Below are 57098 nucleotides of genomic sequence, written 5' to 3' on the forward strand. Positions count from 1 at the left end.
GCGTTCGGCCTGGAGCGACTACGACACCAGCATCATGTCGGAAGGCGGTGGTATCTTCCCGCGCAGCGCGAAAAGCATTGCCATCACCCCGCAGATGAAAGAACGCTTCGCCATCGAAGCCGACAAGCTGACCCCGACCGAGCTGCTCAATGCCTTGCTCAAGGCACCGGTAGACCTGTTGTGGAACGGCGGTATCGGCACCTACGTCAAGTCCAGTGAAGAAAGCCACGCCGATGTCGGCGACAAGGCCAACGACGCCCTGCGCGTGGATGGTAACGAGTTGCGCTGCAAGGTGGTGGGCGAGGGCGGTAACCTGGGCATGACCCAGCTGGGTCGTGTCGAGTTCGGCCTCAATGGTGGCGCCACCAACACCGATTTCATCGACAACGCCGGTGGCGTGGACTGCTCCGACCACGAGGTCAACATCAAGATCCTGCTCAACGAAGTGGTGCAGGCCGGCGATATGACCGAGAAGCAGCGTAACCAGCTGTTGGGCAGCATGACCGAGGAAGTTTCCGGTCTGGTGCTGGGCAACAACTACAAGCAGACGCAGGCGCTGTCGCTGGCGGCCCGTCGGGCCCGTGAGCGGATTGCCGAGTACAAGCGCCTGATGGCCGATCTGGAAAGCCGTGGCAAGCTGGACCGCGCCATCGAGTTCCTGCCGACTGAAGAGCAACTGGCTGAACGCTTGGCGGCCAACCAGGGGCTGACCCGTGCCGAGCTCTCGGTACTGATCTCCTACAGCAAGATCGATCTCAAGGAAGCCTTGCTCAAATCGCTGGTGCCGGATGACGACTACCTGACCCGCGACATGGAAACCGCGTTCCCGCCATCGCTGGTGAACAAGTTCGCCGAAGCCATGCGTCGCCATCGTCTGAAACGCGAGATCGTCAGCACCCAGATCGCCAACGATCTGGTCAACAACATGGGCATCACCTTCGTGCAGCGCCTGAAGGAGTCCACCGGCATGAGCCCGGCGAACGTCGCCGGTGCCTATGTGATCGTGCGTGACATCTTCCACCTGCCGCACTGGTTCCGTCAGATTGAGGCGCTGGACTATCAAGTGCCTGCGGAAATTCAGCTGACCCTGATGGACGAGCTGATGCGTCTGGGCCGCCGCGCGACCCGCTGGTTCCTGCGTAGCCGCCGTAACGAGCAGGATGCTGGTCGTGATGTGGCGCACTTCGGACCGAAGATCGCTGCGTTGGGTCTGAAGCTTGATGAACTGCTCGAGGGGCCGACCCGTGAGCGCTGGATGACCCGTTACCAGGGCTTCGTCGAAGCGGGCGTGCCGGAGTTGTTGGCGCGCATGGTTGCCGGTACCACGCACCTGTACACGCTGTTGCCGATTATCGAAGCGTCCGACGTCACCGGCCAGGATCCGGCTGAAGTGGCCAAGGCCTTCTTCGCGGTTGGCAGTGCGCTGGACCTGACCTGGTACCTGCAGGAAATCAGCAACCTGTCGGTGGAAAACAACTGGCAGGCCCTGGCCCGCGAGTCGTTCCGCGATGATATCGACCTGCAGCAGCGGGCGATCACCATCTCGGTTCTGCAGATGGCCGATGCTCCGCAAGACATGGACGCCCGTGTGGCACTGTGGCTTGAGCAGCACCGTGTGATGGTCGAGCGGTGGCGTGCCATGCTTGACGAGTTGCGTGCCGCAACCGGTACCGATTACGCCATGTATGCGGTGGCTAACCGCGAACTGGTGGATTTGGCCATGAGCGGTCAGGCGGCAGTGATGCCTTCCTGAGTCTGAGCTGAAACAAAAAGCCCCGGCAATGCCGGGGCTTTTTTTGGGTTCTGCACGGATTTCCGGGGGGGCGGATTGGCTTTGAGGGCTGCGAGCTTATCCTACGCAATACCTCCACTCAGCCTCCTGAAGTCGCAAACTGTGTCGCCTGATCCATCGCAGAGCTGCCTGTAGGGCTTGTCCCGGTAGGAGCGGGCTTGCCCCGCGATCTGGCGCGATATAGCAAATCGCGGGGCAAGCCCGCTCCCACCGGTGTTACTTGAACCGGCGCTCTACGCCTTTTTCCACAAGGATTTTCGCTGCAATCTCTTCCACCGAGAAATGCGTGGAGTTGATGTGTGGGATGCTCTCGCGGCGGAACAGGTTCTCTACCTCGCGCACTTCAAACTCGCACTGGGCAAAGCTGGCATAGCGGCTGTTGGGCTTGCGCTCATGACGAATGGCCGTCAAACGGTCCGGGTCGATGGTCAGGCCGAACAGCTTGTGCTGGTGGTTTTTCAGGGCCTGAGGCAGTTGCAGGCGTTCCATGTCGTCTTCGGTCAACGGATAGTTGGCCGCACGGATGCCGAATTGCATAGCCATGTACAGACAGGTTGGGGTTTTGCCGCAACGCGACACGCCCACCAGGATCAGGTCGGCCTTGTCGTAGTAATGGGTGCGGGCACCGTCGTCGTTGTCCAGGGCAAAGTTGACCGCTTCGATCCGCTCCATGTAGTTGGAGTTGCCACCGATGGAGTGGGATTTACCCACCGAATACGACGAATGTGCGGTCAGTTCCTGTTCCAGCGGCGCCAGGAAGGTCGAAAAAATGTCGATCATGAAACCATTGGAGGTGGCCAGCACCTCTCGGATATCCTGATTGACAATGGTGTCGAAGATGATCGGGCGAACACCGTCCTTTTCAGCGGCGCTATTGATTTGCTGTACCATAACCCGGGCTTTTTCCACGCTGTCGATGTACGGACGCGTGAATTTATTGAACGGAATGGTATCGAACTGCGCTAGAAGACTTTGTCCCAGCGTCTCGGCTGTGATGCCGGTGCCATCGGAGATAAAGAAAGCAGATCGTTTCATTTGCGCCTTGGGCCTTAAGCTGATGACGAATCTTGGATATGATAGGTTCGGTTTACCGAACACGGCGTTCGGCATTCTCACTTATTTTCCAGGTCCAGGCCACAAGCGCCCGGCCAAGCCAGAGTAGGCAGGCGGGCGACCTGAGCTTTTCCAACACAGTTAGTGGAGAGATCACCTTGGTAGAGTACGTAGTTTCCCTCGATAAGCTCGGCGTCCATGATGTGGAGCATGTGGGGGGCAAGAACGCATCCCTCGGCGAGATGATCAGTAACCTCGCGGGCGCCGGTGTATCGGTCCCCGGCGGCTTTGCCACTACGGCTCAGGCGTACCGTGATTTTCTCGAACAGAGCGGGCTCAATGCCCAGATCCATGCCGCGCTCGACGCGCTGGATGTCGATGATGTCAACGCCCTGGCCCGTACCGGTGCGCAGATCCGTCAGTGGATCATGGAAGCCGAATTCCCCGAGCGTCTGAACACTGAAATCCGCGCTGCCTTCGAGCAGATGTCCCAGGGCAACCCGAACATGGCCGTTGCCGTGCGTTCGTCGGCTACCGCTGAAGACTTGCCGGATGCGTCGTTCGCCGGTCAGCAGGAAACCTTCCTGAACATCCGTGGCGTCGACAACGTTATCCGCGCAGCCAAGGAAGTATTCGCTTCGCTGTTCAACGACCGCGCCATTTCCTACCGTGTGCACCAGGGCTTTGACCACAAGCTGGTGGCCCTGTCGGCCGGTGTCCAGCGCATGGTGCGTTCGGAAACCGGTACCGCCGGTGTCATGTTCACCCTCGATACCGAATCGGGCTTCCGTGATGTCGTGTTCATCACCGGCGCCTACGGCCTGGGCGAAACCGTGGTGCAAGGCGCGGTCAACCCGGACGAGTTCTATGTCCACAAGGGCACGCTGGAGGCGGGTCGTCCGGCCATCCTGCGTCGCAACCTGGGCAGCAAGGCCATCAAGATGGTCTACGGCGAAGAAGCCAAGGCCGGCCGCTCGGTCAAGACCGTTGATGTCGACAAGGCCGATCGCACCCGTTTCTGCCTGAGCGACGCTGAAGTCAGCGAGCTGGCCAAACAGGCAATGATCATCGAGAAGCACTACAAGTGCCCGATGGACATCGAATGGGCCAAAGATGGCGACGACGGCAAGCTGTATATCGTTCAGGCCCGTCCTGAAACGGTGAAGAGCCGTGCCCAGGCCAATGTCATGGAGCGCTACCTGCTCAAGGAAACCGGTACCGTGCTGGTCGAAGGCCGTGCCATCGGTCAACGTATCGGCGCCGGCAAGGTGCGGATCATCAAAGACGTCTCGGAAATGGACAAGGTCCAGGCCGGCGACGTACTGGTTTCGGACATGACCGACCCGGATTGGGAACCGGTCATGAAGCGCGCCAGTGCCATCGTCACCAACCGTGGCGGTCGTACCTGCCACGCGGCGATCATCGCCCGTGAACTGGGCATTCCGGCAGTCGTTGGTTGCGGTAACGCGACCCAGCTGCTCAAGGATGGCCAGGGCGTCACCGTTTCCTGTGCCGAAGGCGACACCGGTTTCATCTTCGAAGGCGAGCTGGGCTTTGACGTGCGTCAGAACTCGGTTGATGCCATGCCCGACCTGCCGTTCAAAATCATGATGAACGTCGGCAACCCTGACCGTGCATTCGATTTTGCCCAGTTGCCCAACGCCGGTGTCGGCCTGGCGCGTCTGGAGTTCATCATCAACCGCATGATCGGCGTGCACCCCAAGGCGCTGCTGAACTACGCTGGCCTGCCAGCCGAGCTCAAAGAGAGCGTCGACAAGCGCATCGCCGGTTACAAGGATCCGGTCGGCTTCTACGTCGAGAAGCTGGTTGAAGGGATCAGCACCCTGGCCGCAGCGTTCTGGCCGAAGAAGGTCATCGTGCGTCTGTCGGACTTCAAGTCCAACGAATACGCCAACCTGATCGGCGGCAAGCTGTACGAGCCGGAAGAAGAAAACCCGATGCTGGGCTTCCGTGGTGCGTCGCGTTACATCAGCGAAACCTTCCGCGACTGCTTCGAGCTCGAGTGCCGTGCGCTCAAGCGCGTGCGCAACGAAATGGGCCTGACCAACGTCGAGATCATGGTGCCGTTCGTGCGTACCCTGGGCGAAGCCAGCCAGGTGGTAGACCTGCTGGCCGAAAACGGCCTGGCGCGTGGCGACAATGGCCTGCGCGTGATCATGATGTGCGAGCTGCCGTCCAACGCGATTCTGGCTGAAGAGTTCCTCGAGTATTTTGATGGTTTCTCCATCGGCTCCAACGACCTGACCCAGCTGACCCTGGGCCTGGACCGTGACTCGGGGATCATTGCCCATCTGTTCGACGAGCGTAACCCTGCGGTCAAAAAGCTGCTGGCCAATGCAATCCAGGCCTGTAACAAGGCCGGTAAATACATTGGTATCTGCGGCCAAGGCCCATCCGACCACCCGGACCTGGCCAAGTGGCTGATGGAGCAGGGTATCGAAAGCGTCTCGCTGAACCCGGATTCGGTACTCGAAACCTGGTTCTTCCTGGCCGAAGGTCAGGCAGATAATTGATGTGTTGAACCGAAACCTTCACCAGCCCTCAGGGGTGGTGAAGGTTTCGACCGTATTCCAGGGCGTGCTCCAGTGATGGATCTCGCCCTTTTTCGTGCAAGAAACCTATGCAAAGCAGCAGTTCTCTATTTCCCGTGGCCCTGCTCAGCGCTGAGCGTCGCGGCGATCTGAGCGAGGATGTGTACCGGATCAAAGCCGGTAACAGCCCGGATCGCACCGTTGAGCTGGCCGTCACCCGTCTCGGTATGGCCGATCAGGCCCGCGTGCGAGGTGCCCCGGTAATTTTGCTGCATGGCAGCTTTTCCAATCGACGATTCTGGTATTCGCCCAAAGGCGTTGGCCTGGGCGCCTACCTGGCACGTGCCGGTTTTGATGTGTGGATTCCGGAAATGCGCGGTCACGGCCTGTCACCGCGCAACCATGCCTATCGGCACAACCGCGTCGCCGACTACGCCCGTTACGATTTGCCGGTCATTGCCGCCTTCGTCAGTGAGCAATGTGGCCGTGCGGCGCACTGGGTTGGTCACTCCCTGGGGGGGACCACACTGGCAGCGGCGCTCGGCGGGCAGTACCTCAGCGCCGAACAGGTAGCCAGCGCGGCCTTTTTCGGCACCCAGGTCAGTCGTACCTATTGGCCATTGAAATTGCCACCGGTGGAGTGGGGCGGGCGTTTGCTGCTCAAGCGCTTTGCGCAACTCTCCGGTTCGCGGCTCAAACGTGGCCCGGAGGACGAGCCGATTGGCCTGGCGCTGGAGAGCATGCGCTGGTACGGATTGTTCGGCCGCTTTGGCGACAAGGAGCGCGACTGGTGGGCCGGTCTTGCCGACGTCAATGTGCCGGTGTTGGCGGTGGCGGCGGCCAATGACCATCAAGATCCGGTATGGGCCTGCCGTAAGCTGTTCGAGCAGTTGGGCAGCGAACACAAGCAGTTTGTGCGCCTGGGCAGCGATTCCGGGTTCGATAATTTCGGGCATGTCGACATGCTGGTCAGCAAGCCTGCGCAGGTTCAGGTCTGGCCGCTGGTCGAGCGCTGGCTGCACAATCCCTTGCTGCCACTGCTGGAAGAAGCCGCGCCAGGCGTTTCGCCGGAGCCCGGTTATCGCTAAGATGCCTAAAGCTGCAGCGCTGCACCTCGTCTCTTCAATGACACTGCGACATTCACATCCGTTGTCTTGGCACTCGACAGGAGTTACCCATGCATTACCTCACGCCCGATTTGTGCGACGCCTATCCGGACCTGGTTCAGGTGGTGGAGCCGATGTTCAGCAACTTCGGTGGTCGCGATTCCTTCGGAGGACAAATCGTCACCATCAAGTGCTTCGAGGACAACTCCCTGGTCAAGGAGCAGGTTGATCTCGATGGCAAGGGCAAGGTGCTGGTCGTTGACGGTGGCGGTTCGCTGCGTCGTGCGCTGCTGGGTGACATGCTTGCCGAGAAAGCTGCCAAGAATGGCTGGGAAGGCCTGGTGATCTACGGGTGCATCCGCGATGTGGATGTCATTGCCCAGACCGACGTTGGTGTCCAGGCCCTGGCCAGCCACCCGATGAAAACCGACAAGCGCGGTATTGGTGATCTCAACGTGGTCGTGACCTTTGCCGGGGTCACCTTCCGCCCGGGTGAGTACATCTATGCCGACAACAATGGTGTGATTGTCTCGCCAAGCCCGCTGAAAATGCCGGAATAAGCACACAAACCGCGAAGTGGAGCTGGAATGTTCGAGGAACAGAACGCGCAGTGGGGGCTGGTGCATGCCTTGCTGCTCGATGGTAAAGGCGGCGCGCGTTCGATTGCTCGAACTGAACTGGATGACTTGCAGTTGCAGCCTGAGCAAAGTCTCTGGCTGCACTGGGATCGCAGTCATCCACAAACCCGCACCTGGCTGCGCGACGACAGTGGCCTGAGCGAGTTTGCCTGCGACCTGCTCCTTGAGGAAAACACCCGCCCACGCTTGCTGGCCTTGCCGGAAGAGCAAATGCTGCTGTTTCTGCGCGGGGTCAACCTCAATCCGGGGGCTGAACCTGAAGACATGGTCTCGGTGCGTATCTTCGCCCAGGCGCAACGGGTGATTTCCCTGCGTCTGCGGCCGTTGCGTGCCAGCGACGAGTTGCTCCAGCAGTTGGCCGAAGGCCGCGGCCCGAAAACCGCTTCGGAGCTGTTGCTGAGCATGGCGCAGTTGCTGACCGAGAAGGTCCAGGCGCTGGTCAGCGACCTCTCGGAAGTGGTCGATCTGGAAGAAGAAAAGCTCGAAGCCGACCCGCGATACGCCCCGGAGCAGGGCTCATTGCAGCAGATCCGTCGGCGCGCTGCTGGCCTGCGCCGCTTCCTCGCCCCGCAGCGCGAGCTCTATGCGCAGATGGCGCGCGGTAAATGGAGCTGGTTCGCGATCGACGATGGCGATTACTGGAACGAGCTGAACAACAGCCTGATCCGCTACCTCGAAGAACTGGAGCTGACCCGCGAACGGGCTGCCCTGGTACTGGAGAGTGAAGACCGGCGCCGGGCCGAGCGAATGAACCGGACGATGTATCGCTTCGGCATCATCACCTGTATTTTCCTGCCCATGAGCTTTGTCACCGGCCTGCTAGGCATCAACGTCGGTGGTATTCCCGGTGCTGAAAGCCCCTACGGCTTCCTCTTTGCCAGCCTCATTGTATTGGGCCTGGCGCTGGGGCAGTGGTGGTTGTTCCGCCGTCTGCGCTGGGTATAAAGCAGTGCATTGGGTGAACGTACGGTCATTAACTGTCTACTGGGTTCATGTGACCTGCGCCGTGACCACCTCGTCTTTGACAGATATTGCGCGAGGTGCCCATGCACGATCCGTTTGAAGAATCTCTGCGAGACCTGCTCAAGGCTTCGCCGTCCGGTCACGACCGTGACGACGACGCCTGCCTTGGGCGTGTCCTGAAAACCGCCAACCGTCAGGTGGGTGCGGGCGATCTGTTCAGCCTGCTTGGCCGCTGGAGCCAGGCGTTGATGATCGCCGTCAACAACGGCTCGGCGCATGTTGCGCCGGTCCGCCGTAACGCTACCGCTCGTAAAGCTGATAAGGCCGATTGACTATGGAACTGAATCTCTGGACCCAGAGCTTGCTCGCCGCGATGACCGCGTTGTGGACCAAAGTGGCGAACTTCATCCCCAATCTGTTTGGCGCGCTGGTTGTGGTGCTGCTGGGTTTTGTCGTGGCCAAGCTGCTCGACACCTTGCTCTCGAAATTGTTGGCCAAGCTGGGCCTGGATCGCCTGATGGGCGGCACCGGCTTGACCAAAATGCTCGACCGCGTCGGCATCCAGGTACCGATTTCGACCCTGATCGGCAAAATCGTCTACTGGTTCGTGTTGTTGATTTTCCTCGTCTCGGCCGCTGAATCGCTTGGTCTAGAGCGGGTTTCGGCGACCCTCGACATGCTGGCCCTGTACTTGCCGAAAGTGTTCGGTGCAGCGCTGGTGCTGCTGGCCGGTGTACTGCTGGCACAACTGGTCAATGGCCTGGTGCGCGGCGCCGCCGAAGGCATCGGCCTCGAGTACGCCGCCGGCGTTGGGCGTATCGCCCAGGGCCTGGTGATTATCATCAGTATTTCAGTGGCAATCAGCCAGCTCGAGGTCAAAACCGACCTGCTCAACCATGTAATCGTCATTGGTTTGATTACCGTTGGTCTGGCCGTCGCCTTGGCGATGGGCCTGGGTAGCCGCGAAATTGCCGGGCAGATTCTTGCCGGAATTTATGTGCGCGAACTCTACCAGGTGGGCCAATACGTGCAGGTTGGAGAGGTCGAAGGGCAAATCGAGGAGATCGGCACGGTCAAGACGACCCTGCTGACCGATGATGGCGAATTGGTTTCGTTGTCCAATCGAATTCTCCTCGAGCAGCGAGTCAATAGCCGCTAACCGGGTAATCCTGCTAATGTATGCCGCCGCGAAATTACCCCAGGCAGGGGTAAGCGGCGACATTGACCTGACTGTCGGCCAGATTCGTTTTGAATAAAGTTCACTCGCTGCCCATGCGTTACGACCCCCGCGAGCTCACTGATGAGGAGTTGGTGGCGCGTTCGCATGAGGAGCTGTTTCATGTTACTCGCGCGTATGAGGAGCTCATGCGGCGCTACCAGCGGACTCTTTTTAACGTGTGTTCGCGTTATCTGGGGAACGATCGGGACGCTGATGATGTCTGTCAGGAGGTGATGCTCAAGGTGCTCTATGGCCTGAAGAACTTTGAGGGCAAATCAAAGTTCAAAACCTGGCTCTACAGCATCACCTATAACGAATGCATCACCCAGTACCGCAAGGAGCGGCGCAAGCGTCGACTGATGGATGCCTTGAGTCTTGATCCACTTGAGGAAGCCTCGGATGACAAGGCACCGAAACCTGAAGAGAAAGGTGGGCTGGATAAGTGGCTAGTGCATGTTAATCCGATTGACCGGGAAATTCTGGTGCTACGATTTGTCGCAGAACTGGAATTCCAGGAAATCGCCGATATCATGCATATGGGTCTGAGCGCAACGAAAATGCGGTACAAACGTGCGCTAGACAAGCTACGTGAGAAATTTGCGGGCCTTGCTGAAACTTAGTAGTGCGCAAATATCTCTAACGTACCGGCAAGTTCTGCTAAACTTGCCGTCGAGTTGTCCCCCGGATGTTGGTGGGACTGCTTAACTATCACCAGATGGGGATTTAACGGATGAAATTGAAAAACACCTTGGGCTTGGCCATTGGTTCTCTGGTAGCCGTCACTTCGCTCGGCGCTCTGGCACAAGGCCAAGGCGCGGTTGAGATCGAAGGTAACGTTACCAAGCAGTACTACGATAGCGAGCGCAATTTCAAGAACGACGGCACCAACCCTGGTGTTCGCCTCGGTTACTTCCTGACCGACGACCTGTCGCTGGACCTGGGTTACAACGAAACCCATAACGTCCGTGGCGATTTCTTCAACAAAGACATCAAAGGTTCCAAGGCCAAGCTCGACGCTACCTACCACCTGGGTACCGTTGGCGACGCAGTGCGTCCTTACGTTTCCGCTGGTTTCGCTCACGAGAGCCTGGGCCAAGCGACCAACAACGGTCGTGACCACTCCACCTTCGCCAACCTGGGCGCTGGTGCCAAGTGGTACATCACTGACATGTTCTTCGCCCGTGCTGGCGTTGAAGCCATGTACAACATCGACAACGGCAACACCGAGTGGGGTCCGACCGTTGGTCTGGGTCTGAACTTCGGTGGTAGCGGTGGCAAAGTTGCTCCTGCTCCAGCTCCAGTTGCTGAAGTCTGCTCCGACAGCGACAACGACGGCGTTTGCGACAACGTCGACAAGTGCCCAGACACCCCAGCCAACGTTACCGTTGACGCTGACGGCTGCCCGGCTGTTGCCGAAGTCGTACGTGTTGAGCTGGACGTCAAGTTCGACTTCGACAAGTCGGTCGTCAAGCCAAACAGCTACGGCGACATCAAGAACCTGGCTGACTTCATGAAGCAGTACCCACAGACCACCACCACTGTTGAAGGTCACACTGACTCCGTCGGTCCTGACGCTTACAACCAGAAGCTGTCTGAGCGTCGTGCAAACGCCGTTAAGCAGGTTCTGACCAACCAGTACGGCGTAGAATCGAGCCGTGTTGAGTCGGTTGGCTACGGTGAAACCCGTCCGGTTGCTGACAACGCCACCGACGCTGGTCGCGCTGTTAACCGTCGCGTAGAAGCACAAGTAGAAGCTCAAGCCAAGTAATTGGTAAGCGCTCTACAGAAAAGCCCGGCTTAGGCCGGGCTTTTTTTTGCTTTATGGATTGGCTTTGGCTTTGAGGGCTGTGGGCTTATCCATTCGATGGGGTGGCTGGGCTGGCCCCTTTTGTCTTGGCAAAAGGAACCCTGCATCCGACCCTACCAGTGGGAGCGGGCTTGCCCCGCGAGGCGATGTGGCTGAAAGATCGCTATCGCGGGGCAAGCCCGCTCCTACCGGGAAAAGCCTGCAGCAGTGAGCTGAGTAAGTGCCTGCTCGGCAGCCACTTCACCGATCACCAGGATCGCCGGGCTGCGCAGCTCAAAGCGCGCGGCATCTTCACACAGGTGCAGTAGCGTGCTGCGCTGTTCGCGTTGCTGGGGCAGGGAGGCGTTCTCGATCATCGCCACTGGCGTGTCCGCCGCGAGGCCACCAGCAAGCAGACCCTGCTGGACTTCACCGAGTTTGCTGACGCCCATGTACACCACCAAGGTGGTCTTGCCCTGAGCCAGCGCCTGCCAGTTCAACGGGCTGTCATCCTGGGTGTGTGCGGTAACCAGGGTTACGCCGCGGCTAACTCCACGCAAGGTCAGGGAAATGCCGCATTGAGTGGCACCGGCCAGCCCTGCGGTAATGCCGTTGACCAGTTCGGTTTCAATGCCGTGAGCCTGCAGCCAGGCCGCCTCTTCACCGCCACGCCCGAAAATGCACGGGTCACCGCCTTTGAGTCGCGCCACGCAACGGCCCTGGCGGGCATAGCGCAGCATCAGGCGTTGGATGAAGGCCTGAGGTGTGGAGCGGCAGCCACCGCGTTTACCGACCGCTATGACCCGCGCCTGAGGGCAGTGGGCGAGTATTTGTGGGTTGACCAGATCATCGATCAGCACCACGTCGGCTTCGTGCAAAGCGCGGACGGCTTTGAGGGTCAACAGCTCCGGGTCGCCAGGACCAGCACCTATCAGCCAGACTTTTGCATTCATCGGGTTTTCCTCATCGGCAAAGGGCGCTGTCAGCCTTTTAGCAGGCAGATCAGCAGGATCAGGTTGAGTAACAGCGACATGAGCGCCAGGCCACGCCAGACCTTCAACGGTTCGCGCTCAAGTAGCGGGCGAGGGCGGACTGACAGGTGCTGGCGTTCGCCTTGTTCCAGCAGCAAAAGCCATTGTTCGGCGGTTTCAAAACGTTGTTGCGGGTCGGCAAGCAGTGCTTGCTCAAGGTTGTGTTCCAGCCATTCGGGCAGGTCGGGACGGTGCCGCGCTGCGCTGGCCGGTTGGCTGAAACGTGGGCGTTGAAACGCTTCGATCTCGCCGTAGGGGTAATGGCCGGTCAGCAGGTAGAACAGCGTGACGCCTACGCTGTACAGATCCTGTTGGGCGCTGGGCGGCTCGCCGTCGAAGGCTTCCGGGGCAATGAATGACGGAGTGCCCGGCAGTTCATGGGCGCGGTCTTCAGAGAGCCCGGGGCAGAAGGCTAAGCCAAAATCCAGCAGGCGCAGTTGGCCGTCATCACCCAGGTGCAGGTTCTCCGGCTTGATGTCGCGATGCAGGATGTTGCGCCGGTGCAGCAGGCCCACGGCCTGTAACAGCTGTTGGGCCAACGATTGCCACTGCGCCAGGGGGAGCGGGCCATTACGCTGGAACAACTGCGCCAATGTTTGTCCTGGGTATTCGCGCATCAGGTAGTACAGGTGCTGGCGTTGACTGGCTGGGTGTACTTCCGGGAAGTAGCGCCCGGCAACCCGGCGCAAGAACCATTCTTCGAGCAGCAGGCTTTGCACTGCGCCCGGTTCGTTCTCGCGTGGGGTGGGCAGGGTCTTCAACAGCCAGGCGATTTGCTGGTGGTCATGGACGCGGTAGAGCAGTGATTGCCGGCTTTGATTGAGCAGTTGCGCCACGCTCCAGCCGTCGATGGATTGGCCGTTGCGCAAGGTATCCGGCAGCGGCCATTGCTGCAACTGCGCCAGCGAGTCGCCGAGGTTGCTTTCGCCCAGGTGGTCGATGCGCACCAGCAGGGCGCTGGCGTTGTCCTGGCTGCCGCTGTGATGGGCGGAGCTGACCAGCGTCTGGGCTGCGTCCTGCAGGTCGATCTGTTCACGCAGCACCGCCCTGATTTGCGACTCGCTGAGGCTGGCCCAGACGCCATCGCTGAGCAGCACGAAACATTCTCCGGCGTGCAGGTCGCCTTCCAGATAGTCGACCTGCAGGTGCTGATCAAGGCCCAGGGCGCGTTTGAGCACATGCTGCATGCCCGGTTGGTCCCAGACATGATCTTCACTGATGCGCTGCAACTGGCCTGCACACCAGCGATAGATCCGGCAGTCGCCGACATGCGCGAGGGTGAAGCGCCGCCCGCGCAGCACCAGGGCACTGAGGGTGGTGAGCAGGGGTTGACCGCCGCCATTGGCGCGCAACCAGCGGTTCTGCGCCAGCAGCAGGCGGTCTAGGGCCTGGGCCACGCCCCAGGTCGGTGGCGTGGCGTAATAGTCCAAGGCCAGCGACTGCAGGCTGGCACGCGCTGCCAGGCCGCCGTCGGCGCATTGGCTGACGCCGTCGGCGAGGGCAAACAGATAGCCTTTGCTGGCGGCCAGCTCCGGGTTTGGCGTTACCAGGCGCAAGGCGTCCTGGTTCTCTTCCCGCGGCCCTGTGGCGCTGGCTTGGGCGAAGCTCAGTTGCAGGCTCATGGTGCGGCCTCAGACCCGTGCTGCGGTGACTGCAGCCGAGCCCCAGGTGGTGCGCCAGCGTTGTTTGACGCCAATCAGGCCGAACCAGGCCAGCACGCCCAGGCTTGCGAACAACCACAAGCCCAGTTGGTAGTCGCCGCTGTGCTGCTTGATGGCGCCCAGGCCTGCAGCAAGCAGGAAGCCGCCGATCCCGCCGGCCATGCCGATCAGGCCAGTCATGACCCCGATTTCCTGACGAAAGCGTTGCGGCACCAGCTGGAATACCGCGCCGTTACCCGCACCAAGACCGAGCATGGCGCTGACGAACAAGGCCAAGGCCGCGACCGAGCTGGGCAGGTTGAAGCCGACTGCGGCGATGCACAGCGCGGCGACGGTATACATTGCCAGCAGCGTGCGGATGCCCCCGAAGCGATCGGCCAGGGCGCCACCCAGTGGGCGCATCAGGCTGCCAGCGAATACGCAGGCGGCGGTGTAATAGCCTGCGGTGACCGGGCTCAGGCCGTACTGGTCATTGAAGTAGCCGGGCAGGGCGCTGGCCAGGCCGATGAAACCACCAAAGGTGACGCTGTAGAAAAACATGAACCACCAGCTGTCGCGATCTCCCAGGGCTTTGAGGTAGTCGGCCATGGCCTTGGGTTTTGGGCGTTGTGGCGCATTGCGTGCCAGCAGGGCGAACAGCACCAGGGTCAATACCAGTGGGATCACGGCAAAGCCGAACACGTTGTTCCAGCCAAAGCTGGCAGCCAGCACCGGTGCCAGGAGGGCAGCGAACACGGTGCCGGAGTTACCGGCGCCAGCGATACCCATGGCCTTGCCCTGGTGTTGCGCGGGGTACCACTGCGAAGCCAGTGGCAGAGACACGGCGAAGGAGGCACCGGCAACGCCGAGGAACACCCCGAGCAACAAGGCGTGCTCATAGCTGTGAATCCCCAGGTTCCAGGCGCAGAACAGGGCAATGATGACGATCACCTGGCCAATCAGGCCGGCGGTTTTCGGTGACAGGCGATCCACCAGAATGCCCATGCCAAAGCGCAGGATGGCACCGGCCAGAATCGGCGTGGCGACCATCAGGCCGCGTTGTTGGGTGGTCAGTTGCAGGTCGGTGGCAATCTGCACCGCCATGGGGCCGAGCAGGTACCAGACCATGAAGCTGAGGTCGAAATACAGAAAGGCGGCGAACAGCGTGGGGATATGCCCGGACTTCCAGAAACTCGTATTCATCGAACACCTCGTTAAGCGTTACACCCAAGGGGAAGAAACGAAAAAGACGTCGCCATCCGGCTCGCTGCTGCGAGGGGAGTGCGACGTCTTTGTCGTGTAAGGGGGCAACCGCCGTTGGCTACCTGTACTCAATGCTCAGCAAAACCCGGGCCAGAACGTCTGGGAGTCCACGGTGGGAGCGGGCTTGCCCCGCGATTGCGGTGTGCCTGAACGCTGGCTATCGCGGGGCAAGCCCGCTCCTACAGGCGTTAGCCGAGTAAATCGCTCATGGCGATGATCTGTTCGGCGACCTGGATCAGTTTCTGCTGTTTGCTCATGGCCTGGCGGCGCATCAAGGTGTAAGCCTGCTCTTCGTTGCAGTCTTTCATTTTCATCAGCAGGCCTTTGGCCAACTCGATGCGCTTGCGTTCGGCCAGTTGCTGGTCGCGTGCTTGCAGTTGGGCCTTGAGTGCCTGGTCGCTTTCAAAGCGCGCCATGGCCACGTCGAGTATCGGCTGCAGGCGCGCGGCATGGATGCCTTCCACGATGTAGGCGCTGACCCCGGCCTTGATCGCCTGGCGCATTACGCCTGGATCATGCTCGTCAGTGAACATGACAATCGGGCGCGGTTGGTCGCGGCTGACCAGGATCACTTGTTCCATGACATCCCGGCCCGGTGACTCGGTATCGATCAGCACTACGTCTGGGTGCACCAATTCGACGCGGGCTGGCAGGTCGATGGTCAGCCCTGACGCCTCGATCACTTCAAAGCCGGCTTCAACCAGTGCGGCCTTCAGGCGCCCGACTTTTTTCTCGGTGTCATCGATCAACAGGATTCGCAGCATCGGGGCGTCTCCTTATCAGCGACGGGCAAGGGCAGCGGGCGTTTCGGCCAGCGCATGCAGGGCGAAGCTGCGGGCGTAAGCGGCAGGGTCGCTACCGTCCCAGTAGCGGCCATCGATCAGTTGGCTACGGCGCATGTTTTGTTCTGTGCAGGGCACGCCAATGGCAGTGGCGGCGTCACGGTACAGGGCCAATTGTTGCACCTGGCTGGCCACGGCCAGGTAGTCAGGGTCTTCGCGCAACAGGCCCCAGCGGCGGAACTGGGTCATGAACCACATGCCGTCAGACAGGTAAGGCAGGTTGGCCCGGCCATGGTCGTGCAGGCGCAAGGCATGCGGGTCGTGCCAGTGATTGCCCAGACCGTCGTGGTAATGGCCGAGCAGGCGCGGTTCGATACTGTTCAGTGGGCTGTTCAGGTAGGCCTTGCCGCTGAGCAATTGCGCGGTGCTGCGGCGATTCTCCGGGCTCTGCTCAATGAACCGGCTGGCGGCGAGGATGGCCTTGATCAGCGCCCTGGCGGTGTTGGGGTACTGCTCGACAAAGCTGCGCGTGCAGGCAAGGACTTTTTCCGGGTGATCAGGCCAGATTGACTGGCTGGTGGCCAGGGTAAAACCTTGGCCCTGTTCGATCGCATCGGCTGACCAGGGCTCGCCAACGCAGAAACCGTCGATGCGCCCAGCCTGCAAATGGGTGAGCATTTGCGCGGGGGGCACAACCACGCTGTTGACGTCATGGAGCGGGTGGATGCCCTGGCTGGCGAGCCAGTAATACAGCCACATGGCATGTGTGCCGGTCGGAAAGGTTTGGGCGAAGGTGAGTTTTGTGCCGCTTTGGTGCACGAAACGCTCCAGCGCTTCAGGGCGGGTCACGCCTTTGCGCTGCAGGGCAGAGGACAGATTGATGCCTTGGGCGTTTTGGTTCAGGCCCATCAGCACGGACATATCCGTTGCGCCGGTACCACCAATCCCCAGGTGCACGGCGTAAACCAGGCCGTACAGGCAGTGGGCAGCATCCAGCTCGCCGCTGACCAGTTTGTCGCGCAGGCCGGCCCAGGAACTCTGGCGCTTGAGGTTCAGGCTCAGGCCGTAGGGCTGGGCGAAGCCCTGGGTCGCAGCGACGACCACGGAGGCGCAGTCGCTCAACGCCATGAAGCCGATGTTCAGGCTGTGCTTTTCCGGCGCATCGCTGCCGTTGACCCAGGCCAGTGGGGTGGTGGGGGTGTCGTTGTTCACAGTGTCGCGCCTGTGTCGGAGGGCGGGCCGGGTCGCGTGCGGAGCCGGTGTTACAGGTCAACAAAGCAACCCATATGCCAAGGCGGCGCTGTCCCCCGGACCGCGCCGTCTATATAATCGCCCCCTCACTCACGTCGAGCTAAGCCCGCCCATGTATACCCTGGCCCGCCAGCTGTTGTTCAAGCTCTCCCCGGAGACCTCCCACGACCTGTCCCTTGACCTGATCGGCGCCGGTGGCCGTCTGGGTTTGAACGGGCTGCTGACCAAGGCCCCGGCCTCGTTGCCGGTCACGGTAATGGGCCTGGAGTTCGCCAACCCGGTTGGCCTGGCGGCAGGCCTGGACAAAAATGGCGCGGCCATCGACGGTTTTGCCCAGTTGGGTTTCGGCTTTGTCGAAATCGGCACGGTCACCCCGCGCCCTCAGCCTGGCAACCCCAAGCCGCGCCTGTTCCGTCTGCCCGAGGCAGAGGCGATCATCAACCGCATGGGCTTCAACAACCTGGGTGTGGACAACCTGCTCAACCGGGTGCAGGCGGCCAAGTACCGTGGTGTGTTGGGCATCAATATCGGCAAGAACTTCGACACCCCGGTCGAGCGTGCAGTAGACGACTACTTGATCTGCCTGGACAAGGTCTATAACCAGGCCAGCTACATCACCGTCAACGTCAGCTCGCCCAATACCCCGGGCCTGCGCAGCCTGCAGTTCGGCGATTCGCTCAAGCAGTTGCTCGATGCCCTGGCTGAGCGCCGCGGGCAACTGGCTGGGCAATATGGCAAGCACGTGCCCCTGGCGATCAAGATTGCCCCCGACATGAGCGACGAAGAAACCGCTCTGGTAGCCGCGGCGCTGATCGAATCGGGCATGGATGCAGTCATTGCCACCAACACCACCCTCGGTCGCGAAGGGGTCGAAGGCTTGCCACATGGTGATGAAGCTGGTGGTTTGTCCGGTGCGCCGGTGCTGGAAAAGAGCACCCATATCGTCAAGGTGCTGTCGGCTGAGTTGGGTGGGAAACTGCCGATCATTGCCGCCGGTGGCATCACCGAGGGCAAGCATGCCGCTGAGAAGATCGCCGCTGGCGCCAGCCTGGTGCAGATCTACTCGGGCTTCATCTACAAGGGCCCGGCGCTGATCCGTGAGTCGGTAGATGCCATCGCTGCCATGGGGCGCTGAATCGCAGGGATAAAAAAGGGCCCCTTGAAGGGGCCCCTGGGCCTTAGCCCGCCGCCCGGATGGGGCGCGCATGGTGAATGAATTCAGATCCTCGTTCAGCCAACGGCGTGAAGTTCGTTGAGTCTGTGTATACCCGCAGTGCCGGTCATACCGTCCCAGTTGTCGCCACGTCCTTCGCGCCAGCCGTTAATCCAGGCTTGGCGTACCGACGGTAGAGTAAAAGGGCAAAGCTCGCGGGATTTGCCGGCAACCCCATAGTGGTAGCCTCGTGTAAATGCTTTTTCCAACGGATCACGCTTAAGTCTTCTCATAGGGTGTTGCCCTCACTTGTTGACTGTAATGTCCCGTCGGCCTCGTCTGAGGCCGGGCAGAATCGTTCTGCCGGTGTGCGCTCGCTGCCGGCGTGGCGAGCAGAAGTGTTGCCCCGTTGCGGTGACAACCTGAGATGAGTTCTAACCAATGCACGACACAGTGTGAATGATCGTTTTGTCATAAGGGCGTAACCTTTCCTAGGGTCAAAGGATAAGTAAATAAATGCTTCGGCCCAGGACGGGACGAAAAGCCCGCTATGATCAGGGTTTGATCGGCGTTGAAGTCACTTGGCCATTGCCTGGTGATAATTTGTAACAAGGCTGTCAATACGACGAAGGGTCATTTTTCACCCGGCTCGTCATGAAATTTTCATTCTGCCCGGTAATCAAAGACGTTTCTGCCCCTGGCAAAAGGTCTGGATGCCCGGGTGGCCCGGCACGCTTGCAGTGCCATTCGAGCGCTCGCTGGAACGGCGCTCGATTAAACACAGGAAGGCAATGCGCTTGCCCTCCACTTATTGCTCAAGGCACTGGATACCACATGTCGGACCGTTTCGAACTCTACCTAACCTGCCCCAAAGGCCTTGAAAGCCTGCTTGCCGAAGAGGCGCGTGGCCTTGGCCTTGAAGAGGTGCGTGAACACACCTCGGCCATCCGCGGCTCGGCCGACATGGAAACTGCCTACCGCTTGTGCCTATGGTCACGCCTGGGCAACCGTGTGTTGCTGGTGCTCAAGCGCTTCAACATGAAGAACGCCGACGACCTGTACGACGGCGTGCACGAGGTGGAGTGGCAAGACCATCTGGAAGCCAGTGGCTCGCTGGCTGTCGAATTCAGCGGCCACGGCTCCGGCATCGACAACACCCATTTCGGTGCCCTCAAGGTCAAGGATGCCATTGTCGACAAGCTGCGCACCCGTGAAGGCGAGCGCCCGTCGGTCGACAAGCTCAATCCGGATCTGCGCGTGCACCTGCGCCTGGATCGAGGCGAAGCCATCCTGTCGCTGGACCTCTCCGGGCACAGCTTGCACCAGCGCGGTTACCGCCTGCAGCAAGGCGCCGCGCCGCTCAAGGAAAACCTTGCCGCCGCCGTGCTGATTCGTGCGGGCTGGCCGCGTATTGCCGCTGAAGGCGGTGCGCTGGCTGACCCGATGTGCGGTGTGGGCACCTTTTTGGTGGAGGCAGCGATGATTGCTGCCGACATCGCCCCTAACCTCAAGCGTGAGCGCTGGGGCTTCAGTGCCTGGTTGGGCCATGTGCCGGCGCTGTGGCGCAAGCTGCACGATGAGGCCCAGGCGCGGGCGCAGGCGGGGCTTGCCCGGCCACCGTTGTGGATCCGTGGCTACGAGGCCGACCCACGGTTGATCCAGCCGGGTCGCAACAACGTCGAACGTGCCGGGCTCAGTGACTGGGTCAAGATCTATCAAGGGGAAGTGGGCAGTTTTGAGCCGCGTCCTGACCAGAACCAGAAAGGCCTGGTGATCTGCAACCCACCCTACGGCGAGCGCCTGGGTGATGAAGCCAGCCTGCTCTACCTCTACCAGAACCTCGGCGAGCGCTTGCGTCAATCGTGCCTGAACTGGGAGGCGGCGGTGTTTACCGGTGCTCCGGACCTGGGCAAACGCATGGGCATTCGCAGTCACAAGCAGTACGCGTTCTGGAACGGCGCGCTGCCGTGCAAGTTGTTGCTGATCAAAGTGCAGCCGGACCAGTTTGTCACTGGCGAACGCCGTCAGCCTGAGCGTGACGCCCAGGGCAATGACACCCCGCGCAGTGCTGCAGCAGTGGCCAGTGAACCGGCACGCTTGAGTGAAGGCGGGCAGATGTTCGCCAACCGTTTGCAAAAGAACCTCAAGCAGCTGGGCAAATGGGCCAAGCGCGAGCAGGTCAGCTGCTATCGCCTGTATGACGCCGATATGCCGGAGTACGCCCTGGCAATCGATCTGTATCAGGACTGGGTGCACGTGCAGGAATATGCCGCTCCGCGTTCAGTCGACCCGGAGAAGGCCCAGGCTCGCTTGTTCGATGCCTTGGCTGCAATTCCCCAGGCATTGGGTATCGACCAGAGCCGGGTGGTGGTCAAGCGCCGTGAACGCCAGAGCGGCACCCGTCAGTACGAACGCCAGAGCACTCAGGGGCAATTCCTCGAAGTCAGCGAGGGCGGTGTCAAACTGCTGGTCAACCTCACCGATTACCTGGACACCGGCTTGTTCCTCGACCACCGGCCGATGCGCATGCGCATCCAGCGTGAGGCGGCGGGCAAGCGTTTCCTCAACCTGTTCTGCTACACCGCAACGGCCTCTGTACACGCCGCCAAAGGCGGCGCGCGCAGCACCACCAGCGTTGACCTGTCGCGTACTTACCTGGATTGGGCACGACGCAACCTGTCGCTCAACGGCTTCTCCGACAAGAACCGCCTGGAGCAGGGTGATGTGATGGCCTGGCTGCAAGCCTGCCGTGACGAGTTTGACCTGATCTTTATCGACCCGCCGACCTTCTCCAACTCCAAGCGCATGGAAGGTGTTTTCGACGTTCAGCGTGACCACGTCGAATTGCTCGATCTGGCCATCGCGCGCTTGGCGCCGGGCGGCGTGCTGTATTTCTCCAACAACTTCCGCAAGTTCCAGCTCGACGAGCGTCTGGCCGAGCGGTACGCGGTAGAAGAAATCAGTGCCCAGACCCTGGACCCGGATTTTGCCCGTAACAGCAAGATTCACCGGGCGTGGCGCATTCAAGCACGTTAAGTGCGCGCTTGTGCTGGGTTGCAGATTGCTTGATTAGTGGCGAATAGCTATAACTGAGGGAGGTTTTGGCAAACGCACAATGCTGGCGTTATGAGTGCAATCAACTATGTCGATGCATGGCGTTCGTCCAAAAATGCTCGGCTTTCTCAGCGAAGAAGTGTCCGCCTGGCTGGTTGCCCTTGTGGCATTGGCCGTCGGCGGACTGTTGACCGCGTTTCTGGCGTTGGCAACCTACGAGTTGTACCGACAACAGCTGCGTCAACGCTTCGAGTTGCTGGCCAGCGAGCGTTACAGTCGTATCGAAGAACGCTTCGAGGATCAGGTGCAACGCCTGGATGGGTTGCGCCGGTTCTTTGTGTATGCCAACGAAATTACCCTCGACGAATTCAATGGCTATGCCCGTCCGTTGTTGCACCGCACCCAAGCCTATTCCTGGGCGCCGCGGGTGCCGGGTGCAGCGCGTGCAGAGTTCGAGCAGCGCGCGAGCCAGGTCCTGGGGATTTCCTACGCGATTCGACAGCTGTCCGATCGCGGCGATTTGTCGGTATCGCCCGCGCGGGCGCAGTATTACCCGGTGCTGTTTACCCAGGCCTTAGGCCCGCAGCGTCAGCCATTCGGCTTGGATCTGCTCTCGCAACCCCTGCGTGAGGACACCCTGCAGCGCGCCTCCAAGCCGGGCAGCATGGCGGTCTCGGCACCGCTGAACCTTGCCGATGTCGATCCCGCCTATGCCCGTGGTGTGCTGATGGTGGCGCCAGTGTTTTCCCCGCTCAATCCATCGCCTGAACCTCAGGGCTACGTCATGGCGGTGATCAGCGTGCGTCAGTTGATGGCCGAGGGCTTGCCCAATACCGCCCAGGACAATCTGGTAGTGCGTATTCGCGACTTGTCCGGGCCGGATGCTCAACACGAAGTGTTATTCCAATCGGACAACAAGGGCGCCGCTTCGCCGCTGGCGGCTACTCACTTGTTGCACCTGGCCGATCACGATTATCAGCTCGACATCCGCCCAAGCCAGGCCTTCATGCAGGCCAACCGCTCTTCGGCCGTCACGGCTGTGGTGTTTCTTGGCGGCTTGCTCAGTGTGATGCTCAGTGCCTTGCTGTTCAGCTTGTTCAGCCAGCGGCAACGCGCATTGACCCTGGTGGAGCAGCGTACCGGCGAGCTGCGCGTCAGTGAGAGCTCCTTGCGCACAACCCACAACCAGCTGCGCAGTGTGCTGGATGCCGCGACCCAGGTCGCGATCATTGCCACCAACCTGCGCGGCGTGGTCAGCATGTTCAATGCTGGCGCCGAGCGCATGCTTGGCTACAGCAGCGCCGAAGCAGTGGGCAGTCTGACCCTGGAGGCGTTGATCTCGCCTCAAGAGCTGCAGCGTCGGGCGCGGGAGCTGACGCAGCGCTACGGCCGCGACATCACCCCGGCCCAGGCCATCTTCGCGCAGACCGTTCAGGAAGGTGGCAACGAGGCGGGCGAATGGACACTGCAGCGCAAAGACGGCAGCCACCTGTTGGCCAATATGCTGGTGACGGCGGTGCTCGATGAGCACGGCCTGTGGGTTGGCCACCTGGCGATCTGCATCGATGTCACCGAGCGCAAGCGCGTGCATGATGCGCTGGCCGCCCGTGACCGCCTGCTGGACAAGCTCAGTGCCGAGGTGCCAGGCGGGATCTATCAATTTCGCCTGCGAACCGACGGCAGCTCTTGCTTCACCTACGCCAGTGAAGGGCTGCGAGACATCTACGAACTTGAGCCCGAGCAGTTGCGCCAGGACGCTACTGCGGTGTTTGAGCGCATCCACCCGGATGATCTGCTGCGTGTGCGGACCTCTATCCGCTTTTCGGCCGACCATATGACGCCGTGGCGTGAGGAATACCGGGTGTTGCTGCCTGAGGCTGGGCAGCGTTGGGTGCGGGGGGAGGCGACACCGGAGCCGGAAGAGGATGGCAGCACGCTCTGGCACGGTTACCTGACCGATATCTCGGACCTGAAACGTGTTGAGGAAGAGTTGCGCGCGCTGTCGGTGACGGATGCGTTGACGGGCATTCATAACCGCCGCTACTTCCAGGAACGCTTGAAGACCGAGCTTGAGCGCGCTCAACGCGATCAGCTGGATCTGGCGGTGATCATGCTGGATATCGATCACTTCAAGCGCATCAATGACCAGTTCGGACATGCCGTGGGTGACCACGTGTTACGCAGCCTGTGCCAGCGCATCGGTCAGCGCTTGCGGCGCACCGACGTGTTCTGTCGTTTGGGCGGTGAGGAGTTCATGGTGTTATGCCCGGGCAGCGACGCCGAACAAGCGCATTCCCTGGCGCTGGAGTTGTGGCAGGGGGTGCGCAGTGTCGAAGTGGAGGGCGTGGGCCAGGTGACGGCCAGTTTTGGTGTGGCCGGCTGGCGCCCGGGAGAGGGCGCCGATGCCTTGCTGCTTCGTGCCGACTCCGGTGTTTACGCGGCCAAACAGGCTGGCCGCGATCGGGTCGAAGCAGAGCTGCCGTGAGCGATCAGGGTTGAATCGCTGCGGTGCTGTTAACCAGTTTCGGCTGGCGGTACAGGTCGAGCAGTACCTGGTCGAGCACGGCTGAGGCGCCCCATGGTTTCGGGTCGTTGAGGATCGCGGCGACTGCCCAGGTGTTGCCGTTGCTGTCGCGGCTAAAACCGGCAATGGCCCGCACGGTGTTCAGGGTGCCGGTCTTGATATGGGCTTCACCGGTCATGGCGGTGCGCTTGAGGCGCTTGCGCATGGTGCCATCCATGCCGACCAGCGGCATCGAGCTGATGAACTCGGCGGCATATGGGCTTTTCCACGCCGCTTGCAGCAAGGCGGCCATTTCCCGGGTGCTGACCCGCTCGGCACGCGACAGTCCGGAACCGTTCTCCATGATCAGGTGCGGGGCGGTGATGCCTTTTTTCGCCAGCCACTGACGTACCACGCGTTGCGCGGCACGCGCATCGTCGCCATCGGCATCGGTGCGGAACTGCGCGCCCAGGCTCAGGAACAGCTGCTGGGCCATGGTGTTGTTACTGTACTTGTTGATGTCCCGAATGATCTCGACCAGATCCGGCGAGAAGGCACGCGCCAGCAGGCGGGCGCCTTTCGGGACGTTGTCGACCCGGTCGCGGCCCTGGATGGTGCCACCCAGCTCATTCCAGATGGCCCTGACGGCGCCTGCGGCATAGGTCGGGTGATCGAGCAGCGACAGGTAGGTCTGCGAGTTGCAGCCATCGCCCAGTTGCCCGCTGACCACGACGGTCACGCCATCGGCCTGAGTGATCGGGTTGTAGCGCACGTCACCAGTGCATTGTTTGCTGTTGACGGCCTTCACCTGGTTATCGATGCGGATGCTGGCAATCGGTGGTTCGACCGAGACCAGCACCTTACCGCCGTCATTGCGGGCGACGAAGCGCAGGGCCTTGAGGTTGACCAGCAGCGAGTCGGGCTTGACCAGGAACGGCTTGTTGTCGTCGCCGCCGTCATCGTTGAACTGCGGCAGTACCGGCTGGACGAAGTGGCTACGGTCGAGCACCAGGTCGCCGCTGATGGTTTGCACGCCGTTGGCACGCAGGTCGCGCATCAACAGCCAGAGCTTTTCCATGTTCAGTTTCGGGTCACCGCCGCCCTTGAGATACAGGTTGCCTTGCAGGGTGCCGTTACGCAGCGGGCCGTCGCTGTAGAACTCGGTTTTCCACTGGTGGGTCGGGCCGAGCAGTTCCAGGGCGGCATAGGTGGTGACCAGCTTCATGGTCGAGGCCGGGTTGACCGAGACATCGGCGTTGAACACGGTGGGGGTGCCTGGGCCGTTGAGCGGCAGCATCACCAGCGACAGGGCGGAGTCTTGCAGCTTGTTGGTTTTCAGCGCTTGCTGGACTTTAGCCGGCAGCGTGGTATTGACGGCAGCGGCCTGGGACGGGAGTGCAATGGGCAGCAGCAGGCCGGCAAGCAGAAGAGGGCGAAGAGATTTGATCATGTGCAATAAAACCCTGCGAGCGAGGGGTGAAAAAAACGGAGCGAGAAAAGGTGAAGGCCCCGGAACGAAAAATATAGCGCGCATTATGCCCCAAGGCGCACAGCGATGGGGGAACCGCAAGGGGCGGCTTATCGGCTTTTATTTCCCCCGGTAGGCGCGGGCTTGCCCCGCGATTGCGGTGTATCAGGTAAATCGCGATCGCGGGGCAAGCCCGCTCCCACCGGTGGGCAAGCCGTCGAGGAACCTTTTATTCCGGCAGCTTCGTGGTGAAACTGGTAAAGTGCGCGGCGTTATTACTCAAGAGGATTGTTTCATGGCCACTAACCGTTCCCGCCGTCTGCGCAAAAAGCTCTGCGTGGGTGAATTCCAGGAGCTGGGTTTCGAGCTGAACCTGGAGTTCAAGGAAGACCTGTCCGACGAAGCCATTGACGCCTTCCTCGATGCGTTCCTCGACGACGCCATGGACGCCAACGGTCTGGACTATGTTGGCGGCGACGACTTCGGCCTGGTCTGCTCGGCCAAGCGCGGCTCGGTTACCGAAGAGCAGCGTGCCACTGTTGAAGCCTGGCTCAAGGCGCGCAGCGAACTGACCAAAATTGAAGTCAGCCCACTGCTGGACGCCTGGTATCCGGAAAACCCGATCAATCCGGTTGCCTGATGCCTGTTGAAACGGCGGCCCTGGTGGCCGCCGTTTTGTTTCAGCCTGCCTGCGTTGCGGCGTCGTTTGCATCTGTGTGATGCAAGTGCTGGCGCAGGGCGCACTCCACGGCCGCAATGGCCGTTGTCACCTGTTGCTGGTGAAGCTCAAGCGTAGATGCGGGGGCGTTCGTCAGGCAATCCGATTCCAGTTGTTCGCAGGCATCAACCAGCGTGCTGGCTTGAATAATCCGCGCAGCGCCAAGTACACGATGCGCTTCGTTTTTCAATTGTTCGGACTCAAGCGTCGGGTCCAGCGCCTCGAGGATTAGCCGATCCTTGCTGAAACTGCGCTGAAGTTGTTCGAGCAGGGCGCGTAAGTCGCTGGCACTGCTACCTACCACGGGCTGCAGGCCCTGCAAGTCGAACGGGGCAAGCGCGTTGGCGGGTTCACTGCGGGGAAGTGGTTGTACGTTGGCCAGGCGTTGGCCCAAGGCTTTGAGGCTGATCGGCTTGAGCAGACAGTCATCCATGCCAGCTTGCTGGCACTGATTGCGCACTTCTGGCTGGGCGTTGGCGGTGTAACCCAGAATGGTGCAATGCGGCCACTGCCGTTGACATTCTTCGCTGCGCACCGCCCGGGCGAACTGATAGCCATTGATGCCGGGCATGTTGCAGTCAAGGATCAATACGTCGAAGGTCCCGCGCCGCCACAGTTCCAACCCTTCCTGGCCATTGTCGACGCTGCAATGTGCCAACCCCAGGTAGTTGAGCTGTTGGGTCAGTAGCAACAGGTTGGCGGGGTGGTCATCGACCACCAGCACGTTCAATGCCGCAACGCTGATGTACGGCTCCGGGTTGGAGGTAGCCAGTTTGGCGTGGCTGGGCATCAGTGTCACCGGCAGGCAGACATGCGCGCGGGTACCTTGGCCGAATTCACTGTGCAAGGTAAGACTGCCGCCCATCAGATTGCACAGGTCGCGACAGATGGAAAGGCCCAGGCCGGTACCGTTGCGCGCCAGCATGCTGTCGGGATTGGCCTGAACGAACGGCAGGAACAGGCGTTGCTGGTCCTGTACGCGGATACCGATACCGCTGTCCTGGACGCTCATGTCGAGCGTGGCTTGTCCGGGCTCTGGACCGGCCTTGAGGGTCAGTTCAATGACAACCTGGCCATGTTCAGTGAATTTGATAGCGTTGCTGACCAGGTTCGAGAGAATTTGCTTGAGCCGCAGCGGGTCGAGCAGTACGTAGGCGCGCGCGCTGGGGTCGATACCCACCGTCAACTGCAGGTTTTTCTGGCGGGCCAGGCCGTCGAAGACTCGACCGACAGACTCGACCAGTTGCGCCGGGCACACACGCTCTGGTGCCAAGGTCAGATGCCCGGATTCGATCCGGGCAATGTCGAGTATGTCGCCGATCAGGGCCAGCAAGTCTTTGGCCGAGTTATAGGCGACTTCGACAGCTGGACGATCCAGTTGGCCCTGGTTGGCTTTTTCCAGGGTCAGCTCAAGCATGCCGAGAATGGCGTTCATCGGGGTGCGGATTTCATGGCTGATGGTTGCCAGAAAGGTACTTTTTGCCCGATTGGCATCATCGGCCTGCTGCTTGGCCAGGCTCAGGTCCTGAATCAGCTGGCGTCGCTCGCTGATGTCGATCCAGCCACCGATAATGCCTTGAACCTCACCCAGCGAGTTCCGGTAGGGCAGGATCCAGTGATAGATCGTCACCGCGCGGTCGTTGAGCAACAGCGGCCGGTCGACGATCAGCGGCTTGCCTTCGCGCATTACCTGGCGGTAATCGGCCTGCATTTGGCTGGCATAGCAGGTGTCGCCCAGCACGCCGTCTTCCAGGCGCTTGCCGAGCACTTCATCGTGCTGTAACTGCAGCGCTTGCAGATAGCTGTCGTTGCAGCTTTGCAGGATGCCCTCGCGATCGCGCACGTAGATGGGATGGGGCGTGCCGTTGAGCAGTGTGCGCATGAATTCAAGCTGGTCGCCCAGCGCACGCTCGGCGGCTTCGCGTTGTTTGATCTGGCGCCGCATCCAGGCGTTCCACGCCAGTGACAACAGCAGCAAAACGCTGATGCCCAGGACGATTTGCAGGATCAGTTGATGGTAGGTGGTCCAGTACGCATCGTTTTCGCTGCTGTAGCCGCGCCAGCGGCTGTTGATCACGCCCAGCTCTTCAGGGGCAATACTGAGCAACGCTTTGTCCAGGATCGAGGTCAGCTCCTGCGCATGCCCGGCTGTGGCCATTGAAAAGGTTGCCGGTTCGGCGCCAACCGAAGCCCGGATGGCCAGGTCATGGCGGTTGGCAAGGCTGAAATTGGCATGCACCAACGCCGTGATCGCCGCATCCACATAGCCGCTGGCAAGGGCTTCGATGGACTGCTCGCTGCTCTCGGTCGCGATCAACTGAATGCCCGGCACACGCTTGCGCAGGCTTTCAACCAGAGGGCTGTCGCGCACCACGGCCACCCGCCGGCCGGGTAATTGCTCTAGCGTGGCAGGTTGTTGCGGCCCTTTGCGGGTGATCAGTACATAGGAGTTTTCCAGGTAGGGGCGGCTGATGGTCAGGGTGGCTTGCCGACGTTCGCTGGGAGAGATAGCCGCAATCACGTCGGCCCGGCCATGGTTGACCCGATCGATCATGTCACTGATCCCGCTGGCGCGTTGAATGTCGAAGCGCAGCCCGGTGCGCAGGCGAATCAGTTCGAGCAGATCGGCGGCAATGCCGCGAAAACTGCCGGCATTGTCGAAGAACGTCAGGGGCGCATCGGCTTCGTTGACCACGACGCGCACCACCGGATGCTGGCTCAGCCAGCGCTCCTCGCGCTGGGAAAGCTGCAGTTTTCGGTCGGTTAGCAGCACGTCGCTGCCGGCGCTCCAGCGTTTGAAGATGCTGTCTCGCGTGGCACGTGAGAGGTTATCGAGCGTGGTATTGATCAATTGCAGCAAAATGGGGTTGTTTTGCTGCACCGCAAAGCTGAAGCCGACCGGCTCGTGTTTGCCGAAGTTGGCCATCTTGACGTTCTTCAAGTGGCCCTGGTTGATCAGGTAGTGGGTAGAAATGGTGTCGCCGAGAAACACATCGGCTTGGTCGAAAGCCACGGCATTAAGGGCATTCTGATAGGAAGGATAGGCCTTGATCGTGGCGTTGGGGTAGTTGGCGCTGACCTCGGCAAGCGGCAGATAGTGATACACCATGCTCAGGCGCAAGCCCGCAAGACCCGTGTCAAGGGGGCGGCTTTCGTTCTCGCGGGTAACGAGCACCGGCTGATCTACCGCGTAGGGCCTGGACAGCATCAGCCCTGGCGTAGCGGCTTCGTAACCGTTGGCACTGCCGAGCATATCAATCTGCCCCAGCGTCAGGGCGTTTACCGCCTCCTGACGACTGGCGAAGCGCCGCACCTTGATCGGCACACCCAGGGCCGCTTCCACTATGCCTGCAACGTCAGCCGTCAGTCCCTCGTAGTCTCGGCCGCTGGCGGTCATGTCGAAGGGCGGGTAGTCCGGTGCTGAAGTACCCAGCAGCAACTGCTCTTTGCTTTGCAGCCAGCGTCGTTGTGCCGGGCTCAACGAGAGATTCATCGGCTCCGGTTGCGAGCGACTGAGTAGCTGGTAAGTGCTGGCCGGAGCATCGTCGGCATGCGCCGAGGCGAACAGACACAGGCAGGCCAGAACGCTGGCCAGGACATAGTGGAGGATGCGGCTAGGCATGGATTGGCTCAAACCAGGGCATTGCGTTTAGCCATTTCAATAAGTTCGACCAGTGAGTTGGCTTTGAGTTTTTGCATCAAGCGCTTCTTGTAAGTGCTCACGGTCTTGTTGCTGAGAAACATGCCTTGGGCAATTTCCTTATTGCTTCGGCCTTGGGCAAACAGTTGCAGTACCATCAACTCCCGATCATTGACCTGCTTGAACAGCTCAAGCTCACTGTGTTCATCGCTATTGGGGCGCAAGTTGTTGATGGCCTGGCTGGGGAAGTAGTTGTAACCCGACAGTACCGCTTTGATTGCACTGAGCAGCTCGCTCAAGTCTTCCTGTTTGCACACATAGCCGGCCGCGCCTGAATGCATGCAGCGAACAGCAAACAGTGCCGGTGATTGCGCGGTGAGTACCAGAATCTTCAGGGGCGTGGCCATGCTGTGAAAGCGCGATAGCACTTCCAGTCCGTCGAGTCGGGGAATGCTGATGTCGAGAATGATCAGGTCCGGTAGGCATTCGCGAACCATTTGCATGGCATCCACGCCATTATCGGACTCACCAACTACGTTATAGCCCTCGTTTTCCAAGAGCATGCGTACCGCCAGGCGGATGACCGGGTGGTCGTCGATGATAAATACAGAGTGCATGTTGACGGTTCCAGATAAGGTGCCAAAGGTAAGCGGGCACCTTAACGCAGATGGAACAGGTCGCACATGAACTCAAAGGGAGGTTGGTGCTATATCGGAAATGTCTGACTCTAATCGCAGTATTGGACTACAGGTGATATTTCGTATTGTTGCTGTGAGAGTCGGTACTGGTAACTTTGTGTATCTTTTTCCGGGCTTTGTTTAATTTAAAACTGTTGTGTAGTTAATGTCCTACATGCAGGTGCATGAACACGAGGTTGGCTCCCCGGCCACATGCTCACACACCTGCCATTCGCACGCCTCTCAGGTCGGGCTCGATCGTCCCGTCATTTCTCGCGCCATTTCGCTGGCATAGCTGTCTGTCATCCCGGCGATGAAGTCGATCATGCGCAGGAATGAGGTATGCAGCGGCGCATTCGGGTTGGGGGCATTGTTACCCAGCAGGTCGAGGATGCGCCGGCTCTTGAACGACGGTGTGCGGCCACCGTGTTGTTCCAGGGCCGCGCCGCAGAAGGAGTTGAGCAGGATCTCGAGGGTGGTGTAGGCGCCAATTTCATGCAGTGTTTTGCGCTTGTCCTGGAAGATTTTCTTGCGCGCCATGTCTTTGGCTTGCAGCACACAACGTTTGGCCGGCCCGTGCATGTGTTCGACCAGATCGCCCTGCAGTTGCCCGGCCAGCAACGCATCCTGCTGCTCGACAAAGGCGCGGGCGGCGGCATTGGTCAGGTGTTCGATGGCCTTGCCACGCAGAATCGCCAGCTTGCGCCGTCGTGAGTCGCCCGGGCCCAGTTGCCGATAGGTTTCTGGCAGGTCGTCACCGACCAGGCTCAATAGCAGCGACTCCACCTCTGGGTAATCGAGCAGTTCCATCTCCAGGCCGTCTTCCAGATCGATCAAGGCATAACAGATGTCGTCGGCTGCCTCCATCAGGTACACCAGCGGGTGGCGGGCCCAGCGTTGCTCCTCAAGCTGTGGCAGGCCTAGTTTGCGGGCAATCTGCTCCAGCAGCGGCAGCTCGCTCTGGTAGCAGCCGAACTTGTGTTTCTTGTAGCCCAAGGCATCGGCGTGGCGGGCGGTCCAGGGGTATTTCAGGTAAGTGCCGAGGGTGGCATAGGTGAGGCGGGTGCCGCCGTCGAATTGGTGGTATTCCAGCTGGGTGAGTACGCGAAAGCCCTGGGCGTTGCCTTCGAAATTGAGAAAGTCGGCACGTTCGGTCTCGCTCATGGCGTCCAGCCAGCCACGCCCGGCAGCCTGTTGGAACCAGTGGCGGATGGCGTCTTCACCGGAATGGCCAAACGGCGGGTTGCCGATGTCATGGGCCAGGCACGCCGACTGCACGACCATGCCCAGGTCGCTGGGTTCGCACCATTGCGGCAGCCGGTCGCGCAGGGTTTCGCCAACGCGCATGCCCAGCGAGCGGCCCACGCAACTGACTTCCAGCGAGTGGGTCAGGCGCGTGTGGATGTGATCGTTGCTCGACACCGGGTGAACTTGAGTCTTGCGCCCCAGGCGGCGGAAGGCGCCGGAGAAGATGATTCGGTCGTGGTCCTTGTGAAACGGGCTGCGCCCGAGTTCTTCGGGGCTGTGCAAGGTTTTACCGAGACGCTCGCGGGTAAGCAGGGTGTGCCAGTCCAAGGCCAATTCTCCGATACAGGGGCAGGCCTCTAGCTTCCCGTGTCGGCGCAGCGCCTGCAAGCCCATTGTCAGGGGGCTTGCAGGCGTGATCACCCTTCAATCGAGTGACCCTAGCGTTTGTTGGCGCCAGCCTGCATGACCAGTTTCAGCAACGGCAGCAAGCTGCTGCCCAGGCGTATCATCCGGCTCAGGCTGCCGTTGCGGGTGCCTTTGCCGGTGAAGAAACCCAGCACCACCACCGCAGCGATTCCCCACAAGGGCGCATGCTTGATGCCGAGCCCGCCTTGCAGGCTGTCGCCCACGGCACGCAAGCGGCTCAGGGGCGCCAGCATCTGGCTGGACTCGTGGCGTATTTCCTGGCGGTGCATTTCCAGGCGCAGGCGCACCAAGGCCTTGCGCAGCTCGCGCCGGTTGGTGGTTTTCGGTAGCTCAGGCAGGCTCATGGCAACAGGCGCTCCCGGTCTTTGGCAAGTTCTTCAAGCGTTGCACTGAAGGGCGACGACTCGTCGTACACCGCAGCTTTGAGGCGCAAGCCACAGAACAGCGCTGCCAGACCGTAGAACACGCAGAGGCCAATCACCCCGGCGAGACGGTAGTTGTCCCACAGCAGCACCAGCACCAGGGCCGACAATGCCACCAGCAACAGCAGGGTAAACACCAGTGCCAGCCCGGCAAACAACAGCAGGCTCAAGGTACGGGCTTTCTGCTCCTGCAGTTCGATGCCGAACAATTCGACATGACCGTGCAACAGCCCCAGGACCGCAGCACCAAGGCGTTTGCTTGATGCCGGGGCGGTGTCGTTCGCTTCGCTTTGCATAGCCAACCTCAGCGCCGATTGGCGAGCAGGCCGATCAAGAAACCGACGCCTGCGGCGATACCAATCGATTGCCACGGATTGCTTTGTACGTAGTCTTCGGTCGCGCTGAGGGCCGCCTCGCCGCGCTCACGCACAGACTCCTGGGTCAATTGCAGAGTTTCCCGTGCGCGCAGCAGGCTGTCGTGAATCTGACTGCGTAGCTCGTCAGCCTGATCGCCGGCCAGGGTCGCGGTGTGTTCCAGCAATTTTTCGGTGTCACGAACCAGGGCCTGAAAGTCAGCCATCAATACATCTTGAGCAGTCTTTGCCGATTTGCTGGTCATGGGGCTCTCCCTAAGGGTGTGTGGCTATTTTGAGTTGCGGGCGCGGGCGAAGGTTCAGTGAAAAAAGCCTTGGTACAGGATTTGCTGTTCCAGGGTGCACTCAGCTCCGGTGCCTGCGCCAAATCAGCGCGTGAACATACGCCGGGCCTGTAAACCTTAACCCAATCCACGACAAACCCAAGGAAAAACTCCAGCGATCAGCAGGGCCAGCCACAGCGGTGGTGATTCGATGGCCCAGTATGGTGCAAAAAGGAGTCACTCCGCGCTGTCTTGGTGCTTTTTCTGAAGGCCTGCCCATTCCATGGAAAATCTGCAAAGCGCGGTGGACACCCTGGTCCACGGCTCCAACACACTGTTCATTCTGCTAGGCGCCGTTATGGTCCTGGCCATGCACGCTGGTTTTGCCTTTCTTGAAGTGGGCACCGTTCGGCACAAGAATCAGGTCAATGCCTTGTCCAAGATTCTCAGCGATTTTGCCGTATCGACCCTGGCGTATTTTTTTGTTGGCTACTGGATTTCCTATGGTGTGAGCTTCCTGCAGCCGGCCGCGGTGCTCAGCAACGACCACGGTTATAGCCTGGTGAAGTTCTTTTTCCTGCTGACCTTTGCCGCAGCCATTCCGGCGATTATTTCCGGTGGCATTGCCGAGCGCGCCCGGTTTGCCCCGCAGTTGTGCGCCACGGTGCTGATTGTGGCGTTTGTCTATCCGTTCTTCGAAGGTGTTGTCTGGAACGGTAACTTCGGCCTGCAGGCTTGGTTGCAGGCGCAATTCGGTGCCAGCTTCCATGATTTTGCCGGCTCTGTCGTGGTGCATGCCATGGGCGGCTGGCTGGCGCTGACGGCGGTGCTGCTGCTTGGCCCGCGTAATGGTCGCTACCGCGAGGGCAAGTTGGTGGCGTTCGCACCGTCGAACATTCCGTTCTTGGCCCTGGGCTCGTGGATTCTGATCGTCGGTTGGTTCGGCTTCAATGTCATGAGCGCCCAGACCCTGCAGGGGGTCAGCGGGTTGGTCGCGGTGAACTCGTTGATGGCCATGGTTGGCGGTACGGTGACGGCGTTGCTGGTCGGCCGCAACGACCCGGGCTTTCTGCACAACGGGCCATTGGCCGGGTTGGTGGCGGTGTGTGCGGGTTCGGATCTGATGCACCCGGTGGGTGCGCTGGCCACTGGCGCGATTGCCGGGGCTTTGTTTGTCTGGTGTTTCACTGCGGCGCAAAACACCTGGAAGATTGACGACGTTCTTGGCGTCTGGCCACTGCACGGCTTGTGCGGGGTGTGGGGTGGCATTGCTTGCGGGATTTTCGGTCAAACCGCGCTGGGTGGCCTGGGCGGCGTGAGCCTGATCAGCCAGTTGATCGGCAGATTCGCCGGCGTGCTGGTGGCGCTGTTGGGCGGCTTTGCGGTGTATGGCCTGATCAAGCTGTTGCTGGGGTTGCGCTTGAGTCAGGAGCAGGAGTACTACGGCGCCGACCTGTCGATCCACAAGATCGGCGCCACCAGTCAGGATTGATCAGCGCCCGGCGACCAGGCGTGATTCACAGGCGGCCAGGGCGGCAACCGGACCGCTCAGTAGCACCGCATCACCGGCATGCAGGCAGGTGTCGGCGTCCACGGCCAGTTCTTCACCGTTGCGCTGCACCGCCTGGATCTCGACACCCAGCTGTTCCAGGTCCAGCCCGGACAGTGGACGGCCACAGGCGTAGGCGTCGGGCTGCAGGTTGACCGCATGCATCATGGTCTTGGGCAGGCCTTCGCTGTCGACCGGGCTGGTCTGGGCGCCTTGATAGAAGGCTTGCAGCATGCGGTAGCGGGTCTGACGCACTTCATCGATACGCGCTTGTACCTGATCCATCGGCAGGCCAAGCATGACCAGTGCATGGGACGCGAGCATCAGGCTCGACTCCAGCAGTTCCGGTACCACCGCCGTGGCGCCGGCCTTACGCAGTTCTTCACGCTGACTGTCGTCGCGGGTACGTACCAGGATCTGCACATCGGCGTGACGTTCGCGCGCCGCTTTCAGTACGCTCATGGCGATATCGGTCTTGTCCACGGCAATTACCAGCAGGCGTGCACGCTCAAGGCCGATGGCACTGAGCAATTCTCCGCGGCGTGAGTCACCGTAGTGCACGCAGCTTTCGCCAGCCGCGGCTTCCTGCACCCGTACCGGGTCATCATCGAGGGCAATGAACGGGATGTTTTCCCGGCGCAGAAAACGTCCGATCGATTGTCCGACCCGGCCATAGCCGCAGATCAGCACGTGTCCGCTCATTGCCGCACTTTGCGCTTCGATGGCTTCCAGTTGTACTTCCTGGTTGGGCTTGCGGTGCAGGCGGGCAGCGATGCCTGGCGCGGCGCGTAGCAGCAATGGAGTGACCAGCATCGAGCAGAAAGTGGCGGCTAGCAGCAGGTTGCCGATGGCTTCGGGCAGTAGTTGGGTTTGCTGCATTTGCGCCATCAGGGCGAAACAGAATTCACCCCCCTGGGCCAGGGCCAAACCACTGCGCCAGGCGGTTTCAGCGTCACTGCCTTGCACGCGGACCAAGGCGGCGACCACACAGCCTTTGACCAGCAGCAAGCCCAGGGTCAGGGCGAGGATTTCCAGGCCGTGGCTGGCGAACAGCTGCAGGTCGATGAGCATGCCAATACTGACGAAAAACAAGCCCAGCAGAATGTCGCGGAACGGACGGATATCGGCTTCGATCTGATGACGGTAGTTGCTTTCGCCCAGCAGCATGCCAGCCAGGAACGCCCCCAGCGCCGGTGACAGGCCAAGCAAGTGGGTCAGCCAGGCGGTGAGCAGGACGATCACCAGGGCCAGCAATACGAACAGTTCGGCCGAGTGAGAACTCGCCACTTCGTGAAACAGGCGTGGCAGCAGCCAGCGACTGGCAAGCAACAAGCCGACGAAGAGGATCACGGTTTTGCCCAGGGTCAGCGGCAGTGCCCAGTACCAGGCCTGACCACCTTCACCGGCAAATACCGGAACCAGGGTGAGCAGCAAGACGGCAACCACATCCTGGAACAGCAAAACGCCAATCGCGTTCTGGCCATGGCTGCTAAAAATCTCGCCAAGGCTGGTCAGTTCCTTGCTGACGATGGCCGTCGACGACAAGGCCAGGCCTGCACCCAATAACAGCGCTGCGTTGGCAGGCATGCCGAGCAACGCCAGGAGCCCAGCCAGCAGTACTGCCGAGCAGGCAACCTGAAGGCTGCCCAGGCCAAACACAACTTTGCGCAAGGCGAGCATTTTCGACAGGGAAAATTCCAGGCCCAGCGAGAACAGCAGGAACACCACACCCATTTCGGCAAGGTCTGGCAGTTCCTCACTTTCGTTCACCCAATTGAGGGCAGTGGGGCCGACAAACAGACCGACGCACAAGTAGCCCAATACCGGTGGCAACTTCAGGCGCCGGAAGAAGGCAATGACGACCAATGAGGAGGCCAAAATGATCAATAGGTTGGCAAACACAACATACTCCATGTAGGGAGGCCGCAAAAAACCAGTAAGCATGGGCCATGCTTGTTCAGTGGGCGCTGATCTGAATCACACTTTAGTCGGGATTGAACCACGGGTGCTCTGCGCTCGACGCCCCCCGACGGCAGACCTAGAATAATGGTCCCTTTTTACTTCTTGCCGGTACTGATAAATGCTGCCTGAATGCCAACTCTACGGCACCCTGGGTTGCCACCTGTGCGAAGTGGCCGAAGCCCTGTTAATGCCATTTGTCGAACATGGTCTGCTGGTTGAGCTGGTGGATATTGCCGAAGACGAGTCCATGGTGGAGCGCTTTGGCCTGCTGATACCGGTGCTGCGCCGTTGTGACAACGGCGCACAGCTGAACTGGCCGTTCGACGCCGAGCAAGTGGTGGCCTTTCTGCGTTGAGACAGGTTTCAGGGTGACGTTTCCTGTCGTGCGCGACAGCAGCGCGCTGTGCACACTCCTTGGGCGCTTTTATGCATACCAAGGAGCAGGCATGAATCTAAGTGAACACTTCACCCTGGCCGATATGACGGTCTCGCAGAGCGCCGCGCGTAGCAATATCGACAACACGCCGGACGCCAACACCGTCAACAATCTTCGTCGTCTGTGTGCGCTGCTGGAGCAGGTCCGGCTGTTGGTCGGCAGGCCGGTGCTGGTTACCAGTGGCTATCGCTGTGCAGCGTTGAATCGGATGGTCGGAGGTGCACCGCGTAGCGCACATGTACAAGGGCTGGCAGCAGACATCAATGTCTCGGGGCTGACGCCCGCAGTACTTGCGCGGCGTTTGGCGGACAGCGCCTTGATGTTTGACCAATTGATTCTCGAGTTCGATAGCTGGGTACATCTGGGCCTTGCCGAGGGGGCCGAGCGTCGTCAGATCCTGACGATCCGCAAGGGCACCGGCTACCTGCGAGGGCTGGTCTAGGTAGGGTCTGATTGACGCGTCTGAAAACTCTGCATATGCTGTATATAAATACAGTATAGGGGTGGCGCTTGCCTCAAGGATGTACAGCATGGTCAATGTCGAACAACTGAAATACACCGTCAACCGTATGCCGGTCGCCATGGTCAGCGAGGCGGTGCTCGAGTTGCGCCTTGACGGCCTGGTGCTGGAGGGCAAAACGCCCTTTAACAAGTTGCACTTCAATACCTGCTTCGCCGAGATCGAAGCGCTGTTCCAGCGCGCTGGTTATCACCGTCCGCTGGATGTGGTTGGCTATCAGGGATTGTTGTATGCCCTTTACGACCCCAGTCGCTGGGAGGCTGTTGATGTGCTGCGCTGGCTCAAGGAGTTCGTCGAGGCGGCTGCAAGCGAGGCTGGCTGAGGCGCCGGGCATGCGGGATAATGCTTGGTCTATCTGTCACGAGCGTTCCCATGGCCACTGCCTCCTTCGACCCGGCTAAGCATCAAGCCAGCACTGTCTGCCTGCCCGTTGGCAACTGGGAGACCGTGCTCGACTGCCTGAGCGAGCATTTCAAGGCCATTGGCCGCGAGCAGTGGCTTGACCGGATTGCGCGCGGCCGCGTGCTGGACGCCCAAGGGCAGCCGATCAGCGCTGCGCTGGCCTACAAGCCAGGCCTGCGCATTCACTATTTTCGTGAAGTGCCCAACGAGAAGCCGATCCCGTTCCACGAGCAGATTTTGCATGTCGACGAGCATCTGGTGGTGGTAGACAAGCCGCACTTTCTACCGGTGACGCCCACGGGCGAATACGTTGAGCACACTTTGCTGCGGCGGCTGATCCGCCGTCTGGATAACCCGCACCTGGTGCCCTTGCACCGGATTGACCGCCACACTGCCGGGCTGGTGCTGTTTTCTGCCAACCCCCAGAGCCGCGCGGCGTATCAATCGTTGTTCCCCAATCGCCAGATCGACAAACGTTACCAGGCGATTGCCCGGGCCTTGCCGCTGCTTGAGTTTCCGTTGACGCACAAAAGCCGCATGGTCAGTGGCGAGCCGTTTTTCCGCATGCAGGAAGTCGAAGGGCAGAGCAACAGTGAAACCCTGGCCCAGGTGCTGGAAAAGAACGGTGAGTTGTGGCGCTACGGGTTGTCGCCGATCACCGGCAAGACCCATCAACTGCGTGTGCACATGACGGCATTGGGCGCGAGCATCTGCAATGATCCTTTTTATCCGCAAGTTGTGCCGGATCAAGATGATTACAGCAAGCCGCTGAAGTTGTTGGCGCAGAGCCTGCGTTTCAACGACCCCCTAAGCGGCGAAGAGCGCTATTTCGAAAGCCGGCTGACCCTTGACTGGTAGTAGGGGCAAGCTTACAGACTGTGTAGGAGCAACTTGCACCACCTGTGGGAGCGGGCTTGCCCCGCGAACACGGGCGAAGCCCGTGCCATTCACCGCAGTGCCTGCTTCGCGGGGCAAGCCCGCTCCCACAGGATGATCAAGACAGTTGCTCCCACAGAGGGTGTAAGGCCGTTGCTCCCACCCTTTGTCAGCGGTTGAAGCGTTCGACCAGCGAGTACTGCGTGGTCGCGGTGCGGGTCAGTTCTTCGCTGAGCAGCGCCGAGTGCTGCGCCTGTTCGGAGGTCTGGTCCGCCAGGTCGGCGATGGTGCTGATGTTGCGGCTGATTTCATCGGCAACCGCTGTCTGCTCTTCGGTAGCTGCAGCAATCTGCGTGGTCATGTCGGTGATGTTGGCCACCGCTTCGCTGATACCGACCAAGGCCTGGTCAGCCTCCATGACCCGCGCTACACCTTCCTCGGCCTGACGATGCCCGGCTTCCATGGTTTGCACGGCATTGGTGGCGGTTTGCTGCAGCTTGGCAATCAGGCCGTGGATCTGGCCGGTCGATTCGCTGGTGCGTTGTGCCAGTTGGCGAACCTCGTCGGCCACCACGGCAAAGCCGCGGCCCATCTCGCCTGCACGTGCAGCCTCGATGGCGGCGTTGAGTGCCAGCAGGTTGGTCTGGTCGGCAATGCCCTTGATGACATCGACTACACCACCGATTTCATCGCTGTCACGCGCCAATTGGGTCACGGTCAGGCCGGTTTCGCCGACTGCCGCCGACAGGCGCTGGATGGCGTCACGGGTTTCGCCCGCGATATCGCGGCCACGGCCAGTCAGGCGGTTGGCTTCCTGGGTGGCGTCGGCAGTGCGCTGCACGTGGTTGGCCACTTCCTGAGTGGTGGCGGCCATTTGGTTGACGGCGGCGGCGACTTGTTCGGTCTCGACTCGCTGGCGCTCCAACCCCGAAGAACTGTTGTGGGCCAGGGTATCGGATTGCCGGGCCTGTTCGTTCAGGTGTTCTGCGGTGTCCTGCAGACGGGTCAGGCAGGTTTTCATCCGTGCGTCCTGACTGAGCATGGCCATTTCCAGACGGGCCTGAACGCCGCGGCTGTCGGTGTACATCTGGGCAATCAGCGGGTCGGAGGTGGCCTGTTCGGCCAGGCGTAGCAGACGCTTGAGGCCACGTTGCTGCCAGCTCAGGCCCAGCAGGCCGAGCGGCACTGAAAGGGCTGCCGCCAGGGCAAAGCCCCAGGAATGACCAAGCCAGTTACCGATCAGGAAACCAACCTGGCTGACCAGAATGAACGGCAGCCAGTCTTGTACGACTGGCAGCCATTTGTCACGGCGCGGGATCGCTGTGCGCCCTTGGTTGATGCGCTGGTACAGGGCCTCGGCCCGACGTACCTGTTCGCTGGTTGGCTTGACCCGAACGGACTCGTAGCCAACCACCTGGTTGTTTTCGAACACCGGGGTGACATAAGCGTTGACCCAATAGTGGTCGCCGCTTTTGCAACGGTTCTTGACGATGCCCATCCATGGCAAGCCTTGCTTGAGCGTGCCCCACATGTGCGCAAATACCGCTGGCGGAACATCGGGGTGGCGTACCAGGTTGTGCGGCGCGCGCAGTAGTTCCTCGCGGGAAAATCCGCTGATTTCGACGAAGGCATCGTTGCAATAGGTGATAACACCCTTGGTATCGGTGGTCGAGATCAAGCGTTGTTGAGCTGGGAAAGTCCGTTCGCGCTGGGTTATTGGCTGGTTGTTACGCATAAGCTGTTCAATCCGCAAGGCTTTCGTGGTGTATCGGCAGTGTGAAGGTTTTGTTGAATGAATATTTTCGATCCTTGATCTGGCTCAAGGATTCACGGCAGGGCTTACGCTATGTGATGCGCGCAAACTTCAGCGATTTCGCTGCATTCTTTCATATTTTTGACACAAAAGTCGGCGAGTGACCGCTCAGTCTAATGGCGCTTTCACCCTGTAACCGTGGAAGGCCCGGCCGTTGCGGCCGGGCCGCGATTTCACGCTGCGATCAATTGCCGCAGCACGTAGTGCAAGATCCCGCCGGCCTTGAAGTACTCCACTTCATTGAGGGTGTCGATACGGCACAACACCTCGAACTGTTCCTGACGCCCATCCTGGCGGGTGATGTTCAGGCTGAGGTTCATGTGGGGCTGAATCTTGGCATGGCTCAAGCCGAGGATATCGATGCGCTCGCTGCCATCGAGGGCCAGGGTCTTGCGGGATTGGCCTGCGATGAACTGCAAGGGCAGCACACCCATGCCAACCAGGTTGGAGCGGTGAATACGCTCGAAGCTTTCCGCCAGCACCGCTTTGATCCCCAGCAAATTGGTACCTTTGGCCGCCCAGTCGCGGCTTGAGCCGGTGCCATATTCCTGACCGGCAATCACGATCAGCGGCGTACGTTCGGCCTGGTAGCGCATGGCCGCATCGTAGATCGCCATTTTCTCGCCGCTCGGCACGTGGAGTGTATTGCCGCCTTCTTCGCCGCCCAGCATCTCATTGCGGATGCGAATGTTGGCGAACGTGCCGCGCATCATCACTTCATGGTTGCCACGGCGTGAGCCGTAAGAGTTGAAGTCGCGCGGTTCCACGCCTTTGTCACGCAGGTAACGTCCGGCCGGGCTGTCGGCCTTGATATTGCCGGCAGGGGAGATGTGGTCGGTAGTCACCGAGTCACCGAGCAGGGCCAGGACCCGGGCGCCAGGAATGTCTTTGATCACTGGCAACGGCCCGGTGATGTCGTCGAAGAACGGCGGGTGCTGGATGTAGGTGGAGTCGTCCTGCCAGACGTAGGTGGCTGCCTGTGGCACTTCAATCGCTTGCCATTGAGCGTCGCCGGCGAACACTTCAGCGTATTCCTTGTGGAACATCGCCGTGTCGACGCGGGAAACCGCTGCGGCGATTTCCTGCTGGCTTGGCCAGATGTCACGCAGGTACACCGGCTGGCCATCGGAGCCGATACCCAGCGCTTCGCTGCTCAAGTCCAGGCGCACGCTGCCGGCCAGGGCATAGGCGACCACCAGTGGTGGCGAGGCCAGCCAGTTGGTTTTCACCAGCGGGTGCACCCGGCCTTCGAAGTTGCGGTTGCCCGACAGTACCGAAGCGACGGTCAGGTCAGCAGCAGTAATGGCTTTCTCGATCGCATCGTCCAGCGGTCCGGAGTTGCCAATGCAGGTGGTGCAGCCATAGCCGACCAGATCAAAGCCCAGTTCATCCAGGTAGGGTGTGAGGCCGGCGGCCTTGTAGTAGTCGGTGACGACTTTCGAACCAGGGGCCAGTGAACTCTTGACCCAGGGCTTGCGCTTGAGACCTTTCTCGACCGCCTTTTTCGCCACCAGGCCCGCCGCCATCATCACGCTGGGGTTGGAGGTGTTGGTGCAGGAGGTGATGGCGGCAATGACCACAGCACCGTCGCGCAGTACGTGGCTTTGGCCGCCATGCTCATAGCTGGCTTCACCGGCCTGATCGGCATTGCCCACGGCGACACCGCCGCCGCCTTCACTTTCCAGGCGGCCCACATCTTTGCTCGAGGCGCGCAGCTGCAAGCCGAGAAAGCTGTCAAAGGCCTGGCTGACCTGCGATAGCGCGACGCGGTCCTGAGGGCGTTTGGGGCCGGCCAGGCTGGCTTCAACTTCGTGCATGTCCAGGGCCAGGTTGTCGGTGAACAGTGGCTCCTGGCCGGGCAGGCGCCACAGGCCCTGTTCCTTGCAGTACGCTTCAACCAGTTGCACCGTTTGTTCAGGGCGCCCCGACAGGCGTAGGTAATCTAAAGTGACCTGGTCGACCGGGAAAAACCCGCAGGTGGCGCCGTACTCGGGGGCCATGTTGGCGATTGTGGCGCGGTCAGCCAGCGGCAGGTCCGCCAGGCCATCGCCGTAGAATTCGACGAATTTGCCCACGACACCTTTCTTGCGCAGCATCTGGGTGACGGTCAGCACCAGGTCGGTGGCGGTGATGCCTTCGCGCAATTTTCCGGTCAGCTTGAAGCCGATCACTTCCGGGATCAGCATCGACACCGGTTGGCCGAGCATGGCCGCTTCCGCTTCGATACCGCCGACCCCCCAACCCAGCACACCCAGGCCGTTGATCATGGTGGTGTGCGAGTCCGTGCCGACCAGGGTGTCGGGGAATGCGTAAGTACGGCCGTTTTCTTCTCGGGTCCACACCGTGCGTCCCAGGTACTCCAAGTTAACCTGGTGGCAAATACCGGTACCTGGCGGCACTACGCTGAAATTATCGAAGGCATTCTGGCCCCAGCGCAGGAACGCATAGCGCTCACCGTTTCGCTGCATTTCGATATCGACGTTCTCGGCGAACGCCTGCTGGCTGGCATAGCGGTCGACCATCACCGAGTGGTCGATGACCAGGTCCACCGGCGACAGCGGGTTGATCCGTTGCGGGTCGCCACCGGCCCTGGCCATGGCCGCGCGCATGGCGGCCAGGTCGACCACCGCCGGAACACCGGTAAAGTCTTGCATCAGCACCCGTGCCGGGCGGTACTGGATTTCGCGGTCTGAGCGGCGCTCTTTGAGCCAGTCGGCGAGGGCGCCGAGGTCGGCGCGGGTGACGGTTTTGTTGTCCTCCCAGCGCAACAGGTTTTCCAGTAGCACCTTCAGCGACATCGGCAGGCGCTGCAAGTCGCCCAGCTGTTTAGCGGCTTCAGTCAGGCTGAAGTAGTGGTAGGGGCGGTCAGCGACCGTGAGCGTCTTGAGGGTTTTCAGGCTATCGAGCGAGGGCATTACCAACTCCTTCTGCGCCGGTGCTCGGCAATCTTCCTTGCTGTCGCCGATGCACCGCCTCTGTGGGGTCCGCACGGCACGGACCTGGCTGAACGGTCAGGTTAGCCCCGTTTGGCGCACCTGACCAAGTACTGGACCGGCGGGGCATGTCACAGGTTCCGATCTTCCTTTATCATTCGCGCATTTGCCGGCGCAGTGCATTGCGCCCGGTCAGGGTTGGGGCGATTGGCCGCCAACCGTCCTGGAGTGAAAATGAATACCCTGTTTATGCATTGCCGGCCCGGCTTCGAGAGTGAAGTCTGTGCCGAAATCGCCGAGCACGCCGCACGCCTGGACGTTGCCGGTTACGCCAAGGCCAAGCCGCAAACGGCCTGTGCCGAATTCATCTGCAACGATGATGAAGGCGCTGAGCGTCTGATGCGCGAACTGCGCTTTGCGCAACTGATTTTCCCCCGTCAGTGGGCGCGTGGCAGTTTTGTCGAGTTGCCGGAAACCGATCGTATCAGCGTGCTGCTCGACGCACTGGCGCAGTACCCACAGTGCGGCAGCCTGTGGCTGGAGGTGATGGACACCAACGACGGTAAGGAGCTTTCGACGTTTTGCCGCAAGTTCGAGGTACCACTGCGCAAGGCCCTGAGCAAGGCTGGACGTTTGCTTGAAGACCCGAGCAAGCCGCGCTTGCTGTTGACCTTTGTCAGCGGTCGGCGGGTGTTTGTCGGTGTCGCTAGTGCCGACAATTCGGCGATGTGGCCGATGGGTATCCCACGCCTGAAGTTTCCGCGTGAAGCACCAAGCCGCTCGACCCTCAAGCTGGAAGAGGCCTGGCATCATTTCATTCCCAAAGATCAATGGGATGCGCGGCTGTCTGACGACATGACCGGTGTCGACCTGGGTGCAGCACCGGGTGGCTGGACCTATCAACTGGTGCAACGCGGTATGCTGGTGACTGCCATCGACAATGGGCCTATGGCTGAGAGCCTGATGGATACCGGTCTGGTTCAGCACTTGATGGCCGATGGCTTTACCTACAAGCCCAAGCAGACCGTGGACTGGATGGTCTGCGATATTGTCGAAAAGCCGGCGCGCAGTGCTGCGTTGCTGGAGACCTGGTTGGGTGAAGGTTTGTGCCGGGAGGCGGTGGTCAATCTCAAACTGCCGATGAAGCAGCGGTATGCCGAAGTGCGGCGTTTGCTCGATCGCATTGAAGAAGGCTTCAAGGCTCGCAAGGTCAAGGTTTCGATTGGCTGCAAGCAGCTGTATCACGACCGTGAAGAAGTGACCTGCCACTTGCGCCGTCTGGACTTGAAACCACGCTGACTGGCATTCGCGGGGCAAGCCCGCACCTACTGTTTCCGGAGTTATAGATGACCGATTTCACCCCAGATGCCGTGCTCGACGCCACCGGCTTGAACTGCCCCGAGCCTGTGATGATGCTGCACCAGCACGTGCGCGATCTGGCCGCCGGTGGCCTGCTCAAGGTGATTGCCACCGATCCCTCGACACGCCGCGATATCCCCAAGTTCTGCGTGTTCCTTGGCCATGAGCTGGTCCAGCAACAGGAAGAGGCGGGCACTTACCTGTACTGGATCCGCAAGAAACTCGATTAAGGCCTCTGCGCGCGGCGAATATGCTTGGCACTGCTACGTGCCAGGCGAATCGACAACATCAGCGCCGCGCAGGTCAGGCCAGCGATCAGCCCTTCCCACAAGCCGTTAGGGCCGCTGGCCGGGCCGAAGTAGTCGGTCAGGCCCAGCACATACCCCACCGGCAGGCCGATGCCCCAGTAAGCGAACAGGGTCAGGATCATGGTCACCCGGGTATCCTGATAGCCTCGCAGCGCACCGGCGGCGATTACCTGAATGGCGTCGGAGAACTGGTAGAGCGCGGCATACACAATCAGCATCGCGGCGATCTGGATAACCGCGGTGTCCGGGGTGTAGATCGACGCGATCGGTTCGCGCATCAGCAGGATCAAAGCGGCCGAGAAGCAGGCAAATACCAGCGCCGCCGCCAGTCCCACCAACGCCGCAAAGCGCGCCTGATACGGTTCGCCCGCGCCAATCGCCTGGCCCACGCGTACGGTCACTGCCATGCCCAGCGAGTAGGGAATCATGAACAGCAGTGAGCTGATGTTCAGGGCGATCTGATGGCCGGCCACCACGGTCGGGCCGAGGCTGCCGATCAGCAAGGCGATCACCGCAAAAATGCTCGATTCGGCGAATACCGCGATGCCGATGGGCAGGCCAACGCCGATCAAGCGCTTGATCACCGCCCATTGCGGGCGCTCAAAACGCACCAGCACGCGGCTGTTCTGGTAGGCGGGCGCCCAGCGGCTCCACGCGGCCATGCTCAGGGCCATGAACCACATGACGATGCCGCTGGCCCAGCCGCAACCAACACCACCCAGCGCCGGGAAGCCGAGGTGGCCATAGATCAGTATGTAGTTCAGTGGGATGTTCAGCAGCAGCCCCAGGCAGCCAATGACCATGCTCGGGCGGGTAAGGCCCAGGCCATCGCTGTAGCAGCGCAGTACGTAATAGAGCGCCATGCCGGGGAAGCCGAAGGCGATGCCTTGCAGGTAGCCCATGCTCGGCTCGATCAACTGCGGATCAACCTTCATGACCTGCAACACGGGTTCGGCACCGAGCAGCAGCGCACTGGCAATCAGGCTGACGGCGACCGCCAGCCATAGTGCCTGGCGCACCAGCGGACCGATTTCGCTGTGTTGGCCGGCGCCGAAGCGTTGTGCCACCTTGGGAGTGGTGGCGAGCAGGATGCCGGTCATCAGCAGGAACACCGGAATCCAGATCGAGTTACCCAGTGCCACTGCCGCCAGGTCGCGTGGGCTGACGCGTCCGGCCATGACCGCATCGACAAAACCCATGGCGGTGGTGGCCAACTGGGCAATGATGATCGGCGTGGCCAGCATCATCAGGCTGCGCAGCTCAGCGCGTATGCGCGGACGGCGGGAAATGGGCGGGGTGTGAGGGGTGGTGGTCATGGCAGTCACGAGGCAGGCGTCCACAAAAATAGTGCACAAAGCCGCTTAGTCTACACTTTTTGACGCATCGGTCAGGAAGCTTGGCCGGCATCTGTGCATTCGGCTGGATAAGCGCCCTGGCAAAGGCCTACACTGCGCACCCCGATAGGAGAGCGCCATGCTGATTGTTGCCGACGAGAATATTCCGCTGCTCGATGCTTTCTTTGCTGGCTTCGGTGAAATCCGCCGCTATCCAGGGCGTGCCATCGATGCCGCCTGTGTGAAAGATGCCGACGTCCTCTTGGTGCGCTCGGTGACGCGTGTCGATCAGGCGCTGCTCGAAGGTAGCAAGGTCCGTTTCGTTGGCACCTGCACCATTGGTACCGACCATCTGGCGCTGGATTACTTCGCCCAGGCAGGCATTCAGTGGTCCAGCGCGCCAGGTTGCAATGCCCGTGGCGTGGTCGACTATGTGCTGGGCAGTGTACTGACCCTGGCCGAGCTCGATGGCGCTGATTTGTCTGCGCGTACCTACGGCGTGGTCGGTGCCGGAGAGGTGGGCGGGCGCCTGGTCGAGGTGCTGCGTGGGCTTGGTTGGAAGGTGTTGGTCTGTGACCCGCCGCGTCAGGCGCGCGAGGGCGGCGAGTATGTCGGCCTGGAGACCGTGCTGGCTGAGTGCGATGTGATCAGCCTGCATACCCCCCTGACGCGTAGCGGTGAGCACGCCACTTGGCATCTGCTAGATGGTGAGCGCCTGGCGTTGTTGCGTCAGGGTGCCTGGTTGATCAATGCCAGCCGCGGCCCGGTGATCGACAATGCGGCGCTGCGCGAACTGCTGCTGGCACGTGAAGATGTTCTGGCAGTGCTGGACGTCTGGGAAGGCGAACCACAGGTGGATCTGGAGCTGGCAGACCTGTGCGTGCTGGCCACGCCACACATCGCTGGCTACAGCCTGGACGGCAAGCAGCGCGGTACCGCGCAGATCTATCAGGCTTTCTGTGCCTGGCGTGGTGAGCCGGCGTCGGTATTGCTGGAAGACCTGTTGCCCCAGCCGTGGCTGGCCGAAGTTGGCCTGCAGGCGGAAACCGATCCGGCCTGGGCGTTGGCCACGCTGTGCCGCGCGGTATATGACCCACGCCGTGACGACGCTGATTTTCGCCGCAGCCTGAGCAGTGATGTGCTTGAGCAGAAGGCAGCCTTTGACGCCTTGCGCAAACATTACCCACCGCGTCGCGAGATCGAGGGCCTGCGGGTGCGGCTGCACGGTGATGCGCCACACCTGGCGCAGATGGTTCATGCCTTGGGTGGTGTGCTGCTGTAAACGGGGGGAGCCTCAGGCAATAAAAAGGCTCTTCACGGATTGTCGGGGAAGGGTTGGCTTTGGCTTTGAGGGCTGTGGGCTTATCCATTTGATGGGGTGGCCCCTGCATTCGGCCCTGCCGGTGGGAGATACCGTCTTGCACCACCTGTGGGAGCGGGCTTGCCCCGCGATCGCGGTGTAGCTGTCACACCGCCTCGCGGGGCAAGCCCGCTCCTACCGGGTCAAGCCGTACAGGCACCTCTGCGATGGGTCAGGCGACACAGTTTGCGACTTCAGAAGGCTGAGTGGAGGTATTGCGTAGTGAGGTGACGGGCAGGAGCCCGTCAAGCGCTTCGGGCCATGGATGGCTCGTTAGCGCGGTCCTCGCGGGAGCAATGCCGCTGTAAAGGCGGAAGGGGCCAGCCCAGCCACCCCATCAAATGGATAAGCCCACAGCCCTCAAAGCCAAAGCCAAAGCCAAAGCCAATCCTGCCCCGGAAATCCATGAGGAACCAATAAAAACCCGGCGCTGGTGCCGGGTTGAAAATTCGCGCGGTTCAGTCTTTCTTGGCGGGGTCTTTGCGGCTCTGCTCCAGCTTTTCGCAGGCTTGCTGGATCATCTCTTCGGTGATGGTGATCTCTTTGCCATTCTGATCAATGACCGAGCCGCCGACCGGCGCTTGCGGGTTGGGCGTGGTTTTCGGCTGGGTGCTGCTTTGTTGCAAGCTCATTTCCTGTCTCCTCATCAGGTTGCAAGCTCAGACTAGAATCGCCCGGTGACCGAACTATGACAGCGCCGTCGGTACTTCCCGTACGATTTGTCCCAGTCCAACAGAAAGCTAGGTAAACCTCCAGTGGTACTTTAGATCGAAACGGTCTAGTGGTGGATGAACTCGACCTTAAAGCTGACTGGGGTCAGTTTTTATACGGATGACTTGTATTACTCAGGGTTCCTTGGCGTAGGACGAGCGGTACGGTGTAGGCTGGGCAAAACAGCTGACCGTCGGACTTTCCATGCTCAACCGCTTCTCCCCCCGCCAGCGTCAGGCGCTGAGCCTGGCTTGGCGCTTCATTCGGCCGTATCGCCAACAGGTGCTGCTGGCGTTGCTGGCGTTAGTGGTCACGGCGGGTATCACCTTGTCCATGGGGCAGGGTATCCGGTTGTTGGTCGACCAGGGCTTCATGACCCGTTCCCCGCATTTGCTCAACCAAACCATCGGCTTGTTCCTGTTGTTGGTATTGGCCCTGGCGATCGGCACTTTCAGCCGCTTTTACCTGGTGTCGTGGATTGGTGAGCGTTGTGTGGCCGATATCCGCCAGCAGGTATTCGATCACCTGATCTACCTGCACCCTGGCTTTTTCGAGCGCAATCGCAGCTCGGAAATCCAGTCGCGGCTCACCGCTGACACCACCTTGTTGCAATCGGTGATCGGCTCATCGCTGTCGTTGTTCCTGCGCAATGCCCTGATGGTGCTGGGCGGTATCGTGCTGCTGTTCATCACTAACCCCAAGCTCACCAGCATTGTGGTGCTGGCCCTGCCGTTGGTGCTGGCACCGATCCTGATTTTCGGTCGGCGGGTGCGCAGCTTGTCGCGCCAGAGCCAGGATCGGGTCGCCGATGTCGGTAGTTATGTGGCGGAAACCCTGGGGCAGATCAAAACGGTGCAGGCCTACAACCACCAGGCGAGCGATCAGCAACGCTTTGGCCGTACGGTGGAGGCGGCCTTTGCGGTTGCACGCAAGCGCATCATGCAGCGCGCCTGGCTGATCACCCTGGTGATCGTGCTGGTGCTCGGGGCGGTGGGGGTGATGCTCTGGGTCGGTGGCATGGATGTGATTGCCGGGCGGATATCTGCCGGTGAGCTGGCGGCCTTTGTGTTCTATAGCCTGATCGTGGGCAGCGCCTTTGGCACCCTCAGTGAGGTGATTGGCGAGTTGCAGCGCGCTGCCGGTGCGGCAGAGCGGATTGCTGAACTGCTGGCTGCGCGCAGTGAAATCACCGCGCCGACGGTGGGGCTGGAGCATTCGCTGCCGCGGGCCAGTGGTCGGCTTGAGCTGCGCGAGGTGCGTTTCGCCTATCCATCAAGGCCGGAGCCGGCGGCGATCGATGGCTTGAGTCTGAAGGTCGAGCCGGGTGAAACACTGGCTTTGGTAGGGCCTTCCGGAGCTGGCAAGTCGACCTTGTTCGACCTGTTGCTGCGCTTCTATGACCCGCAGCAAGGTCAGATCCTGCTTGATGGGCAAGACCTGAGCCGGCTCGACCCGCAGGACCTGCGTCGTCACTTTGCCTTGGTTGCACAGAACCCGGCGCTGTTCTTTGGCACCGTCGAGGAGAACATCCGTTATGGCCGCGCCGATGCCAGCATGGCGCAGGTTGAAGCGGCCGCCCGCAGTGCTCATGCCCATGAATTCATTTTGCAACTGCCCCAGGGCTATCAAACTCACCTGGGCGATGCCGGACTGGGGTTGTCTGGTGGTCAACGCCAGCGCCTGGCCATCGCCCGGGCTTTGTTGGTGGACGCGCCGATCTTGCTGCTGGACGAAGCCACCAGTGCCCTCGATGCCCAGAGCGAACACCTGATCCAGCAGGCCTTGCCGACGTTGATGAGCGGACGCACGACCCTGGTCATCGCCCACCGCCTGGCCACGGTGCAGCATGCCGATCGCATTGCGGTGATCGATCAGGGCCGCCTGGTGGCCATTGGCACGCACCGTCAGCTGATCGCGGAGAGCCCGCTGTACGCACGGCTGGCAGCCCTGCAATTCAACAACGTTACGGAAATGTGACAGGGTTCCGTAGGCTGTCACATTTCTGTAGCAAAGCCTTGAGACTATCTGTGTCAGCTGTTGCGTAATGCTCGAACTTGGCTGCTATCGAACGATGGCAGCTTTTTTTTCGCCTGCGCCAGTTGCCAGCGAACAAGGACAGGGACGTCTTTGCCTGGTCGATACCCGGCGGTATCGCTCTCCTTTATCCTTGTTCCGAGACTCCTTCCGATGTTGCGTAAATCCCTCAGAGTGCAAATTCTCGCGTTACTCGGTGGCAGCCTGTTGGCGATACTGATGATCGCGCTGGTCTGCTTTCAATTGTTGTCGTCCAGCGTGCACGGTTACGGGCAATTGATCGACGGGCCGGTGCGCGCTTCGCAGTTGATTGATGAGGCCAACCTGCAGTTCAAGGTGCAGGTGCAGGAGTGGAAGAACGTACTGCTGCGCGGTAAGCAGCCGGCAGAGCTGGACAAGTACTGGCAGCAATTTCTGGCGCGTGAACAGCAGGTGCAAGACCTGCTCGATCAGTTGATTCAGGGCAGCGATACAACCCTCAAGGCGCGCGCCGAGCAACTCAAGGAAAGCCATAGGCAGTTGGGCCAGGCCTATGAGCGAGGACGTCAGGCGTTCCTTGCAGCTGGTGCTGACCCAGCCGTGGGTGATCAGGCGGTCAAAGGCGTCGATCGTGCTGCCAGCGAGCAGATGAGTGAGCTGGTCAACCAGTTGCGCAGCGATGCCCAGGCGCGTGCGCAGTCCATCAATGAGTCCGCGCAGCGCATTGTCTGGCTGGGACTGTTGGTGATGTTTGGCTCGGCCTTGCTGGTGGGCCTGTTCAGCCTTTGGTTGGTCAATCGCAACCTGATCCAGCCGATCCGCGGCTTGATCGAATATGTCGCGCAGTTGAGTCAGGGGCGCTTCGAGGCGCGGGTCACCAGTGACCGTCATGACGAACTGGGGCGTCTGGCCGTGGCGGCCAATACCTTGCGCGACTTTCTTGCCGACACCATTGCTCGCTTGCAGAACAATGCCGGTGAGCTGGAGAGCGCCAGTGGTGAGTTGCGCAACATTGCCGGCAGCATGGCGCGCGGTACCGATGACCAGTTTCAACGGACTGATCAGGTGGCCACGGCGATGCATGAAATGTCTGCCGCGGCCCAGGAGGTCGCACGCCATGCCGCCGAAGCCGCTCGCGCCGCGGATGACGCCGACCACAGTGCGCAAGCGGGCGAGCAGGTGATGCAAGACACCATCCGCATCATCGCCTCGGTCAATCAGGAGATTGCCGGTACCGCGGCGGTTATTCGCCACCTGGAAGCTGACAGCGCGAGGATTGGCAAGGTGCTGGAGGTGATTCGCGGGATTGCCGAGCAGACGAACCTGTTGGCCCTTAATGCCGCCATCGAAGCGGCACGGGCAGGCGAGGCGGGGCGTGGCTTTGCCGTGGTTGCCGATGAAGTGCGCAGCCTGGCGCAGCGCACGGCTGCCTCGATTGCCGAAATCAATCAGATCATCAGCGCGGTGCAATCCGGTGCGCTTGAGGCGGTCAAGGCCATCGACAGTGGTCAGCAGCGCAGCGAGGAGGGCGCCGAGCAGGTACAGCAAGCCGGGCAGATGCTGCAGCGCATTACCCTGGCGGTTGAAGCGATTCGCGACATGAACCGTCAGATCGCCACCGCTGCCGAAGAGCAGACCAGCGTGGCCGAAGACATTTCCCGCAACCTGGTGGAAATCACCCGGATTGCCACGGCCAATCAGCAGGCGGTGCAGCACACCGAGCAGGCCGGGCACCGGCTGCATGGGCTGTCGGGGCAGCTGGGCGAAGTCACTTCGCGCCTAAGTGCTTGAGTTGAGGGGGATTTCCGCCACTTGGAAGGCCGATTAGCGGCTGCTGTGGCGGAATCTCGCCAGAAAAACCGCTAAAGATGGGGTGCGACGACACGTCCTAGCTATTAGCCGTTGGTCTTGTAAAAGTTGGCCTGATTTGTGCTTAAAGGCGGTCAGGCCCAGGCCATGCAAGCACCCGACGGCAAGCTTCAGTCGCTATCGTCAGGGTGACGACCGTTCCCGATCCATCGAACAACCCCAGCCGCCAACCATTGCCCACGCGTCCAGTGCGCTTGCCTGAGCGTCGAGCACCGCTAAGCTTTGGTATGCGCGAGCAACAACAAGAAACAGGGCGTGCACAACGGGATGAACGGTCTTTGCCAATTACTTCACCTCAATTGGATTGAACTATGAAAAAAATCCTGCTGGCACTCCTATGCCTGAGTGTCATCGGTTGCTCGAAGCCCAACGAGCCCGAGAAAAGCGTCGATGTACTGCTGATCGGTGGCGGCATCATGAGTGCAAGTCTCGGTACTTACCTCAATGAGCTGGAGCCAACCTGGTCGATCGACATCTACGAGCGTCTGGACAAGGTTGCCGAAGAAAGCTCCAACGCCTGGAACAACGCCGGTACCGGTCACTCCGCGTTCTGCGAACTGAACTACACCAGCGAAGGCGCCGACGGCAAGATCGACATCAGCAAAGCGGTTGGGGTCAACGAACAGTTCGAGATCTCCAAGCAGTTCTGGGCCTATCAGGTCGAGCAGAACGTGCTGAGCAACCCTAAGTCGTTCATCAACAACGTGCCGCACATGAGCCTGGTCTGGGGCGACAAGAACGTCGAGTTCCTCAAAAAGCGTCATGAGGCCCTGCAGCACAGCTCGCTGTTCCGTGGCATGGAGTACTCCGAAGACCACGCACAGATCCAGAAGTGGGTACCGATCGTGATGGAAGGCCGCGCTGCCGACCAGAAGATCGCGGCAACCCGCATGGACATCGGCACCGACGTCAACTTCGGCGAAATCACCCGCCAGCTGATCGGCTCGCTGACCAAGCACGACAACGTCAAGCTGCACGTACAGCACGAAGTGCGCGACATCGTGCGCAACGCCGACAACACCTGGACCGTGGTCGTTGCAGACCTGGCCAACAAGGGTGTCGAACGCAGCGTGAAAGCCAAGTTCGTCTTCATCGGTGCCGGTGGTGGCGCCCTGAAGCTGCTGCAGAAGTCTGGTATTCCTGAGGCTGACGGCTATGCCGGCTTCCCGGTCGGTGGCCAGTTCCTGATGACCGACAACCAGGACATCGTTGCCCGTCACAAGGCCAAGCTGTACGGCAAGGCATCGGTCGGCGCGCCGCCTATGTCGGTTCCGCACCTGGACACCCGTGTGATCGACGGCAAGGAAGTGCTGCTGTTCGGCCCATTCGCCACCTTCTCGACCAAGTTCCTGAAGAACGGCTCGCTGCTGGACATGTTCGCTGCGCTGACCACTCACAACATCATGCCGATGACCCATGCCGGTATCGACAACATCGACCTCAGCACCTACCTGATGGGGCAGTTGATGCTGAGCTTCGACGACCGTATGGCAGCCCTGCGCGAGTACTACCCGAACGCCAAGAACGAAGACTGGAAACTGTTGCAGGCCGGTCAGCGTGTACAGGTGATCAAGAAGGATCCGGTGCACGGTGGTGTGCTGCAGTTCGGTACTGAAGTGGTTGCTGCCCAGGATGGCACCATCGCCGCGCTGCTGGGTGCTTCGCCAGGTGCATCGACCGCTGCGCCGATCATGCTCAGCGTGCTGGAGAAGAGCTTCAAGGATCGTATCAAGACCCCTGAGTGGCAGGCCAAGCTGAAGGAAATCGTTCCGACCTATGGCCAGAAGCTCAACAATAACCTTGAGCTGACCAACAAGACCCGTGAGTGGAGCAGCTCGCGTCTGGGCTTGCTGTATGTGCCGGTGTTGCCGGAAGGCGCGGCAGCGGTACAACAGGCTGAGCCTGCGCTGTAACGTTTGAAGCGGTGAAATATCGCGGGGCAAGCCCGCTCCCACGGGAGAGGGGCTTGCCTCGCGATTATTTGGGTATCAATGACGCTTTTTGCGGTGATCGTCCGCCAGGTTATTGCCCAACGCACCACCCGCCGCGCCACCCAGGCCGGCGCCAATGGTCGAACCGGTGCTGCCGCCCAGTTTGCCGCCAATCAGCGAACCACCTGCCGAGCCCAGACCACCGCCAATGGCGGCCTTGGTCTTGTTGCCATTCTTAGCAGCCATGGCGCTGCCCGCTGCACCGCCAACGCCGGCACCGATTGCCGCACCGGTGCTGCCGCCCAGTTGTTTTCCGACTACGTTCCCCAATGCACCACCCAGGCCACCGCCCAAGGCAGTCTGGCCGTCGCCGGCCATGGCACCTTGTGTGCACAGCAGGCCGAGAGTCAGGATGGCAAGCGACTTACGCATTTTGTTTCAACCTCTAGATTCAAAAGGCGCGCATTCTGCTGGCCGCGCCGCTGTTGCGCAATGCTGGCAACTCGAACTCACTGTCTTGATCATCCGGTGTGGGAGCGGGCTTGCCCCGCGATGCGATGTGTCTGAAAACCCGCAATCGCGGGGCAAGCCCGCTCCTACCGGGGGAGTCCTGTGAGCCATAAAAAAGCCCGCCGAAGCGGGCTTTTTACTGAGTAACTGGTCGGAGAGACAGGATTCGAACCTGCGGCCTTCTCGTCCCGAACGAGACGCGCTACCTGGCTGCGCTACACTCCGATGGAGAAAATATTACTCAAATCGTTCCCCTCGACAAGCCCCGTCGGGCTGTCGCCGCGATCAGAGATCCTTGACCGTACGCACTTGATCTTTGTTGATGCGGGTGTGTTTGCCATCGAGCTGTTCGAACTCGTAGAAACCGGTCTCATCGTCATATTCCGGCGTGTCGACTGCCTGGATTTCTCGGCCGTCGTTGAGGGTGATGACGGTTGGCGAGGCGCAGCCGGCCAATGTACCCAGGCCCAGGGCGAGCAAGAATGCAGGAAGAGTCCGTTGAATCATTTTATTTCTCCAGTAAAGGATGGGCGTAATGTGCTTGAGACGCATGGCGACGGCGCAAGTTCCTTGTCATTAGCAGCATAGCCAGTGCGGGCACGATTGCCCGCCGCGCACGTTGCCTTGAGCAGGAGTTCGAAGGGCTGTGATATAACACCGCCCATACTCTCCAAAGGATCAAGGTCCCATGAAAGCCAAGGCAGATGTACCTTTCGTGCCGTTGAACATTGCGGTGTTGACCGTCAGCGATACCCGCACCCTGGAAACCGACACCTCTGGGCAGGTGTTTGTCGATCGTCTGACCGAAGCCGGCCACGGCCTGGCGGCGCGGGTGTTGCTCAAGGACGATCTGTACAAAATTCGCGCCCAGGTTGCCACCTGGATTGCCGATGAACAGGTGCAGGTGGTGTTGATCACTGGCGGTACCGGATTTACCGGTCGTGACAGCACGCCTGAAGCGGTTGCGTGCCTGCTGGACAAACAAGTCGATGGCTTTGGCGAGCTGTTCCGTCATATTTCCCTGGCTGATATCGGTACCTCCACGGTGCAATCGCGCGCCTTGGCCGGGCTGGCCAATGGCACCCTGGTCTGCTGCCTGCCCGGCTCTACCAACGCTGTGCGCACTGGTTGGGACGCAATCCTTGCCGAGCAGCTCGATGCCCGTCATCGTCCGTGCAACTTCGTCACCCACCTCAAGCAGGCTGAACCCTGCGCTAGCCGTGGTTGAGCCGGTGAACGCGCCGTTGATGCCCGTTGAAGACGCACTGGCACGTTTGCTGGCGTTGGCTGAGTCCACGCCCATCGTGGAAACCGAGCAGGTTGATCTGGCTCAGGCCGAGGGGCGCGTGCTGGCCGAAGCATTGGTGGCCAGCCTCGACCTGCCGCCTTGGCCAAACAGCGCAATGGACGGCTACGCCTTGTGCCTGGCGGACTGGCAGGGTGATGCCTTGCCGGTCAGTCAGCGTATCTTCGCCGGTCACGCCCCCGAGCCGCTGCAGCCAGGCACCTGTGCGCGCATCTTTACCGGTGCACCGTTGCCGCCCGGCGCCGACTGCGTCGAAATGCAGGAAAACGCCGAGGTGCAGGACGATCAGCGCGTGCGTTTCAGCGAGCCGATGCACGTCGGTCAGAACATTCGTCCACAAGGTCAGGAAACCCGCGCGGGTGAGTCGGTGCTGGCGGCCGGAACACGTCTGGGGCCGATCGAGCTGGGGCTGGCGGCGACGCTCGGCTGTGCCGTGCTCACGGTGGTGCGCAAGGTCAAGGTGGCGGTGCTGTCGACCGGTGATGAACTGGTGGAGCCAGGCTTGCCCTTGGGGCCAGGGCAGATCTACAACAGCAACCGACGGTTGTTGATCAGTTGGTTGCAGCGCCTGGGCTGCGAGGTGATTGATGGCGGGATTCTCGCCGATGACCTGCTCAAGACCCGTGAATGCCTGGCAGCGCTGGGGCAGGTCGACCTGATTCTCTCAACCGGCGGTGTATCGGTAGGGGAGGCTGATTATTTAGGTCTTGCCCTGCGCGAAGAGGGTGAGCTGGCGCTGTGGAAGCTGGCAATCAAGCCTGGCAAGCCGCTGACGTTCGGCCACTTTAAAGGTGTACCGGTGATTGGCCTGCCGGGTAACCCGGCGTCGACGTTGGTGACCTTCGGTTTGCTGACCCGTCCTTACTTGCTGCGCCGTCAAGGTG

Annotated in this window: 47 protein-coding genes, 1 tRNA gene and 1 pseudogene (2 of these 49 running past the window's edge); 27 read left to right on the forward strand and 22 right to left on the reverse strand. The window is 60.7% G+C overall.

Annotation, left to right across the window (positions count from 1 at the left end):
• Positions 1 to 1753 carry the end of an NAD-glutamate dehydrogenase gene (locus ACP6KB_RS08410; protein ID WP_442113284.1) on the forward strand. It extends 3113 nt beyond the left edge of the window, so only the last 1753 of its 4866 coding nucleotides appear in the window; the start codon falls outside the window, past its left edge; it ends in the stop codon at positions 1751 to 1753.
• Between the two features lie 255 nt (positions 1754 to 2008).
• On the opposite strand, the gene ppsR is transcribed toward ACP6KB_RS08410, so the two are convergent.
• Positions 2009 to 2827, reverse strand: coding sequence for a posphoenolpyruvate synthetase regulatory kinase/phosphorylase PpsR (gene ppsR, locus ACP6KB_RS08415; RefSeq protein WP_442113285.1), 819 nt, complete (start codon positions 2825 to 2827; stop codon positions 2009 to 2011).
• A 176-nt stretch (positions 2828 to 3003) separates the two neighbouring features.
• Between ppsR and ppsA the strand changes: the two genes are divergently transcribed.
• The 8 genes from ppsA (at position 3004) to ACP6KB_RS08455 (ending at position 11091) form a co-directional block, all read left to right on the forward strand.
• The gene (gene ppsA / locus ACP6KB_RS08420) at positions 3004 to 5379 is read left to right on the forward strand and encodes a phosphoenolpyruvate synthase (RefSeq protein ID WP_442113286.1); all 2376 of its coding nucleotides are present in this window, start codon (positions 3004 to 3006) and stop codon (positions 5377 to 5379) included.
• Between the two features lie 107 nt (positions 5380 to 5486).
• Positions 5487 to 6485 carry an alpha/beta fold hydrolase gene (locus tag ACP6KB_RS08425; protein WP_442113287.1) on the forward strand — a complete coding sequence of 333 codons (999 nt, stop codon included), beginning with the start codon at positions 5487 to 5489 and terminating at the stop codon, positions 6483 to 6485.
• A gap of 89 nt (positions 6486 to 6574) precedes the next feature.
• A complete protein-coding gene (gene rraA / locus ACP6KB_RS08430) occupies positions 6575 to 7063 on the forward strand; it encodes a ribonuclease E activity regulator RraA (RefSeq protein WP_442113288.1) in 489 nt (162 codons plus the stop codon).
• Between the two features lie 27 nt (positions 7064 to 7090).
• The gene (locus ACP6KB_RS08435; protein ID WP_442113289.1) at positions 7091 to 8086 is read left to right on the forward strand and encodes a zinc transporter ZntB; all 996 of its coding nucleotides are present in this window, start codon (positions 7091 to 7093) and stop codon (positions 8084 to 8086) included.
• A 95-nt stretch (positions 8087 to 8181) separates the two neighbouring features.
• Entirely contained in the window at positions 8182 to 8436 is a 255-nt protein-coding gene (locus ACP6KB_RS08440) for a CrfX protein (protein WP_442113290.1), read from the forward strand.
• Positions 8437 to 8438: 2 nt separating this feature from the next.
• Entirely contained in the window at positions 8439 to 9263 is an 825-nt protein-coding gene (locus ACP6KB_RS08445) for a mechanosensitive ion channel family protein (protein ID WP_442113291.1), read from the forward strand.
• A 113-nt stretch (positions 9264 to 9376) separates the two neighbouring features.
• Entirely contained in the window at positions 9377 to 9943 is a 567-nt protein-coding gene (gene sigX, locus ACP6KB_RS08450) for an RNA polymerase sigma factor SigX (RefSeq protein WP_442113292.1), read from the forward strand.
• Between the two features lie 110 nt (positions 9944 to 10053).
• Complete coding sequence (locus ACP6KB_RS08455; protein WP_442113293.1) at positions 10054 to 11091, forward strand: OmpA family protein; 1038 nt, start codon at positions 10054 to 10056, stop codon at positions 11089 to 11091.
• A 224-nt stretch (positions 11092 to 11315) separates the two neighbouring features.
• Here the strand turns inward: ACP6KB_RS08455 and cobA are convergent, their stop codons facing one another.
• From cobA to ACP6KB_RS08480, 5 genes are all read right to left on the reverse strand, one after another.
• A complete protein-coding gene (gene cobA, locus ACP6KB_RS08460; RefSeq protein ID WP_442113294.1) occupies positions 11316 to 12062 on the reverse strand; it encodes a uroporphyrinogen-III C-methyltransferase in 747 nt (248 codons plus the stop codon).
• Between the two features lie 29 nt (positions 12063 to 12091).
• Entirely contained in the window at positions 12092 to 13762 is a 1671-nt protein-coding gene (locus tag ACP6KB_RS08465; RefSeq protein ID WP_442113295.1) for a protein kinase domain-containing protein, read from the reverse strand.
• Positions 13763 to 13771: 9 nt separating this feature from the next.
• The gene (locus tag ACP6KB_RS08470) at positions 13772 to 14983 is read right to left on the reverse strand and encodes a nitrate/nitrite transporter (RefSeq protein ID WP_442113296.1); all 1212 of its coding nucleotides are present in this window, start codon (positions 14981 to 14983) and stop codon (positions 13772 to 13774) included.
• A gap of 248 nt (positions 14984 to 15231) precedes the next feature.
• Positions 15232 to 15807: an ANTAR domain-containing response regulator gene (locus tag ACP6KB_RS08475; protein WP_442113297.1), complete on the reverse strand. Its 576-nt coding sequence runs from the start codon at positions 15805 to 15807 to the stop codon at positions 15232 to 15234.
• A 15-nt stretch (positions 15808 to 15822) separates the two neighbouring features.
• Positions 15823 to 17037, reverse strand: a complete 1215-nt coding sequence (locus ACP6KB_RS08480; RefSeq protein WP_442113298.1) for a CmpA/NrtA family ABC transporter substrate-binding protein — start codon at positions 17035 to 17037, stop codon at positions 15823 to 15825.
• Between the two features lie 151 nt (positions 17038 to 17188).
• Here ACP6KB_RS08480 and ACP6KB_RS08485 point away from each other — a divergent pair, with 151 nt between their 5' ends.
• Positions 17189 to 18211, forward strand: coding sequence for a quinone-dependent dihydroorotate dehydrogenase (locus ACP6KB_RS08485; protein WP_442113299.1), 1023 nt, complete (start codon positions 17189 to 17191; stop codon positions 18209 to 18211).
• Between the two features lie 95 nt (positions 18212 to 18306).
• Here ACP6KB_RS08485 and rmf read toward each other — a convergent pair whose 3' ends face one another.
• Positions 18307 to 18522, reverse strand: a complete 216-nt coding sequence (rmf, locus tag ACP6KB_RS08490) for a ribosome modulation factor (protein WP_128326123.1) — start codon at positions 18520 to 18522, stop codon at positions 18307 to 18309.
• Between the two features lie 541 nt (positions 18523 to 19063).
• On the opposite strand from rmf, the gene rlmKL reads away from it, so the two are divergent.
• Positions 19064 to 21265, forward strand: coding sequence for a bifunctional 23S rRNA (guanine(2069)-N(7))-methyltransferase RlmK/23S rRNA (guanine(2445)-N(2))-methyltransferase RlmL (rlmKL, locus tag ACP6KB_RS08495; RefSeq protein WP_442113300.1), 2202 nt, complete (start codon positions 19064 to 19066; stop codon positions 21263 to 21265).
• 106 nt (positions 21266 to 21371) lie between these two features.
• Positions 21372 to 23768: a sensor domain-containing diguanylate cyclase gene (locus ACP6KB_RS08500; protein ID WP_442113301.1), complete on the forward strand. Its 2397-nt coding sequence runs from the start codon at positions 21372 to 21374 to the stop codon at positions 23766 to 23768.
• 4 nt (positions 23769 to 23772) lie between these two features.
• Here ACP6KB_RS08500 and dacB read toward each other — a convergent pair whose 3' ends face one another.
• A complete protein-coding gene (dacB, locus tag ACP6KB_RS08505) occupies positions 23773 to 25236 on the reverse strand; it encodes a D-alanyl-D-alanine carboxypeptidase/D-alanyl-D-alanine endopeptidase (protein WP_442113302.1) in 1464 nt (487 codons plus the stop codon).
• A gap of 313 nt (positions 25237 to 25549) precedes the next feature.
• Here dacB and ACP6KB_RS08510 point away from each other — a divergent pair, with 313 nt between their 5' ends.
• Complete coding sequence (locus ACP6KB_RS08510; RefSeq protein WP_133211096.1) at positions 25550 to 25894, forward strand: YggL family protein; 345 nt, start codon at positions 25550 to 25552, stop codon at positions 25892 to 25894.
• Positions 25895 to 25934: 40 nt separating this feature from the next.
• On the opposite strand, the gene ACP6KB_RS08515 is transcribed toward ACP6KB_RS08510, so the two are convergent.
• From ACP6KB_RS08515 to ACP6KB_RS08540, 6 genes are all read right to left on the reverse strand, one after another.
• Positions 25935 to 29594, reverse strand: coding sequence for a transporter substrate-binding domain-containing protein (locus tag ACP6KB_RS08515; RefSeq protein ID WP_442113303.1), 3660 nt, complete (start codon positions 29592 to 29594; stop codon positions 25935 to 25937).
• An 8-nt stretch (positions 29595 to 29602) separates the two neighbouring features.
• Complete coding sequence (locus ACP6KB_RS08520; protein WP_442113304.1) at positions 29603 to 30229, reverse strand: response regulator; 627 nt, start codon at positions 30227 to 30229, stop codon at positions 29603 to 29605.
• A gap of 303 nt (positions 30230 to 30532) precedes the next feature.
• Positions 30533 to 31864, reverse strand: a complete 1332-nt coding sequence (locus ACP6KB_RS08525) for a deoxyguanosinetriphosphate triphosphohydrolase (protein ID WP_442113305.1) — start codon at positions 31862 to 31864, stop codon at positions 30533 to 30535.
• Between the two features lie 110 nt (positions 31865 to 31974).
• Entirely contained in the window at positions 31975 to 32307 is a 333-nt protein-coding gene (locus ACP6KB_RS08530; RefSeq protein ID WP_442113306.1) for a hypothetical protein, read from the reverse strand.
• Positions 32304 to 32681 carry a phage holin family protein gene (locus ACP6KB_RS08535; protein ID WP_442113307.1) on the reverse strand — a complete coding sequence of 126 codons (378 nt, stop codon included), beginning with the start codon at positions 32679 to 32681 and terminating at the stop codon, positions 32304 to 32306. The genes ACP6KB_RS08530 and ACP6KB_RS08535 overlap by 4 nt, the downstream gene beginning before the upstream one ends.
• 8 nt (positions 32682 to 32689) lie before the next feature.
• On the reverse strand, positions 32690 to 33004 hold the full coding sequence (locus ACP6KB_RS08540) for a DUF883 family protein (RefSeq protein ID WP_442113308.1): 315 nt from the start codon (positions 33002 to 33004) through the stop codon (positions 32690 to 32692).
• 301 nt (positions 33005 to 33305) lie between these two features.
• Between ACP6KB_RS08540 and ACP6KB_RS08545 the strand changes: the two genes are divergently transcribed.
• Positions 33306 to 34514, forward strand: a complete 1209-nt coding sequence (locus ACP6KB_RS08545) for an ammonium transporter (RefSeq protein ID WP_442113309.1) — start codon at positions 33306 to 33308, stop codon at positions 34512 to 34514.
• On the opposite strand, the gene ACP6KB_RS08550 is transcribed toward ACP6KB_RS08545, so the two are convergent.
• Entirely contained in the window at positions 34515 to 36473 is a 1959-nt protein-coding gene (locus ACP6KB_RS08550; protein WP_442113310.1) for a monovalent cation:proton antiporter-2 (CPA2) family protein, read from the reverse strand.
• 178 nt (positions 36474 to 36651) lie between these two features.
• On the opposite strand from ACP6KB_RS08550, the gene ACP6KB_RS08555 reads away from it, so the two are divergent.
• The 4 genes from ACP6KB_RS08555 (at position 36652) to ACP6KB_RS08570 (ending at position 38749) form a co-directional block, all read left to right on the forward strand.
• Positions 36652 to 36888: a glutaredoxin family protein gene (locus ACP6KB_RS08555; RefSeq protein WP_442113311.1), complete on the forward strand. Its 237-nt coding sequence runs from the start codon at positions 36652 to 36654 to the stop codon at positions 36886 to 36888.
• A gap of 91 nt (positions 36889 to 36979) precedes the next feature.
• Entirely contained in the window at positions 36980 to 37411 is a 432-nt protein-coding gene (locus ACP6KB_RS08560) for a D-Ala-D-Ala carboxypeptidase family metallohydrolase (RefSeq protein ID WP_442113312.1), read from the forward strand.
• An 88-nt stretch (positions 37412 to 37499) separates the two neighbouring features.
• Positions 37500 to 37811, forward strand: a complete 312-nt coding sequence (locus ACP6KB_RS08565; RefSeq protein ID WP_442113313.1) for a transcriptional regulator — start codon at positions 37500 to 37502, stop codon at positions 37809 to 37811.
• A 50-nt stretch (positions 37812 to 37861) separates the two neighbouring features.
• A complete protein-coding gene (locus ACP6KB_RS08570; protein WP_442113314.1) occupies positions 37862 to 38749 on the forward strand; it encodes a pseudouridine synthase in 888 nt (295 codons plus the stop codon).
• Between the two features lie 187 nt (positions 38750 to 38936).
• Here the strand turns inward: ACP6KB_RS08570 and ACP6KB_RS08575 are convergent, their stop codons facing one another.
• A complete protein-coding gene (locus ACP6KB_RS08575) occupies positions 38937 to 40502 on the reverse strand; it encodes a methyl-accepting chemotaxis protein (RefSeq protein WP_442113315.1) in 1566 nt (521 codons plus the stop codon).
• Positions 40503 to 40753: 251 nt separating this feature from the next.
• A complete protein-coding gene (gene acnA, locus ACP6KB_RS08580) occupies positions 40754 to 43495 on the reverse strand; it encodes an aconitate hydratase AcnA (protein ID WP_442113316.1) in 2742 nt (913 codons plus the stop codon).
• A gap of 252 nt (positions 43496 to 43747) precedes the next feature.
• Between acnA and rlmM the strand changes: the two genes are divergently transcribed.
• Positions 43748 to 44812 carry a 23S rRNA (cytidine(2498)-2'-O)-methyltransferase RlmM gene (gene rlmM / locus ACP6KB_RS08585; protein WP_442113317.1) on the forward strand — a complete coding sequence of 355 codons (1065 nt, stop codon included), beginning with the start codon at positions 43748 to 43750 and terminating at the stop codon, positions 44810 to 44812.
• Between the two features lie 47 nt (positions 44813 to 44859).
• Complete coding sequence (gene tusA, locus ACP6KB_RS08590; protein ID WP_330080494.1) at positions 44860 to 45102, forward strand: sulfurtransferase TusA; 243 nt, start codon at positions 44860 to 44862, stop codon at positions 45100 to 45102.
• On the opposite strand, the gene ACP6KB_RS08595 is transcribed toward tusA, so the two are convergent.
• A complete protein-coding gene (locus ACP6KB_RS08595; protein ID WP_442113318.1) occupies positions 45099 to 46496 on the reverse strand; it encodes an MATE family efflux transporter in 1398 nt (465 codons plus the stop codon). The two genes, tusA and ACP6KB_RS08595, sit on opposite strands and share 4 nt — an antisense overlap.
• 157 nt (positions 46497 to 46653) lie before the next feature.
• Between ACP6KB_RS08595 and pdxB the strand changes: the two genes are divergently transcribed.
• Complete coding sequence (pdxB, locus tag ACP6KB_RS08600) at positions 46654 to 47796, forward strand: 4-phosphoerythronate dehydrogenase PdxB (RefSeq protein ID WP_442113319.1); 1143 nt, start codon at positions 46654 to 46656, stop codon at positions 47794 to 47796.
• Positions 47797 to 48332: 536 nt separating this feature from the next.
• On the opposite strand, the gene ACP6KB_RS08605 is transcribed toward pdxB, so the two are convergent.
• Entirely contained in the window at positions 48333 to 48506 is a 174-nt protein-coding gene (locus ACP6KB_RS08605) for a PA1571 family protein (RefSeq protein WP_442113320.1), read from the reverse strand.
• 283 nt (positions 48507 to 48789) lie between these two features.
• On the opposite strand from ACP6KB_RS08605, the gene ACP6KB_RS08610 reads away from it, so the two are divergent.
• The 4 genes and pseudogenes from ACP6KB_RS08610 to mqo all read left to right on the forward strand — a co-directional run bounded on the left by ACP6KB_RS08610 (position 48790) and on the right by mqo (position 54380).
• Positions 48790 to 50562, forward strand: coding sequence for an ABC transporter transmembrane domain-containing protein (locus ACP6KB_RS08610; RefSeq protein WP_442113321.1), 1773 nt, complete (start codon positions 48790 to 48792; stop codon positions 50560 to 50562).
• 783 nt (positions 50563 to 51345) lie between these two features.
• Positions 51346 to 51456 (forward strand): annotated as a pseudogene (locus ACP6KB_RS08615) (hypothetical protein); the annotation flags it as partial.
• A gap of 228 nt (positions 51457 to 51684) precedes the next feature.
• Positions 51685 to 52389 carry a methyl-accepting chemotaxis protein gene (locus ACP6KB_RS08620; protein ID WP_442114278.1) on the forward strand — a complete coding sequence of 235 codons (705 nt, stop codon included), beginning with the start codon at positions 51685 to 51687 and terminating at the stop codon, positions 52387 to 52389.
• Between the two features lie 389 nt (positions 52390 to 52778).
• On the forward strand, positions 52779 to 54380 hold the full coding sequence (gene mqo / locus ACP6KB_RS08625; RefSeq protein WP_442113322.1) for a malate dehydrogenase (quinone): 1602 nt from the start codon (positions 52779 to 52781) through the stop codon (positions 54378 to 54380).
• Between the two features lie 75 nt (positions 54381 to 54455).
• On the opposite strand, the gene ACP6KB_RS08630 is transcribed toward mqo, so the two are convergent.
• From ACP6KB_RS08630 to ACP6KB_RS08640, 3 genes are all read right to left on the reverse strand, one after another.
• A complete protein-coding gene (locus ACP6KB_RS08630) occupies positions 54456 to 54830 on the reverse strand; it encodes a glycine zipper domain-containing protein (RefSeq protein WP_442113323.1) in 375 nt (124 codons plus the stop codon).
• A 226-nt stretch (positions 54831 to 55056) separates the two neighbouring features.
• Positions 55057 to 55133: transfer RNA gene (locus ACP6KB_RS08635), tRNA-Pro, on the reverse strand.
• Positions 55134 to 55193: 60 nt separating this feature from the next.
• Entirely contained in the window at positions 55194 to 55415 is a 222-nt protein-coding gene (locus tag ACP6KB_RS08640; protein ID WP_442113324.1) for a YgdI/YgdR family lipoprotein, read from the reverse strand.
• 181 nt (positions 55416 to 55596) lie between these two features.
• Between ACP6KB_RS08640 and moaB the strand changes: the two genes are divergently transcribed.
• Positions 55597 to 56136, forward strand: coding sequence for a molybdenum cofactor biosynthesis protein B (moaB, locus tag ACP6KB_RS08645; protein WP_442113325.1), 540 nt, complete (start codon positions 55597 to 55599; stop codon positions 56134 to 56136).
• A gap of 19 nt (positions 56137 to 56155) precedes the next feature.
• Positions 56156 to 57098: the 5' portion of a molybdopterin molybdotransferase MoeA gene (locus ACP6KB_RS08650; RefSeq protein ID WP_442113326.1), read on the forward strand. 245 nt of this gene lie beyond the right edge of the window; 943 of the gene's 1188 nt are visible here — the first part of the coding sequence; its start codon is at positions 56156 to 56158; the stop codon falls past the right edge of the window.

It is taken from the genome of Pseudomonas sp. NUPR-001, assembly GCF_052147955.1.
Taxonomy (GTDB): Bacteria; Pseudomonadota; Gammaproteobacteria; order Pseudomonadales; family Pseudomonadaceae; genus Aquipseudomonas.

Coding starts and splice junctions, on each gene's coding strand:
- ACP6KB_RS08435 (WP_442113289.1), top strand. CDS start 7,091: ATGTTCGAGGAACAGAACGCGCAGTGGGGGCTGGTGCATGCCTTGCTG.
- ppsR (WP_442113285.1), bottom strand. CDS start 2,827: ATGAAACGATCTGCTTTCTTTATCTCCGATGGCACCGGCATCACAGCC.
- ACP6KB_RS08510 (WP_133211096.1), top strand. CDS start 25,550: ATGGCCACTAACCGTTCCCGCCGTCTGCGCAAAAAGCTCTGCGTGGGT.
- ACP6KB_RS08595 (WP_442113318.1), bottom strand. CDS start 46,496: ATGACCACCACCCCTCACACCCCGCCCATTTCCCGCCGTCCGCGCATA.
- ACP6KB_RS08535 (WP_442113307.1), bottom strand. CDS start 32,681: ATGCAAAGCGAAGCGAACGACACCGCCCCGGCATCAAGCAAACGCCTT.
- acnA (WP_442113316.1), bottom strand. CDS start 43,495: ATGCCCTCGCTCGATAGCCTGAAAACCCTCAAGACGCTCACGGTCGCT.
- ACP6KB_RS08530 (WP_442113306.1), bottom strand. CDS start 32,307: ATGAGCCTGCCTGAGCTACCGAAAACCACCAACCGGCGCGAGCTGCGC.
- ACP6KB_RS08620 (WP_442114278.1), top strand. CDS start 51,685: ATGTCTGCCGCGGCCCAGGAGGTCGCACGCCATGCCGCCGAAGCCGCT.
- ACP6KB_RS08500 (WP_442113301.1), top strand. CDS start 21,372: ATGTCGATGCATGGCGTTCGTCCAAAAATGCTCGGCTTTCTCAGCGAA.
- cobA (WP_442113294.1), bottom strand. CDS start 12,062: ATGAATGCAAAAGTCTGGCTGATAGGTGCTGGTCCTGGCGACCCGGAG.
- ACP6KB_RS08485 (WP_442113299.1), top strand. CDS start 17,189: ATGTATACCCTGGCCCGCCAGCTGTTGTTCAAGCTCTCCCCGGAGACC.
- ACP6KB_RS08575 (WP_442113315.1), bottom strand. CDS start 40,502: ATGCGTAACAACCAGCCAATAACCCAGCGCGAACGGACTTTCCCAGCT.
- ACP6KB_RS08630 (WP_442113323.1), bottom strand. CDS start 54,830: ATGCGTAAGTCGCTTGCCATCCTGACTCTCGGCCTGCTGTGCACACAA.
- ACP6KB_RS08565 (WP_442113313.1), top strand. CDS start 37,500: ATGGTCAATGTCGAACAACTGAAATACACCGTCAACCGTATGCCGGTC.
- pdxB (WP_442113319.1), top strand. CDS start 46,654: ATGCTGATTGTTGCCGACGAGAATATTCCGCTGCTCGATGCTTTCTTT.
- tusA (WP_330080494.1), top strand. CDS start 44,860: ATGACCGATTTCACCCCAGATGCCGTGCTCGACGCCACCGGCTTGAAC.
- dacB (WP_442113302.1), bottom strand. CDS start 25,236: ATGATCAAATCTCTTCGCCCTCTTCTGCTTGCCGGCCTGCTGCTGCCC.
- ACP6KB_RS08465 (WP_442113295.1), bottom strand. CDS start 13,762: ATGAGCCTGCAACTGAGCTTCGCCCAAGCCAGCGCCACAGGGCCGCGG.
- rmf (WP_128326123.1), bottom strand. CDS start 18,522: ATGAGAAGACTTAAGCGTGATCCGTTGGAAAAAGCATTTACACGAGGC.
- ACP6KB_RS08455 (WP_442113293.1), top strand. CDS start 10,054: ATGAAATTGAAAAACACCTTGGGCTTGGCCATTGGTTCTCTGGTAGCC.
- ACP6KB_RS08515 (WP_442113303.1), bottom strand. CDS start 29,594: ATGCCTAGCCGCATCCTCCACTATGTCCTGGCCAGCGTTCTGGCCTGC.
- ACP6KB_RS08560 (WP_442113312.1), top strand. CDS start 36,980: ATGAATCTAAGTGAACACTTCACCCTGGCCGATATGACGGTCTCGCAG.
- ACP6KB_RS08605 (WP_442113320.1), bottom strand. CDS start 48,506: ATGAGCTTGCAACAAAGCAGCACCCAGCCGAAAACCACGCCCAACCCG.
- rlmM (WP_442113317.1), top strand. CDS start 43,748: ATGAATACCCTGTTTATGCATTGCCGGCCCGGCTTCGAGAGTGAAGTC.
- ACP6KB_RS08425 (WP_442113287.1), top strand. CDS start 5,487: ATGCAAAGCAGCAGTTCTCTATTTCCCGTGGCCCTGCTCAGCGCTGAG.
- ACP6KB_RS08555 (WP_442113311.1), top strand. CDS start 36,652: ATGCTGCCTGAATGCCAACTCTACGGCACCCTGGGTTGCCACCTGTGC.
- ACP6KB_RS08640 (WP_442113324.1), bottom strand. CDS start 55,415: ATGATTCAACGGACTCTTCCTGCATTCTTGCTCGCCCTGGGCCTGGGT.
- rlmKL (WP_442113300.1), top strand. CDS start 19,064: ATGTCGGACCGTTTCGAACTCTACCTAACCTGCCCCAAAGGCCTTGAA.
- ACP6KB_RS08545 (WP_442113309.1), top strand. CDS start 33,306: ATGGAAAATCTGCAAAGCGCGGTGGACACCCTGGTCCACGGCTCCAAC.
- moaB (WP_442113325.1), top strand. CDS start 55,597: ATGAAAGCCAAGGCAGATGTACCTTTCGTGCCGTTGAACATTGCGGTG.
- ACP6KB_RS08475 (WP_442113297.1), bottom strand. CDS start 15,807: ATGCTGCGAATCCTGTTGATCGATGACACCGAGAAAAAAGTCGGGCGC.
- ACP6KB_RS08570 (WP_442113314.1), top strand. CDS start 37,862: ATGGCCACTGCCTCCTTCGACCCGGCTAAGCATCAAGCCAGCACTGTC.
- ACP6KB_RS08445 (WP_442113291.1), top strand. CDS start 8,439: ATGGAACTGAATCTCTGGACCCAGAGCTTGCTCGCCGCGATGACCGCG.
- mqo (WP_442113322.1), top strand. CDS start 52,779: ATGAAAAAAATCCTGCTGGCACTCCTATGCCTGAGTGTCATCGGTTGC.
- ACP6KB_RS08610 (WP_442113321.1), top strand. CDS start 48,790: ATGCTCAACCGCTTCTCCCCCCGCCAGCGTCAGGCGCTGAGCCTGGCT.
- ACP6KB_RS08540 (WP_442113308.1), bottom strand. CDS start 33,004: ATGACCAGCAAATCGGCAAAGACTGCTCAAGATGTATTGATGGCTGAC.
- ACP6KB_RS08470 (WP_442113296.1), bottom strand. CDS start 14,983: ATGAATACGAGTTTCTGGAAGTCCGGGCATATCCCCACGCTGTTCGCC.
- sigX (WP_442113292.1), top strand. CDS start 9,377: ATGCGTTACGACCCCCGCGAGCTCACTGATGAGGAGTTGGTGGCGCGT.
- ACP6KB_RS08520 (WP_442113304.1), bottom strand. CDS start 30,229: ATGCACTCTGTATTTATCATCGACGACCACCCGGTCATCCGCCTGGCG.
- rraA (WP_442113288.1), top strand. CDS start 6,575: ATGCATTACCTCACGCCCGATTTGTGCGACGCCTATCCGGACCTGGTT.